General features: G+C 59.7%; 39 protein-coding genes and 3 pseudogenes. 24 read left to right on the forward strand and 18 right to left on the reverse strand.

What is annotated here, in order from left to right:
- From PMI11_RS09235 to PMI11_RS09270, 8 genes and pseudogenes are all read right to left on the reverse strand, one after another.
- Positions 1–289: pseudogene (locus tag PMI11_RS09235) on the reverse strand (DNA primase); the annotation flags it as partial.
- A pseudogene (locus PMI11_RS09240) lies at positions 289–1,425 on the reverse strand (DUF932 domain-containing protein). The pseudogenes PMI11_RS09235 and PMI11_RS09240, both read right to left, overlap by 1 nt.
- A gap of 93 nt (positions 1,426–1,518) precedes the next feature.
- Positions 1,519–2,883 carry an amidase gene (locus tag PMI11_RS09245; protein WP_007815912.1) on the reverse strand — a complete coding sequence of 455 codons (1,365 nt, stop codon included), beginning with the start codon at positions 2,881–2,883 and terminating at the stop codon, positions 1,519–1,521.
- 45 nt (positions 2,884–2,928) lie between these two features.
- Positions 2,929–3,129, reverse strand: a complete 201-nt coding sequence (locus tag PMI11_RS09250; RefSeq protein ID WP_007815913.1) for a hypothetical protein — start codon at positions 3,127–3,129, stop codon at positions 2,929–2,931.
- 54 nt (positions 3,130–3,183) lie between these two features.
- Positions 3,184–4,191: an ABC transporter substrate-binding protein gene (locus PMI11_RS09255; RefSeq protein WP_244430548.1), complete on the reverse strand. Its 1,008-nt coding sequence runs from the start codon at positions 4,189–4,191 to the stop codon at positions 3,184–3,186.
- 7 nt (positions 4,192–4,198) lie between these two features.
- Complete coding sequence (locus tag PMI11_RS09260) at positions 4,199–5,041, reverse strand: ABC transporter permease (RefSeq protein ID WP_007815915.1); 843 nt, start codon at positions 5,039–5,041, stop codon at positions 4,199–4,201.
- 16 nt (positions 5,042–5,057) lie between these two features.
- Positions 5,058–5,837: an ABC transporter ATP-binding protein gene (locus PMI11_RS09265; protein ID WP_007815916.1), complete on the reverse strand. Its 780-nt coding sequence runs from the start codon at positions 5,835–5,837 to the stop codon at positions 5,058–5,060.
- Between the two features lie 172 nt (positions 5,838–6,009).
- Positions 6,010–7,059, reverse strand: a complete 1,050-nt coding sequence (locus PMI11_RS09270; protein ID WP_007815918.1) for a substrate-binding domain-containing protein — start codon at positions 7,057–7,059, stop codon at positions 6,010–6,012.
- A gap of 204 nt (positions 7,060–7,263) precedes the next feature.
- Here PMI11_RS09270 and PMI11_RS09275 point away from each other — a divergent pair, with 204 nt between their 5' ends.
- A complete protein-coding gene (locus PMI11_RS09275; protein WP_007815921.1) occupies positions 7,264–7,701 on the forward strand; it encodes a MarR family winged helix-turn-helix transcriptional regulator in 438 nt (145 codons plus the stop codon).
- On the opposite strand, the gene PMI11_RS09280 is transcribed toward PMI11_RS09275, so the two are convergent.
- The 3 genes from PMI11_RS09280 to PMI11_RS09290 all read right to left on the reverse strand — a co-directional run bounded on the left by PMI11_RS09280 (position 7,698) and on the right by PMI11_RS09290 (position 11,207).
- Positions 7,698–8,573: a DMT family transporter gene (locus PMI11_RS09280; RefSeq protein ID WP_007815923.1), complete on the reverse strand. Its 876-nt coding sequence runs from the start codon at positions 8,571–8,573 to the stop codon at positions 7,698–7,700. The genes PMI11_RS09275 and PMI11_RS09280 overlap by 4 nt on opposite strands.
- Positions 8,574–8,637: 64 nt before the next feature.
- The gene (locus PMI11_RS09285; protein WP_007815925.1) at positions 8,638–10,152 is read right to left on the reverse strand and encodes an amidase; all 1,515 of its coding nucleotides are present in this window, start codon (positions 10,150–10,152) and stop codon (positions 8,638–8,640) included.
- Positions 10,153–10,310: 158 nt separating this feature from the next.
- On the reverse strand, positions 10,311–11,207 hold the full coding sequence (locus PMI11_RS09290) for a MurR/RpiR family transcriptional regulator (protein WP_007815927.1): 897 nt from the start codon (positions 11,205–11,207) through the stop codon (positions 10,311–10,313).
- 132 nt (positions 11,208–11,339) lie between these two features.
- Here PMI11_RS09290 and PMI11_RS09295 point away from each other — a divergent pair, with 132 nt between their 5' ends.
- The 12 genes and pseudogenes from PMI11_RS09295 (at position 11,340) to PMI11_RS09345 (ending at position 21,290) form a co-directional block, all read left to right on the forward strand.
- Complete coding sequence (locus PMI11_RS09295) at positions 11,340–12,359, forward strand: ABC transporter substrate-binding protein (RefSeq protein ID WP_007815928.1); 1,020 nt, start codon at positions 11,340–11,342, stop codon at positions 12,357–12,359.
- 85 nt (positions 12,360–12,444) lie between these two features.
- Positions 12,445–13,464 (forward strand): ABC transporter substrate-binding protein, encoded by a 1,020-nt coding sequence (locus PMI11_RS09300; protein WP_007815931.1) that lies wholly within the window; start codon positions 12,445–12,447, stop codon positions 13,462–13,464.
- Between the two features lie 24 nt (positions 13,465–13,488).
- Positions 13,489–14,883 (forward strand): amidohydrolase family protein, encoded by a 1,395-nt coding sequence (locus tag PMI11_RS09305; RefSeq protein WP_007815932.1) that lies wholly within the window; start codon positions 13,489–13,491, stop codon positions 14,881–14,883.
- Complete coding sequence (locus PMI11_RS09310; RefSeq protein WP_007815934.1) at positions 14,880–15,707, forward strand: ABC transporter ATP-binding protein; 828 nt, start codon at positions 14,880–14,882, stop codon at positions 15,705–15,707. The genes PMI11_RS09305 and PMI11_RS09310 overlap by 4 nt, the downstream gene beginning before the upstream one ends.
- Positions 15,707–16,465 carry an ABC transporter permease gene (locus tag PMI11_RS09315; protein ID WP_007815936.1) on the forward strand — a complete coding sequence of 253 codons (759 nt, stop codon included), beginning with the start codon at positions 15,707–15,709 and terminating at the stop codon, positions 16,463–16,465. The genes PMI11_RS09310 and PMI11_RS09315 overlap by 1 nt, the downstream gene beginning before the upstream one ends.
- Before the next feature lie 41 nt (positions 16,466–16,506).
- On the forward strand, positions 16,507–17,244 hold the full coding sequence (locus PMI11_RS09320) for an ABC transporter permease (protein WP_007815938.1): 738 nt from the start codon (positions 16,507–16,509) through the stop codon (positions 17,242–17,244).
- 2 nt (positions 17,245–17,246) lie between these two features.
- Positions 17,247–17,543, forward strand: coding sequence for a cupin domain-containing protein (locus PMI11_RS09325; RefSeq protein ID WP_007815940.1), 297 nt, complete (start codon positions 17,247–17,249; stop codon positions 17,541–17,543).
- 28 nt (positions 17,544–17,571) lie between these two features.
- Positions 17,572–18,150: a hypothetical protein gene (locus tag PMI11_RS09330; protein WP_007815943.1), complete on the forward strand. Its 579-nt coding sequence runs from the start codon at positions 17,572–17,574 to the stop codon at positions 18,148–18,150.
- Between the two features lie 146 nt (positions 18,151–18,296).
- Positions 18,297–18,869: a nucleoside 2-deoxyribosyltransferase gene (locus tag PMI11_RS09335; RefSeq protein ID WP_007815945.1), complete on the forward strand. Its 573-nt coding sequence runs from the start codon at positions 18,297–18,299 to the stop codon at positions 18,867–18,869.
- Between the two features lie 101 nt (positions 18,870–18,970).
- Positions 18,971–19,534 (forward strand): annotated as a pseudogene (locus PMI11_RS38360) (amidase family protein); the annotation flags it as partial.
- Positions 19,535–19,641: 107 nt separating this feature from the next.
- A complete protein-coding gene (locus PMI11_RS38365) occupies positions 19,642–20,268 on the forward strand; it encodes an amidase family protein (RefSeq protein WP_280110099.1) in 627 nt (208 codons plus the stop codon).
- A 77-nt stretch (positions 20,269–20,345) separates the two neighbouring features.
- A complete protein-coding gene (locus PMI11_RS09345) occupies positions 20,346–21,290 on the forward strand; it encodes a MurR/RpiR family transcriptional regulator (RefSeq protein WP_007815958.1) in 945 nt (314 codons plus the stop codon).
- 44 nt (positions 21,291–21,334) lie between these two features.
- On the opposite strand, the gene PMI11_RS38030 is transcribed toward PMI11_RS09345, so the two are convergent.
- Entirely contained in the window at positions 21,335–21,721 is a 387-nt protein-coding gene (locus PMI11_RS38030; protein ID WP_244430549.1) for a hypothetical protein, read from the reverse strand.
- Here PMI11_RS38030 and PMI11_RS09350 point away from each other — a divergent pair.
- The 9 genes from PMI11_RS09350 (at position 21,720) to PMI11_RS09390 (ending at position 33,098) form a co-directional block, all read left to right on the forward strand.
- The gene (locus tag PMI11_RS09350) at positions 21,720–22,847 is read left to right on the forward strand and encodes an ABC transporter substrate-binding protein (protein ID WP_244430550.1); all 1,128 of its coding nucleotides are present in this window, start codon (positions 21,720–21,722) and stop codon (positions 22,845–22,847) included. The two genes, PMI11_RS38030 and PMI11_RS09350, sit on opposite strands and share 2 nt — an antisense overlap.
- A 115-nt stretch (positions 22,848–22,962) precedes the next feature.
- On the forward strand, positions 22,963–24,855 hold the full coding sequence (locus PMI11_RS09355; protein WP_007815962.1) for an ABC transporter permease: 1,893 nt from the start codon (positions 22,963–22,965) through the stop codon (positions 24,853–24,855).
- A 14-nt stretch (positions 24,856–24,869) separates the two neighbouring features.
- Entirely contained in the window at positions 24,870–25,919 is a 1,050-nt protein-coding gene (locus tag PMI11_RS09360; protein ID WP_007815964.1) for an ABC transporter ATP-binding protein, read from the forward strand.
- Complete coding sequence (locus PMI11_RS09365; protein ID WP_007815967.1) at positions 25,909–27,066, forward strand: amidohydrolase/deacetylase family metallohydrolase; 1,158 nt, start codon at positions 25,909–25,911, stop codon at positions 27,064–27,066. Before PMI11_RS09360 ends, PMI11_RS09365 begins: the two co-directional genes overlap by 11 nt.
- Positions 27,067–27,080: 14 nt before the next feature.
- Positions 27,081–28,553 (forward strand): aldehyde dehydrogenase family protein, encoded by a 1,473-nt coding sequence (locus PMI11_RS09370; RefSeq protein ID WP_007815969.1) that lies wholly within the window; start codon positions 27,081–27,083, stop codon positions 28,551–28,553.
- 65 nt (positions 28,554–28,618) lie between these two features.
- The gene (locus PMI11_RS09375; RefSeq protein WP_037071028.1) at positions 28,619–29,107 is read left to right on the forward strand and encodes a hypothetical protein; all 489 of its coding nucleotides are present in this window, start codon (positions 28,619–28,621) and stop codon (positions 29,105–29,107) included.
- Entirely contained in the window at positions 29,104–30,732 is a 1,629-nt protein-coding gene (locus PMI11_RS09380; RefSeq protein WP_007815972.1) for a GMC family oxidoreductase, read from the forward strand. Before PMI11_RS09375 ends, PMI11_RS09380 begins: the two co-directional genes overlap by 4 nt.
- Positions 30,733–30,855: 123 nt before the next feature.
- The gene (locus tag PMI11_RS09385; RefSeq protein ID WP_007815974.1) at positions 30,856–31,965 is read left to right on the forward strand and encodes a DSD1 family PLP-dependent enzyme; all 1,110 of its coding nucleotides are present in this window, start codon (positions 30,856–30,858) and stop codon (positions 31,963–31,965) included.
- Between the two features lie 29 nt (positions 31,966–31,994).
- Complete coding sequence (locus tag PMI11_RS09390) at positions 31,995–33,098, forward strand: pyridoxal-phosphate dependent enzyme (RefSeq protein ID WP_007815976.1); 1,104 nt, start codon at positions 31,995–31,997, stop codon at positions 33,096–33,098.
- A 232-nt stretch (positions 33,099–33,330) separates the two neighbouring features.
- Here PMI11_RS09390 and PMI11_RS09395 read toward each other — a convergent pair whose 3' ends face one another.
- The gene (locus PMI11_RS09395) at positions 33,331–33,984 is read right to left on the reverse strand and encodes a glutathione S-transferase (RefSeq protein WP_007815978.1); all 654 of its coding nucleotides are present in this window, start codon (positions 33,982–33,984) and stop codon (positions 33,331–33,333) included.
- Positions 33,985–34,099: 115 nt separating this feature from the next.
- On the opposite strand from PMI11_RS09395, the gene phaZ reads away from it, so the two are divergent.
- On the forward strand, positions 34,100–35,305 hold the full coding sequence (gene phaZ, locus PMI11_RS09400; protein ID WP_007815980.1) for a polyhydroxyalkanoate depolymerase: 1,206 nt from the start codon (positions 34,100–34,102) through the stop codon (positions 35,303–35,305).
- 653 nt (positions 35,306–35,958) lie between these two features.
- On the opposite strand, the gene PMI11_RS09405 is transcribed toward phaZ, so the two are convergent.
- A complete protein-coding gene (locus PMI11_RS09405) occupies positions 35,959–36,507 on the reverse strand; it encodes a carboxymuconolactone decarboxylase family protein (protein ID WP_007815982.1) in 549 nt (182 codons plus the stop codon).
- A gap of 201 nt (positions 36,508–36,708) precedes the next feature.
- Between PMI11_RS09405 and PMI11_RS09410 the strand changes: the two genes are divergently transcribed.
- Positions 36,709–37,611 carry a helix-turn-helix domain-containing protein gene (locus tag PMI11_RS09410; RefSeq protein ID WP_007815985.1) on the forward strand — a complete coding sequence of 301 codons (903 nt, stop codon included), beginning with the start codon at positions 36,709–36,711 and terminating at the stop codon, positions 37,609–37,611.
- A 162-nt stretch (positions 37,612–37,773) separates the two neighbouring features.
- On the opposite strand, the gene PMI11_RS09415 is transcribed toward PMI11_RS09410, so the two are convergent.
- The 4 genes from PMI11_RS09415 to PMI11_RS09430 form a co-directional block, all read right to left on the reverse strand.
- Entirely contained in the window at positions 37,774–38,643 is an 870-nt protein-coding gene (locus tag PMI11_RS09415; protein WP_007815987.1) for a hypothetical protein, read from the reverse strand.
- Positions 38,644–38,810: 167 nt separating this feature from the next.
- Positions 38,811–39,455 carry a hypothetical protein gene (locus tag PMI11_RS35965; RefSeq protein ID WP_157179610.1) on the reverse strand — a complete coding sequence of 215 codons (645 nt, stop codon included), beginning with the start codon at positions 39,453–39,455 and terminating at the stop codon, positions 38,811–38,813.
- Between the two features lie 111 nt (positions 39,456–39,566).
- Complete coding sequence (locus PMI11_RS09425; protein ID WP_007815989.1) at positions 39,567–40,556, reverse strand: IS5 family transposase; 990 nt, start codon at positions 40,554–40,556, stop codon at positions 39,567–39,569.
- A gap of 15 nt (positions 40,557–40,571) precedes the next feature.
- Positions 40,572–41,429: a tyrosine-type recombinase/integrase gene (locus PMI11_RS09430; protein WP_007815992.1), complete on the reverse strand. Its 858-nt coding sequence runs from the start codon at positions 41,427–41,429 to the stop codon at positions 40,572–40,574.
- Positions 41,430–41,758 lie beyond the last annotated feature (329 nt).

Genomic DNA, 41,758 nt, shown 5'->3' on the forward strand with positions numbered 1-41,758 from the left:
GGCAGCTGCTCGCAGCCGCCTCCGTTGCGGCACGGAGAGGAAGCGGCGCGCCTCGTCCGCGACGTCGGCAAATGCGATCAAGCCGCATGTCTCGCGAATGAGGTCGAGCAGATGACCATACTGGCCGGTCGCCGCATCGCTCCAGCGGCCGGCTCGCGCACCGGTGAGACGCACGTAGAGAGACCGGCCCTTGCTGCCCACCGTATCGCCGGCCGGCCAAGAGATGGTGGCGGCAGACCGCCTCGGCATGGCGCGCCAGACGATCTGCCAAGTCCGAGACCAATGCCATCATGAGCTCGCACTGTCGAGAAGCTTCCTCGCCTTGCCCTCAAGATCAAGCCGGACGTCCTGATTGGTCCGCGTGCGGGCCAGCGCCGTGATGCCCTGGACGAAGTCGAAGATCGACTCCGGCGGACGCCCCTCCTCCGACAGCATCATCTCGATGACCTTGCCGGTCTCGGCTTTGGAGAAACCGCGCCGCCGCAGGAACGCCCCGCGATCCTCGTCATGCCGAGCGACGATCGTCGCACGCGCTGCCTTGATACCGGCAACGAAAGGCGCCGGCGACGAGTTGGCAAAGCTCGTCAATGCGGGTGCGGCTTCATGGGCAAAGCGCTGTGCTGCGAATTTCGAGTGGCGGATGGTGATTTCCTCGAACTGTTCCGTGCCGTGCGGTTGGCGCAGACGGCACGCAGATAGAAGGAAGCAACGCCCAATGTCTTGGAGCCGACCTCGGAATTCCAGGCGTAAAAGCCCCGGAAATAGAGATCGGAGTCACCGTTCGGCAGGTGCCCGGCCTCGATCGGATGCGTGTCGTCGACCAGGAAGAGGAAAACGTCGCGGTCGCTGGCATAAAGCGTCGTCGTATCCCTGGTGATGTCGATGAAGGGATTGTGGGTCATGGTCGCCCAGTCGAGTTGACCCGGCACCTTCCAAATCGTGTCGCCGGTACCATTGCCTGCGATCTTCATCACTGCCGAGACCAGTGGTCGAAGATGCGGCCATAATCGGGACCGGTGACGGCGCGCAGTCCGAGGCGCCCGTCGTCCATCTCGAGCGTCTTGACCAGTTCGGCGCGGTGATGGAGGAGACCATGCTGCAAATTGATGGTGGCCAGCGGGCCCGGCAGCTGGCGCAGATATGTGGCGGGAGCGTGGGTCGGCGCAATCGGCTGGGGTTGACCGGGCAGGACAAACTCGAGGCGTTCGGCATTGTCGCGCGTCGCTCGACCCGGATGGCGCTGCTCTCAACCGTGCGGCTTTGCGCCCGATCGGCGCGCGACCGGACAGTGTCGTATAGTTCGGTGATCGACAGGAAACGCTCGTCGTCAGGTCGCGAGAACCATTCGGACGAAACGCGGCCGATCCGCGCGCCGCGCGAGATATCGACCTTGAAACCAAAGGAGGACGGATGGCTGATGGGAATCGAACTTTAGACGCATTCCAGCATAGCGATGCGTCACAAAACTGGGAGCTTGAACGGCAAGATGATCCCCGGCACCAGTATTCGAACGCCAAACTACCGCGGTCTCATCCTGTGAAATCCTGTCACCTCCTGAAAATCGCCGACCAGCTTCATCAGTTGCTCCTCGCTGCCTTCACCACCCATCAGCTGTGCACCGATCGGAAGGTTGAGACCGTCGACGCCGATCGGAAAGCTGATCGCCGGCAGAGCCGACAGGCTGGGAATACAGGTAAAGCGCATGTTGCCCGTCAACGTGCTCTCTTCGACATTGCCAATCATGATCGTCTCCTGCCCGATGAGCGGTGCGGTGAATGGCAGGGTCGGCGTCAGGATTACGTCGACATTTTTCAGGTGGCGGTCGATCTGATCGCGCAGATAGGTGCGGTAGCGCTGCGCCTGCAGATATTCCACGGCAGTGAAGGTCATTCCGGCATGGAGCAAAATGCGGACGTCTTCTCCATATTGGGCGGCTTTGTCGATCAACCACGGCGAGTGAACCGCGCTTGGCTCGGCAGCATCGACGATCACCTGCGCATCGACAGCAACATCAAGGCCTTGGATTTCGACAATCTGGACAATGGCGCCCATGTCCTCAAACGTTCTGACAAGCGCACGGAACGCGGCCTCAACGTCCGGCTGCAGGTTTTCAAACCCGTAGCCCTCGATCAGACCTATGCGCGCGCCTCTAAGGGATCTCGCTCCTTGGACGAGCTGACCTGCTAGGCGTGATAGAGCGGAAAATACCGCCTGGCAATCTTTGGCACTACGTGCAAGTGGCCCCACGGTGTCCATACTCCAGGCCAGTGGAAACACGCCTTTTGTGCTTATTTGCCCGACGCCAGGCCGCAGGCCGGTCACACCGTTCATCGAGGCGGGAAGGCGCACGGAGCCGCCGGTGTCCGTACCAAGTGCAGCCATGACGGTGCCCGCTGCGACCGCCGCACCCGAGCCGCCGCTCGAGCCCGCTGGGATGCGCGCCTTGTCCCAAGGGTTGCGGCACTGCCCGAAATGCGGATTTGATGTCGTTCCGCCCCAGGCAAATTCGTGCATGTTGGTCGCGCCGATGATGATCGCACCCGCACGCTTTAGCCTTTGGGTCACATCCGCATCCGAGCCGGCGATGTAATCTTTCAAGACCGCGCTGCCGGCGGTCATCGGCTCGTCTTTGACCGCGATGTTCGCCTTGACGGCGACCGGAATGCCATGAAGCGGACCCAGATCGTAGCCTTTGTCGAGCAGCGCCTGATGGGCGGAGGCAACGGCGAGTGCCTTGTCGCGATAGACATCGCCGAGCGCCACAAGGTCGCGTGTCGCCTCCTCGCGATCGAGGCAATTTGCGACGAGATCCGTCAGCAGAATTTCACCGCTGCGAATAGCCTTGGCAGCCTCAGCGATCGAGAGGTCAGAGAGATCAGTCATGAAAGAAGCTCACAAAAGGTATCGAGTCTGTGCTGGCGCCGACGTTCAGGAAGGCTTGCGCCACAGAATTTCGGATGACACGAAGGCGGTGATTGGCGATGTCTCCGGCGATAACGCCTTGTTGCAGAAGATCGCGAGATTTTCCGCGCGCGCTGCCCAGGCTTCGACGGTCGGACGGACGGTTTCTGCATGATCCTCCGAGATCGGGCCGATCATCTGCATACGGGCTTCGAGAGAAAGGGGCATGACAGGCTCCAGGGAGTGAGAAAGGCCTTCAGCCTCCCTCACCCGATCAAAAGTTCACTTCATCTTGGCGTCGGCAGCTTCCTTGGCCTTCGTCGCCAACTCCGTGTTGACGTTGTTCTCGTAGGACGTCGCTTCCGACGGATAGGCCTTCACATTCTTGGCATAAAGGGCGATGTTGAGATTGTTGTCCCAGGCCTTCTTCGACACCAGAACGTTCTCGGGATAGCCCTTGGCATCAATCTCACGCTTCACGGCTTCGGCAACGATTTCGCGCGGCAGGTTAGGGAAGTACTTCGCCGCGACGTCGACCGTTTCGTCGAAGTTCTTGTAGATGAAGCGCGAGGCCATTTCGAAGGCCGTCACGACGCCCTGTGCGGCTTCAGGGTTCTTGGCAATGTATTCCTTCGTGGTTGTCAGGCTGGAGAATGCAAAGGGGTACCAGTCCTTGTTGGCCGAGAAGGAATAGACCGAGCTCAGGCCGTTCTGCCGGATGCTCTGCGTTACCTGCGGTTCGACGGCCAGGGCGTAGTCTGCGCGGTCGCTGACGATTGCCGGAATTTCGTTGCCGATCGCGACGTTCACCAGCTTGACGTTTTCAAGCTTCTGCTGCTTCACGAGATAGCTCATGAATGCCCATGTCGTGTCGGGCTCAGGGCTTGTGATGACGCGCTTGCCAGAGAAATGCATCAGGTCGTCCTGGATCGACGTGCCGTCCTTGCCGATGACGAAAACGGTCGGCGCATCCTGGATGCCGGCAACGACCACGCCATCGCCACCGTTTTCACGGCTCTTTGGCACGAAGATCGGGTCCTGGATCGAGAAATCCGCAGAGCCACCAATGACGGCTGCCCAGGATTGCGCCCCGCCACCGCCGGTCGCGATCTTCACATCGAGGCCCTGCTCCTTGAAGAAGCCCTTTTCCTGGGCGACGTAAAGCGGCAGGTAAAGCAGCGACTGGAACGCCTGGTTGATGCGAACTTCCGTGTCGGCGGCCGGCGCAGCGGGAGCCGCGATAAGGCCGGCGACGGTCGCAGCCAGCAGTGTCTTCTGAAGAGATGCCATGCGCATGTTATTTCCTTTCCCATGAGAGGATGAAGCGTTCGAGGAGATTGATGAGGGCGTTGAAGACAAGCATCATGATCATCACGAGAGCTACGCCGGCGAGCACGATGTTCATTCCGAAGTTGGAACTGCCGAGCAGGATCATGTGACCGACGCCGGCATCCGAAGAGATATATTCCGCCACGATGGCGCCGATCAGTGCGAAGCCGACGTTGAGCTTCAGACCGGATACGACCCATGTCATCGAGGATGGAACGACCAGCTTGCGGAAAATGGCCGAGCGGGACGCATTGAAGGAACGCATTAGATTTATGAGGTCCTGATCCGTCCGCTGGGCGCCGCGGTAGGACGTGGTCAGCGATACGACGACGCAGGAGAAAGCGACGATCATCACTTTCGACAGCATTTCGGTGCCGAACCAGATGATGGTGATGGGCGCAATGGCCAACACCGGAATGGAGCCGATCGCTGCGATGAAGGGGGCTGCGAGGTCGGAGATGAACTTCGAATACCAGAGAAGCAGCCCGAGCACCGAGCCCCCGATGGCGCCGACCACAAATCCGATGAGTGTCTCTTCCGTGGTCGTCAGGATATCAATTAAGAGTTCGCCTGAATCCATCCTTTGCACCAGCACGTCCCAGATCTGGCTTGGGCTGGAGAATAGAAAACGACTGATGAAACCCGTCCGTGCACCGATTTCCCAATAGGCGAGCAGACCAACAACGATCCCGATCTGCAGGAAGATCAAAACGTAGCGTCGCGTCGCCGCACTCTTGAAGAAAGTGGTTTCGCCCCTCGATTGCCGGGAGGGGGAAACGGGCGCGGAAACCGTGTCCGATATCGCTTTCATGAAATCACCATGTCTTTCAGGCGAGAACCGGCGTAATGCCGATGTTGTGCCAGATCATCTCGTAGTAGTCGTTGAAGCGGCGGGACATGCGGCGCTCCGGAATGAGCGGGCTGTCCGTTTCGAGATCTATCTTGATCTCGTTGATGATCTCGCCGGGATGTGCCTTCATGACGTAGACGCGATCCGACATCGTCACCGCCTCTTCGATGTCGTGGGTAATGAACACCACTGTCTTGCGCTCTTTCTTGACGATGCTGAGCAGCTCGCTTTCGAGCGCAATCTTCAAGGGATAGTCCAGCGCCTTGTAGGATTCATCCATCAGGATGATCTGCGGATCGGTGATCATCGTGCGCATCAGCGCCACGCGCTGGCGCATGCCGCCCGAGATCTGCGAGGGGAACTTGTCCTCGTAGCCTTCCATGCGGTAGGTCTGCAGCAGGGCCTTGGCCCTTTCTCGTGCTTCCCTCTTCGAAACGCCGGCAATCTCTAGGCCGAGCACCACGTTGTCGATGACCGTGCGCCATGGAAAGAGAAGATCCTTCTGGAGCACATAGCCGATCTTCGGCGAGGTATGGCCGGTGGTTTCGCGGTTATCGACCAGAATGGAACCGTTGTCGGGTTTCAATAGGCCGGTGATGATATTGAAAAGGGTCGACTTGCCGCATCCAGACGGTCCAACGAATGAGACGAATTCATTCGCGTCCGCATGGAATTTCATCTTGTGAAGGATCTGCACCGGCCCGGCCGCTCCTTCATAGAATTTCGAGATATCGATGGCTTCGAGCGTATGGCTCATAGGCTTCCTTTCCCTCGCCTGCTCCCAAGCAGGCGCAGCTTTGTCCCGAAGCGATAGGTGCTTGCCGCGCTCGCGCGCCAACCGACAGCCGAGCGTTTCGTGCTGAGTGAATTTAGTTGTAATTACGATAATAGGAAATGCAAGTACTTTTTACTCTTTGTTCAAAGTACCTTCACATTGCCCCGACAAGGCGGATGTCATAGCCATCGACCTGGGCAATGTGGATGGGATGGCGGCCGCCTGTGACGGGTGCGGAATCAAGGCCGCGCGCCGATTTCGTCTGACGCGATCTGCCGAGAGCAGCGCGTACCTGACGCGTTTCCATCGTGCCTGCGGCCGCAACAAGACCGGCCAAGCAATGCAGACCTTCGTAACAGGATTGACCATAGGCATTGGCCGGTGGCGGGTTGTCCCCGAAAATGCCGTGATAGCGCTCGAGAAATGCACCGTTGTTTCGCGAGCGGACGGCAGAGAAATAAGCCGACGCGATGTACATGTTTTCCGTTGCACCTTCATCCAGTCCATAGATGACGGTCTCGTCGACGGCGGATGCGAGACGAAGGGTGCTGGAACTCAGGCCGGCTTGTGCGAATGCTCGATTGAACTCCACGGCATCGAGGCCCAGAAAATGCGGCAGCACTACATCGCTGCGCGTCTCCTGGATCGCGTGGAATAGATCGTCGTAATCGTCGTGCTCGAACGGGCGGTAAAATTCACCCGTCACCGTACCGCCGGCATCGCGGATGAGGCGCTTTGCAATCGCAAACGATGAACGCGGCCAGTTATAGTCGCTGCCACACAGGAAAAAGCGAGAAACCTTCCGGCTTTGCATCAGCCACTCGATCGTCGGCCCCAGCAGTTCGCTCGATGTTTCACCCGTCGTGATGAGGTTGGGATGCTCCGCCAAGCCCTCGAACTGCGGTGTATAGATGAAAGGCACGGAATCATTGATCGAGCGCATCACTGGCTGACGCGCGTAGCTCGGAAACATCCCGATGATTGCCTCGACACCATCGATATCGACCGCGTTGCGCGCAGCCCAGGCCGCACTGGCACCGGTCGTGCCGGCGTCGATCGACACCAGGTCGACATAACGGCCAAGCATGCCGCCGAGCTCGTTTATCTCTCTTGCCGCCATGGTTGCGCAGGCCCATGCGGATGGAGCCCAGAGGCCTGCCGGGCCGACTTCCGGAACCAATAGCCCGATCCTGATGCCTGTCATTTTCATACTCCTGCGTTGGTACGCAGCAGGATCGAAGCACAAATCGTGCCAGTTGACGGGGTCCTAATACTGCAGGCTCTGCTTTCATTTTGAGCAGAATTCGATGCTCTGCCCAAAAGACCCGCAACAAAAGTCGTTCGCTGCTGCTTGAAGCGCAGGCCGTCAGAAGGTAGAAAAAGAGATAGTCGTAATGGAGGGCAATGCATGGAACTGCTTTCGGACAGCGAGTCTGCTGAGCTGATGGAGCTGATTTCAGGCATCAACTGGCAGTACAAGCAGGCGGTCGATCTGCGGTTGAAGCCGAAAGGCCTGCCGATCGAGCAATACCGTATTCTGGAATCGCTGCAGCGCAAGGACGGGCAGTCGATGCGCGAGCTTGCCGACGACGTGTTCGTCGATTCAGCGAGCCTCACCAAGATCATAGACCGTATGATCGGCAGCGCCGACGTGTATCGTGCTCCAGAACCGACGGATCGCAGGAAGGTGCTTATTTTCATTTCGGAAAAGGGTAACAGGACACTGGCCGAACTGCGGGAAGCATTGAAGGGCTCTCGGAGCGGACTGGTCAACCGGCTTGGGCCTGACCAGGTCAGCCAGTTGCGCGTCCTTCTCCAAAGCATGCTGAAGAACGACGACCGCTAGATACTGGCGACAGGAGGCGCTTTCTTCTGGCGAAACAGGATTACGACGACGCCAATAATCGCCAGCGCCGTGCCAATCCAGAAACTGTAGGTGGTCTGTTCGCCGAGGACCAGAATACCGAGGGCAACCGTCATCAGGGGGAACATCAATGTCAGTGACGAGACGACGCTGGCATCATACAGTTTCAGCAGCCTGTAATAAGCGGTATGGCTGATAACGGTGACGATCAGGGCAGAAAAGAGCAGGAGGCTGCCAAAGGCAAGCCCGTGGGCGCTTACTTTGGCAATCTGGTCCTGCTCGAGGAGTGTGGAAACAAGGGCAAGCGGCAGAATGGAAGTCGTCGCGGTCCACGCCTGCATGCGTAATGGTGTCATGCCACCGAGGCCCTTGAGCAACACCGAGCCCAAGGCAAGCGATGTCGCAGCCAACAACACAAGGCTCGCGCCCAACCCTGCGGAAATTTCACCCGGCCGCCATAAAACGACGATCGTTCCCATAAGTGCGATTGCAATGCCGATGATGCGACGCAGGCCAATCCGCTCCTGGAGCATCAATGCTGACAGGATCGCCGTCATCGGCACGCCGATCTGGAGCAGGATCGCTGCCAGTGCTGCACTGATCAATCCGTATCCACTCAGCAGCAACCCGAAATGCCCCGCACCCATCAATAGTCCGGTTGCAACAACCGGCGCCAGCGGCCGAGGCAAAGGTCGTAGGAATGGCCACAGAACCAATGCGACCAAAAGAAATCGGGACGACGACAGGAAAATCGGCGGCACGCCGGCAACCGCGATGACATAGCGGCTGAGCACGGCGTTGATGGCCCAGATCAGACATATACCGACCATGGAAAGAAAATCGACGGGGCGCATGAGGCAGAGCTCGCGAGGAGAAGCGCCGAAGACCGGCGAGGAACGAGAACGGTTGAGATATGGATCAGAATTGACGCCAGTCGCCAATACCCTCGAAAGCCGCCGCGGCGCGGTAGATCGTCGCCTCGTCGAAGCTCTTGCCGATCAGCATCATGCCGGTGGGCAGCCCGTCCGAAAGCCCGCAGGGGATCGACATCGCCGGGTGGCCGGTCACGTCGAACGGGCAGGTGTTAACGTTCAGCTCGGCAGCCCGCTGAATGATCTCCGACAACGATGCACCCGGCGCCGGCAACGGCGAGGCAACGCGCGGCAGCGTCGGCATCAGGAGGAGGTCGAAGGAAGCAAGGGCATTGTCATATGCCGCCTTGATGCGGCGGGCGAGATTCTGCGCCTTGGCATAGTAGCGGCCATTGTGTTGATCGAGCGCCCAGCCGCCCGTCAGCATGGCCAGCTTCAGAGTCTCCGGCAGCTCGTGGGCGCGTTCCCGCCAACGGGCATGAGCATCCAGCAGGCTGACATCGTAGCGCCCTTTCCAGTTGAAGCCCATGCCGTTGCCGATCATCATCTGCATCGTCAGGCCTTCCGAACCGATCGGCGTCCATACGGCAGCCGCAGTGACATGTTCGGGAATGGAGATTTCCGTGACAATGGCGCCGAGGGCCGCGAGCCGCGCAGCGCCCTCCCGCACCTTGCGAGCAACATCGTCCTGCATCGTCGGGCCACTGAAGCCCTCGGACACGATCGCGATCCGCAGGCCGACTACGCCCATGTCAAGGGCGCTGAGATAATCACCCTTGATAGGCGCATGCTGGCGCGGATCGAGACCATCATCTCCGGCGATGACATCAAGCAATAGCGCATTGTCGGCAACGGTGCTCGTCATCGGCCCGGCGTGATCGATTGTCGCTTCGATCGGCATGATGCCCGTATAAGGAACGAGGCCCCAGCTCGGCTTCATGCCATAGATGCCGCAATAGGATGATGGAATCCGGATGGACCCACCCTGGTCGCCACCGATCGCCATATCCGCCTCGCCGGCCGCTACCAGCGCGCCGCATCCGGACGACGAACCGCCGGCCGAATATCCCTGCCGCCACGGATTGTGCACTGGCGCCGGCTGCGAGGTATGGCTGCCGCCGGACATGCAATAGCTTTCACAGGTCGCCTTGCCGAGGATCGTGCCGCCGGCATCCAGAATACGTCTGACAACCGTTGCGTCGTTTGTCGGAATGAAGTCGGCGAGCAAATTCGATCCGTTGGCCATCGGCGTATCGGCCAAGGATACGTTGTCCTTGAGGACAACGGTCATACCTTGCAACTTGCCGGCTGCTGCACCTTCAACCCTGCTCTTCCACGCCCAAGCGCCTAACCTGTTGTCCGAAGGCTCCGGGCGGTATCCGATGCCGCGATCATAGGGAGGGGGTTCGATCGGTTCATCCAGGGCATCGACAATATCGTAGGCATCGAGCCCCACCATCATCTCCGAGCGATATTGCTCCACCTCTGCATCTGACATATTGAAACCAAAGGAATGAGCCAGCTTGGAAAGCTGTGCCGTTGTTGGGCGAGCCAAAGTCATGGGGGCCTCAATTTTACAATCGCTGATGTCGTTATATAGTAATTACGATAATTGTAAATTCTACTAAATTGGATTTTGACAACCCCGATGGGTGGACGGGATATGCTCACCCGTGATCTCGGGAACCTCGCAGTGATAACGGCCACCAACCGCGATGATCAACTGCCCTCGGCGATGAGCCACGGGTAGGCGAAATCGGCGTAACGCTCGGCTGCCGCCGCTGCACCCGGCATGTTTGCCGATACGCCCGCTGCAAGGGCTTCAAGCACAGCCAGTATGGCGGCATCCGAGGTCGCTCCAATCGTCCGACCGGCGCGGATGTAAAGCGTCAGCGTCCCGAGACTTGCGATCGGCGATGCTTGCGTGTCGGTGATGGCGAGGATGGGAATATTGCGCTTTTTGACGGCGCGTGTCACCTCGACCGTATCACGGATATATCGCGGAAATGCCAGCGAGATGACAAGATCCCTTTCCCCGTAATGGGCAAGATGGCGCGACGCCGCCAGCTTGCCCGAGCCTGCTTCGATGACATGCTTGCCGGTCATCTCCAGTCGATGGGCGAAGATGTTGAAAAGTGCGGCTGCGTTGTCGAACGCCAGGAGCAGGATGCGATCGGCTTTCGATATCATTTCCACTGCCTGGCCAAGCCTGGACGAGTCCAAGGATTGCAGTGTCTCGCGAATGTTTTCGATATCCTCCTGTAAAGAGGCAGCAATGATATCGTGGACGGTCGACCCTTCGGAGATCTTTTGGCGCAGCCGCTCGACGGGAGCGAGCATCGCCTGAAAGCCCTGTACGACCTCCGAGCGAAACTGCGCATATCCTTCAAAACCGAGCTTGCGCGCAAACCGGTTTGCGGTTGCCACCGACACGCCGGACGCATGGACCGTGTCGTTGATGCTGAGTTGGATGATCATCATGGGATCTGCGAGCACGAAGTCCGCAAAGGTTCGAAGCGCCGAGGAGAGCTCCGGATAGATGGCTGCAATGCGATCGGCCACGACCGAACCGCCGGGGAGATAGCTGGCTGGTAGTTGGTTTTTTTGTAATTCCACGCATCACTCCCAAATCTGTATTGTAATTAAATTTTCATGTGCTACCAATTTCTGTAACAAAAAAAGCAGCACTCGGAAAGCGGGTCGCAGCAAGAGGGAACAGCCAAGGGCAGCCTTTTTTAGGGGACGCCCATGGTTTCGACACATGATTATTCGCGCCTCTCCCGGCGTGCAATTCTGAAAATGGGAGCAGTATCGGCCGCAGCAGGCGTTCTCGGTTTTCCTGGATCATCATCGGCCGCGACATCTTTGACAACGGCGTTTGGCTGGATTTCAAACGTCGAATATGCCGGGTTTTGGACGGCCCTGGAACAGGGCTACTTCGCCGCCGAAGGGATCGATGCGAAGTATCTTTCCGGTGGTCCGAGCGCACCCGATACGCTCGTCTCGCTTTCGGCGGGCGCGTCGCAGATCAGCACCGCCAACTGGTTGCCATTCCTGGACGCTGTCGACAAGGGCAACGACTTTGTCATCCTTGGTGCCAGCTGGAACAAAAGCCCGGCTGCGCTGATGTCGCTTGCCAAGCGTCCCGTGCGCGAGCCGAAAGATCTGGTTGGAGCGACCATTCTCGCTCAGAATGCCAGTGACAGCACGATCATCGACGCCATTCTCGGCAATGCCGGCTTGCCGCTTGATTACAAGATCGTGCCGACAGGCTTCTCGCCTGAGCCGCTGGTGGCTGGCGACGGCGACGTCTACCTCTGCTTTGCCACGAACCAGCCCATCACAATGGAAAAGATGGGCATGGTCGAGGGAAAGGACTTCTTCGTCACGCTCATGGACGATATGGGCTACAAGGTGAAGCAAGGTCTCCTCGTTGCACCGCGGTCCCTTGTCAAGTCGGACCGCAACGGCATGGTCGGGTATTTGCGCGCCCTGTCCAAGGGCTGGGATTACGCGTTGAACCATCCTGACTACGCACCAAAGATCGTCATCGAGAAATATGGTGCAGATCTTGGCCTCGATCCCGCCCAGCAGAAGCGTCAGATGGAATTGCAGATCCCGCTCATCGCCGCGGATCCCGGCATGAAGCTGCTTTCCTTCGATCCTGCAACTGTCTCCGGCTCGATGACCCAGGCCGCCAAAGCTGCGGGACGCAAGGTACCGCCACCTGACACGATCATCGACCTCAGCCTCTTGAACGAGATCTGAAGTCGACGGCGCCACAAGGCGCATCCGCGACCAGATCACCGTTGAATTCCAGTCATGGCAGGCGCCTGAGGGCGAAGGAGCAGACATGAACAGACGCAGTTTTCTCAAATCTGCAGCTATTGCCGTGGTGGCCGCCCCGTCCGTCGCAAAGCTCAGCTTCGCGCAGGATGCCGCCAAACTCAGGGTCCAGCTCGGCTGGATTGCCAACGTCGAATATGGCGCCCACTGGATCGCACTCGACAAAGGCCTCTTTACCGCAGCCGGGCTCGATGTGACTGTTACCCCCGGCGGACCGAATGCGCCCGATCCGCTCACGCTCGTGGCTGCCGGAAATACGGATGTCGGCTATACGAGCTGGCTGCCGTTTCTTGATGCCGTCAAGCTCGGCAATGACTACGTCCTGATCGGCGCGGCGATGCAGACCTCGCCGCTCGGCATCATCTCTCTGGCAAAGAAGCCTATCCTCGAAGCCAAGGATATCGTCGGCTCGAAAATTCTTGTGCAGGGGCCAGCTGAACAGACGGCCATCGAGGCGACCCTGGCACTCAACGGATTGCCGGCAAAGGACTGGACAATGGTGCCGGCCGGATTTTCGCCGGAGCCGCTGGTCGCCGGCGACGGAGATGGATACACCGCATTCGCCACCAATCAGACGATCACGCTGGAGGGAATGGGCCTCGTGCGCGACAAGGACTTCTTCTTCCGCAGTTTCGACGAGCTGGGCTTCCCGAGCTATGCCGGCCTTGCTTTCGTCAAGCGCGACTTCTTGACCGCAAATCGCGGGTCGCTTGTTAAATACGTGCAGTCGCTGATCCGTGCGCAACTCCTCAACGAAGCCGATCCCACGCTTGCACCCAAGCTCGTCATCGACAAGTACGGCGCCGACTACGGCCTGAACATCGATCAGCAGATGCGCCAAAACCAGCTGCAGATGCCATTCTTCAGGCCGGGTGCGGATCCGAATTACCATCTCTTCAAGCTCGACAAGGAGAAGATGGCCGGCTCGATGTACGCCGCAGCCAAGACAACCGGACGCACCGACCTGCCCGATATCGACAAGATCGTCGACGCCAGCATCGCCGAGGAGGCGTTCGCAGGACTGTAAGACCAACATTCTGGAATGTCCAAAATGCAGGAAGAAATGGGATCACAAGCGATCGATCTGTTGGTTAAGGGATGTGACGTGGTCACGCTCGATGCCAACGGTACCGTCATCACCGATGGAGCGATCGCGGTCGAGAAAGACCGCATCGTCTGGATGGGACCGGCCGCAGACTGCGGCAGCTTCACACCAAAATCTACGATCGACGGACGCGGCAGGATCGCCATTCCCGGTCTGATCGACGCGCATTTTCATACCGGCCAGCAGTTCCTGCGCGGAAAGCTTCAGGCGATCGCCCGCACGCGGCCGCTGAAGCTGCCGGTCTGGAAGAACTATCTTATTCCGTTCGAAAGCTGCCTCGAACCGGAGGACGTCTATCTCTCCGGTCTCGTGGCATACACGAACATGATCCAGGTGGGCACGACCTGTTTTGCAGAGGCCGGTGGTCCGCATCCCGACGAGATGGGTCGGGCGGCAACGGATGTCGGCATTCGCGGTTTCGTATCGCTGTCGACGATGGATCAGAGCGAAAACATTGGACCGGATGTTCCCGCAAACATGCTGATGACACATGAGCAGGCGGTGGAGCGCAATGTATCTCTGGTCAAGCGCTGGCAAGACAATGATCGCGTGAAGGCCTGGCTATCGCTGCGCCAGATCATCGTGTGCTCTCCGGGTCTGATCAAAGATATCTCCACGGCAGCCAGAGATCTTGATGTCAAGATCCACACGCACCTGTGCGAAGGCAGTTACGAGATCGATTATGCGTTTGAAAAATTCGGTAAGCGGCCGACGGAGTGGCTCGATGAGATGGGTGTGTTGTCCTATCACCTTCATTGCGCCCATTCGGTTCTGCTGAGCCCGAACGAGGTCGATCTTTACCAGAAGCACCGACTTTCGGCCTGCCATTGCGGTTTCGGCAATTATTCGATCGGCCATCCAAGGCTCGTTGAAATGTGGCGGCGCGGCATCGCCATCGGCCTTGGAACGGATGGGCCTGGAGCGGCCGGCACCCTCGATATCTTCCAGGTGGCCCACGTTGCGCGGGTGGGACAGCAGGCCGCAAACAGCGCGGTATTTCACCAGCGTGAGCCGATCTCGGCCGAAGAACTGTTGAAGGTCGCGACGATCGGCGGTGCTCGCGCGCTCGGCATCATCGATAAGGTCGGAACGCTGGAGGTCGGCAAGAAGGCCGATTTCCTTCTCTGCGACTCGAGCCGGATGGACCACCAGCCGATCTATGACGCCTTGTTCGTGGCCGCCAACCTTGTGGTTGGACGCGACGTGGAAACCGTCATCGTCGACGGCAATGTCGTGATGAAGAACCGGGAGATGCAGACCGTGGATACGGCTGCGATCAAGGCGAAGCTTTTCGAGCGATTGCCGGCGATCTCCGAGCGCTTTGAGCGGATGGTCGCATGATGCAGGAAAAGAGCGCCCTGATTTTGCCGACCGAACAGCCCGAGATAAGCCAGGAGCAACCAGCGATCCATGTCGATCGCGTCGGAAAAACGTTCACTCTCAATGACGGAACGGAGCTTTCGGCAATCGATGAGGTCGATCTCAAGATCGGCAAGGGCGAATTCGTCGCCCTGCTCGGCCCGTCCGGATGCGGAAAGAGCACAATCCTTCGCCTGGTCGCAGCACTCGAACAGGCAAGCAAGGGCCGCGTCAGCGTCGAAGGGCGCGAGCCTCGCGAGCTTTCCAAGGCGCACCGCCTCGGCGTCGCGTTTCAGGACCACGCGCTTTTGCCGTGGCTGACCATCGAGGACAATGTTGCCCTGCCCTTCAAGGTCTCGGGAAAACCAGTCGACCAAGCACGGATCGGTTATCTGCTCGACCTCGTGGGATTGCGCGGCTTTGAGACGGCGCGGCCGCGTCAGTTGTCGGGCGGTATGCGCCAGCGTGTTTCGATCGCCCGGGCGCTCGTCCTGCATCCTGACGTGCTGCTTCTCGATGAGCCCTTCGGCGCCCTCGACGCCGTCACCCGCCGCCACATGAATGTGGAACTGCAACGGATCTGGAGCGAGGAGCGTATTACGACGCTTCTGGTCACGCATGCGGTCGAGGAGGCGCTTTTTCTGGCCGATCGCGTCGTCGTCATGAGCGGACGTCCAGGCCGCGTGATCAAGTCGATCGACGTTCCCTTCGCCCGCCCGCGCCTGCCGGAGATGCAGCGCTTGGCGGAGTTCCATCATATCGCCGATGAACTCACCCTGGCACTCGAACCGGGAGGGCAACATTGATGGCTGGCTCGCATGAGAAAGCGCAAGAGATTGCATTCGGCGCCATTGGAATCGGGCTGTTTCTGGCCCTATGGGAAATCATCGGTGTTTACAGGCTCGCCGGCCTTACCTGGCCGCCGCTGACACAGGTGCTCGCTTTCCTGTTCGACCCGTCGCGGCAGGCGCTGTTTCTGCGTGCATCCGGAGCGACTTTCTCGATGGCCGCTTTAGGCTATCTCGCAGGCGGTATCGCCGGTATTGGGCTGGCCGCCCTTGTACACATGTTTCCGGTCGTGCGACCGGGCGTGGATAGGCTCTCGAGTGTCATTCACGCCATTCCTGCGATCGCCCTGGCGCCGATCTTCATCGTGTTGATCAATCGCGACTTCACGGGCATGGCGATTGCGGCACTCAACGTGTATTTCGTGCTTTATGTCGGCACGACATCGGGCCTGATGAATTCGACGCAGAACCATCGCGACCTCTTCACTGTCCTCGGCGCCTCGAAAGTCGCACGGTTTGGCCGACTCGATCTTCCGGCTGCCCTGCCCGCGATCGTCAGCGCCATGAAATATGCCGTTCCCGCCTCCCTCATCGGCGCCATCCTCGGTGAATGGTTCGGTTCGTCGCGCGGCCTGGGTTTGCTGATGGTCAGTGCCATGCAGAATTTCCAGATCCCGCTGTTGTGGAGTGCCGTTCTGATCGCCGCCGGCGCATCGCTTGCCGCCTTCGGCCTGATGACGCTCGTCGAACGACTTGTCTACGGGCGTTTTCAATGAGCGCGCTGCCCAGGAAACAAGCTCGAGGGCTGACGAGCGCAATGAAATTGACGCTCTCACGATACTGGGGTGTCGCGGCCGTGCTGCTTCTCTGGCAGGGCTGGGTCAGCCTTACCGGCGTCAATGCCATCGTCATGCCGCAGCCGGCCAATGTTATTGCCGATATCCTGAGCTCGCCGGGGGTCTATCTTCAAAATGGCGGTCAGACCCTGATGCTAGCGGCTCTCGGGCTGATCATCGGCATGGGGTTGGGTACGCTGATTGCGGTCATCGCTTGGACATCGCGTGTCATGAGCGGCATCCTAGTACCCCTGAGCCTGATCTTCTCATCGGTGCCCGTTGTCACGCTCATTCCGGTTCTCGCCCGCATCTTCGGCTACGACGTAAAGACCGTCCTTGCGATCGTCGTCATCATTTCCTTCTTTCCGGCCTTCGTATTCACGTCCGCTGGGCTCAAAGCGCTGCCGCCGGGTAGTGACGATCTGTTCAAGGTGCTTGGCGCACCGCCGCTTCGCCGTTTTATCCATCTGGTCGCGCCAGCAACGGTTCCGAGCTGGATGATTGCGTTGAGGCTCGCTGCACCTCCTGCGGTTCTGTCGGCGATGGTCGCCGAGTTCCTAATGGGCACGTCGGGGCTCGGCCATATGTTCCGCACGGCCGCAACCGACTTCCAGACCGAGCGCGCCTTCGGCACCAGTCTTGTCGCCACCGTCATCTCGGTGATCTGCTTTACTGGATCGACGGTCGCCGAGCGTCGTGTGAACGAGAAATGGAGATAACGATGCCCGACCAAATTCTGACGCCGGCTGAAGCAACGGTGCAGCAGGACAATGAACGCGTGCGTATAGTGCGCTGGCATTTTGCCCCTGGAACGGAAACAGGCTGGCATCGGCATGGCCATGATTACATTGTCGTGCCGTCGATCAGCGGCACGCTGACGATGATCAATCCGGATGGGTCGCTCCACGAAGCACAGATGATCGCCGGCGTTTCCTATTTCCGCCAAATCGGTGTCGAGCACAATGTGGTCAACCTCAGCGACACGCCGGTCGAGTTCGTCGAAATCGAACTCAAATGATGTCTCAATGAAGTGAAGGACAGCACATATGAAAGTCAGTCTACCCCCGGATCCGTGGCAGAAGGTTTCGACCTATCACGGCGTTCCGGCCGATGAGGTCATTTCCGGTCTCCAGAAGTGCCTCCGCAGAGGGCTCAAGGAGAAAGCCCTGCTGATAGCTTATGAAATGTATATCTCAAGCGCAGAGCTTGAAGAGATGCTGTGGTCGCGCCTCAGCGTGATCGCCGTGGAAGACGTCGGCGGTGGCAATATCATGCTGCCGGTGTTGATCGATACTCTTTATCGCACGCATTCGCGCTATCCCCGCCCGCTTGGCGACCGTTTCCTGTTTGCCGCTCACGCGCTGCGTTTGATCGCCGACAGCCCGAAGGATCGCACGTCTGACGACATGGTCAATTTCGCCAAGCTAGAACTCTCGGTGCGCGACAAGCCGCCGGAGGTCCCGGATTTTGCCATCGACATGCACACCCGTCGCGGCTGGGAAATGGGGCGCGGCTACGAGCATTTCATGACGGAAGCTTCGCGCGTCGAAAACGTGATCGCCGATCGCGACACATCGTATCGCGACCGCATCATGGCCGCGATCGAAGCGGGCGAACTCTCCTAGCCCGATTTTCGTGCTTACCCAGAATGAACAGGACACCGGCTCCATCGAAGCTGAGCCGGGCGCCACTCCAATCAGCCGCCCGAGCGCTTTCCAACGGAGGCAAGGCGCGGGTGGCGCTGACACATGTCATGTCCCAAGGAAAAAACATGAAAGTCTATCTTGCAGGTCCGGAAGTCTTTTTCGCCAACGGCGAGACGCTGATTCAGCGTAAGCGATCTCTTACGCTCCAGTACGGTTTCCATCCGAACATATGGATGGGTGATGCCGAAATTCCCGACGATAAGTTCGGCAGCGGCCTTTATATCAGCGCGGCAAACGAGGTGGTGATGCGCGACTCCGATTTCGTCATTGCCAATATCACACCGTTCAGAGGATTTGCCGCTGATGTTGGCACGTCTTTCGAGCTCGGCTTCATGTGCGCGCTCGATCGACCCGCTTTTGCCTATAGCAACGATCCGCGGCATTACGAGGAGCGCATCGTCGGGCACTTCGGCGGCACCTTGGCGGTCCGGGACGACGGCGTCTTTCGCGCGGATGACGGGCAGATGGTGGAATATCATGACATGGCCGACAACCTGATGCTCGATGGCGGCATTGCGGCGCGCGGCGGGATTGTGGCCCGCCCTAAGAGCGGCACGCTGCTGCCGGCCGACGACCTGTCGATGTTCGAGGAATGCCTCTCGGCGGCACGCCGCTTCTTCGACGGCAACTCGCAATGATGGACGCCACGGCCCTCGCCGCCGAAATCGCCGACGGAAAAATCTCCGCGCAGGAATGCACCGACAATGCCATCCTGGCGATCGAGGACCGCGATCGCGAGATGAATGCTGTGGTGGTTCACGCTTTTGACGCCGCCCGGCAGCAGGCAGCCGAGGCGGATCGAAAACGGGCCAGCGGAGAGCGGCTGCCGTTGCTCGGCGTTCCCATCACCATCAAAGAATCCTTCGACGTTGCGGGCTTGCCGACAAGTTGGGGTCTGGAGGTGTTTCGCGACGCGATTGCCTCCGAGGATGCTGTCTCGGTCGCAAGGCTGAGGAAGGCCGGCGCCGTCATTCTCGGAAAAACCAATGTGTCCGAGGGTCTCGACGGCTGGAATGCCAGCAATCCAGTCTACGGCCGGACGAACCATCCGATGAATGCAAACTGGACGCCCGGAGGGTCGTCAGCCGGCGCAGCCGCGGCTGTCGCGGCGGGCCTGTCGGCGCTCGACATCGGCTCGGATCTCGGCGGGTCGATCCGGCTCCCTGCGCATTTCTGCGGCATCTATGGACACAATGCGTCCGCGGGGCTGATACCGCTGCGCGGTCACGTGCTGAACGGTCGCAAGGCGCGGCTCGATATGTCCGCTCCCGGCCCGATGGCCCGCAGCGCCCGGGATGTGGCGCTCGGCTTGGCAATCATGGCCGGTCCCGATGACGACGAAGCGACCAGCTTCAAGCTTGAGCTGCCACCCCCACGTCACCAGTCCATCAGGATTTTCGCGTTCTCGTATTGGATCGCCATCCTTCGATCACCACCGATCACGCCATACGCGGAGCCATTGCGTCCTTTGCCTCCGACCTTGCGTCGCTCGGAGCCGACGTTCGTCCAGCACGGGGGATCGTGCCCGACCTCGCCTTCGTACTCGCCATCTACATGCGCCTGCTTGGTGGTGCGCTCGGCCTCGGCCAGAGCGTTGAAGCAAGACGCCGCCTTCAGGCGCAGGTCAACGCGCTTGCGGTCGATGATAGGTCCATATCCGCCGCCCGGCTGCGCGCAAGCGTGATATCGCATGCCGACTGGCTCACTGCCAACGAGGAACGCATCAAGCTTCGCTGGCACTGGCGAGACATTTTCCGCCATGTCGACGTCGTCATATGCCCGCCAGCCCCGGTGGCCGCGCTATCGCACGCCGAGGCGGCTTCCGAAGAGATCAGGATCGACGGGATCAGGACCCATCGCGGCGATCAGGTCGCGTGGGCATCCGTCGCTACAGCTGCCGGGTTGCCGGCAACGGTCATGCCCTACGCCCGGACAAACGATGGGCGGCCGCTCGGTATCCAGATCATCGGCCCTTATCTGGAAGATTATACGCCGATCAAGCTCGCAGAGCTTTTTGCTGCTTCAGGAACACCATGAACAGGCATGGCAATTCAGAGAAATGTTGACACCGTGACGGTTTAATTCAAAACCTCGACCTGAACGGAGAGATTTCAATGGCTCGCCATCGGTCGGAAGAAAATCGCACCTCGCACTATCCCGATGGCACGGCCATCCAGGGTGACAAGCGCAACGCACAAGACATCATCGGTTTGATTGTCGACCAGCAGTCGCAGTTTTCCAAAACTAACCGGCGGATTGCTCACGCCATTTTGAGCGAACCACACAGCTTTGTGGAAAAACCGATAGAAGAAATTACAACGTGGCTTGGAGTATCGGCGCCCACCGTGACGCGGTTTTCCCGAATGCTGGGATGTGACGGCCTCAAGGATCTCAAACTCAAAATCATGGGATCTGTCCGCATAGGAATCCGGTATCTTGAACCGCAGACGCCGCCCGGGTCCATTGCAGAAGTGGCCGAGCGGGTCAGCAAACGAGCGCAGAAGACGATCGCGGACATTCACCACAATGTGGATCTGGAGCGCGCTCAGGCTGTGGTCGACAGGATCACCGCATGTCATACGCTCTATGCGTTCGGCAGTGGTGGGGTTTCCTCCTGGCTTATCGAGGAGATCCAGAATCGCTTCTTCCGCCTGGGCATACGCGTCATCCCCTGCAGCGATCACCAGATGCAGTTCATGTTGGCAACATCGGTCGAACGCACGGACGTGGTCATATGCTGCTCGCTCACGGGGACCAATATCGAGCTCGAAAAGGCAATCTCCGTTGCCCGGGAATATGGCGCGACGACAATCGCGTTGACGCCGAGCGGGACACCCCTTGCAGCGGCCGTCGATGAACTCTTGCCGGTCGACAGTCCTCCAGACGAGGACATTCTGAGCCCCGCCTCGATCCGCTATGCCTACATGATCGCGATAGACATCATCTCCTACGGGGTGGCCATCGCCCGCAAAGATGCCGGACGGGAAAAACTTCGCCGCCTCAAGCAGCAACTGGCCACCGCGCGCGACGTGGCCCAGACCCAACCTTTATGCGACTGATGTGGAAGAATGACTATTTTTTGTTTTTTCGATCAAAAAATAGCTTAAAAAATAATCAAGCTAATATAAACATCAAAAAATGATCCGGAAATGAAAATTTCGTTGGACAGCCGAGAAATATCGCGCATATTTATCCCACAGCAAGAGCTTAACCGGCCCGACGCATAGTCCTCCAGGCCGGAGATACCGAAAGTTATCTTCCGGCGCAGCCGGTTGGCCGAAATCAAAAAGCTATCACAATGGGGAACTGGCATGATTTCTTCGCTGGAACGATACCTGCTGTCCAGAAGACAGATATTAAAGGGCGCCGCCGGATTATCGGCCGCGGCAATGATGGGATCGCGGGCTTTCGCGGCACCTTCGACACCGATCAGCTTCGTCGGCTGGCAATACCAACCGCAGATCGTCGAAGAGAACGTCAAGACGTTCATGAAGCTCTACGACGAAAACGTGAATTATGAGCTGGTGTCGGGCGACTATCACCCGCTGGCCGAAACCAAGCTGACCGGCGGCCAGCGTATCGATATGCTCTATTCGGAGGAAAACTACATCGCCCGCTGGCACGCGGCCGGGTGGATCCGCGATATCGAGAGCATGAAAGGCGTTGCCGACATCAAGGCCGGCATGTTCCCGGTCAGCGTCGAGTCGCTGTCACTGCCGAATGGCGGTCCGCTGTGCGGCCTGCCCTATTATGCTGGCTACAATACCTTTCTCTACAACGAGGAACACCTTGCAAAGGCCGGAGTACAGGCGCCTGAAACCTGGGATGCCGTTCTGGATGTCTGTCGCAAGCTGAAGAAGGACGGCATTTCTGATGCGCCCTTCCATGCGATGTGGCAGCAGCAGTGGCCGAACATGTCCTGGTACATGTTCGCTGCATGGTATTCGGAAGGCGCGAAAGTCTTCGACGGCGACGGGAATTTCGTCGATGAGCCGGCGCTGCGCAAGATCCTCGAAATCAACCAGACCTTCTACAAGGAGAAGTTGGTCGTCGAGGACATCATGACCCTGCCTGGCGAGGGCGTGCCCAGTTATGCCTCCGGTCGCCATACTTTCATGGTGGTGCATGACTACAATCACAAGGTCGCCAACGATCCCGCCGTTTCCAAGATCGCAGGCAAGGTGCGCAACGCGATCATGCCCGGCGCGACGCGCTCGACCATGGCCTGGACGGCCGCCTATCTCATGGGCGCCCAGCCCGTCGACGAGGAGCGCGTGTGGAACCTCCTGCAGTTCTTCGGGGGCAAGGCCAGCGACGGTCAGTATCACGTGATCAAGCGCTGGGCACTCGAGTTCGGCCTCGGCTCGGGCTACAAGGAGGTCATGCAGGATCCGGAGATCGTCGCCAGCTTTTCGAAATGGCGCGACCTCGACATCTCTGCCAAGCAGCTCGGCATGGCGACGTCACGCGCGATCGGCAAGGCCATCTGGTTCCCGGAATGGGATATGTTCATGATGCAGCAGGTGCAGGAATATATCCGTTCAGGCAGCTCGACCGATGCGCTGGTGGCTTCCCTTGCAGCCAAAGCTTCCGAACTGAAGACCCAGTACCAGTAGGACATGCGGGGACAGCCGGCCGTTTGCACCGGCTGTCCCGTCTATATCAACCTCCAACGACATCACCAAATGCGGCATTGCCTGCAGCTTGGGAAAGATGATGTGCGAGGACGCCATGACAATGACCCTGCAGTCGCAGAGAACCGAGCCCCTGGCGCGCGAACGCAGCCGCAAGGTTCGCCTGCCGGCTTTCGCCTATGTTTCGGTCACCCCGACACTCATCCTGATGATCCTGATTGTCGGCGTGCCACTCCTCTATAGTCTCTACCTCTCCTTCAACAGCACCAATCCGATCACCAAGCGCTGGATCTTTGTCGGCTTCGGCAATTACACGAAGGTCTTCCAGAATCAGGATTTCTGGTATGCGCTTGCGCGCACGCTCTATTTCTCCGCTATTGCTGTCATCGGCACCACCGTTTTCGGCACGCTGATCGCGCTCGTCCTCAACCAGCGATTTGCCGGCCGCGGCTTCCTGCGCAGCGTCGTCCTCATTCCCTGGGCCATGGCGCCCGTGTCGATCGGCGTTCTCTGGTCCTTCATCTATGCCGGTAATTTCGGGCTGCTGAACGGCTTCCTCAACGATATCGGTCTGGGCTTATGGGCACAGGCATGGTTCGGGGACGGGTTCCGTGCGCTTAACCTCGTTGCATTGACGCAGGTCTGGAACCAGGCGCCGTTGACGACGCTGATGCTGCTTTCCGCCCTGCAATCCATGCCGGGTAACCTGCATCGCGCCGCCATCCTGGACGGTGCAGGATCCGTGAAACGCTTCTTCTCGATTACCTTGCCGTGGTTGAAGCCGACGCTGCTTTTCTCGACGATCATCGCGACTATCAACGCGTTCATGGCCTTCGACATCATCTGGATCATGACACGCGGCGGCCCGGGTTCGGCGACCACGACATTGTCCTGGCTCGGCTACATGCAGTCGTTCCAGTTCCTGAAATTCGGCGAAGGCGCAGCACTTCTTTATGTGCTGACGTTTTTGAGCCTGGCATTCGCCATTGTCTATTTCGTCTTTCTCAGCCCTCGGAAGGCGAAGGCCACGCTGTCTGCAGCAGCATCCATCGTGCCGGAAACGGCAACCCGGCCGCGCCCCGCCATGGTCGTCCTTCCCGAATGGAAGCCCAGAAGACTGATGGGACCGATTGCCGCCCGAAACACCACCAAGGTTCTGTTTGCAATTGCCGTCGCTGCAATCTTTGTCTGGTCTTTCCTTCCCGTTGCTGCGCTGATCTTCATCAGCCTTTCGCCAGCTACCGACCTGATCCGCACGCCGCCGTCCATCCTGCCCTCGACGCTCACCTTCGATAACTACCGCGCGGTGCTGATGGCGGAAGGGACCACCAGCGTCCAGGCAGCACGCGTGCCGCTGTCGGTGCTCAACAGTTTCGGCATCGGCATCGTCGTATCGGTCGTCAACGTGGCGCTCGGCACCCTGGCTGGTTACGGTTTCGCGCGTTACGCCAGCCGTCGGTTTTTTGCGGTCAGCCTCTGGGCGCTGCTTCTGACACGAATGGTGCCCGCCCTGACGCTGGTTCTGCCGTTCTTCGTGATGTTCCGCACCCTCGGTCTCATCGACACGCATCTCGGTCTCGTCATCGCCTATTCGACGATCCTCATGCCGCTTGCGGCCTGGATGATGAAGACCAGCTTCGAAACCGTCCCCGTCAGCCTGGAGCGCGCAGCACAAATCGATGGCTGCAGCCAGTGGACGATGTTCCGCAAGGTCCTGGTGCCGGTCGTCCGGCCGGGCATCATCGCCGCGCTGATCTTCTGTTTCCTGGTGTCCTGGAACGAGTTCCTCTTTGCCATGATCCTGACGTCGACACCGAAGACGCAGACGATCCCCGTGGTGATCGCGGGCTTTCTCAACCAGGCCAGGTTCTACGAGTACGGGCCGCTGTTTGCCGCCAGCGTGCTTGCCATCCTGCCACCTGTCGCCGTCGCCTTCTTCTTCCAACGTTACCTCGTCCAGGGTGCGCTGTCCGGCGCAGTCAAGGGCTGAAAGGAGCTTCAACCATGGCATCGATCAAAATCGCAGGCCTCAACAAGCGGTTCGGGGACACCCCGGTCCTCAAGGGACTTGATCTTTCGATCAATGATGGTGAGTTCATTTCCTTCCTCGGCCCGTCGGGCTGCGGGAAATCGACGCTGCTGTTCTGTATCGCCGGGCTCGAACAGATCGACGAAGGATCGATCCGCTTCGACAGCAAGGAGATTTCCGATCTCGGCCCGCGCGAGCGAAATATCGCGCTGGTGTTTCAGGATTATGCCCTCTACCCGCACATGACGGTGCGCGACAACATCGCCTTTCCGCTGCGCCAGCAGAAGCTCGACGATACGACGATCGGCAAGCAGGTGGCGTGGGCGGCCGATGTTCTCGGCATCGAACCCCTGCTCGACCGGCTGCCCGCGGCCCTTTCCGGCGGTCAGCGCCAGCGTGTCGCCGTCGGCCGTGCCATCGTCAGAAACCCCTCGGCACTTTTGATGGACGAGCCGCTTTCCAATCTCGATGCGTCGCTGCGCGTGCGCATGCGAACGGAGATCCGCCGGCTCCAGAAGCAACTCGCCATCACGGTCATCTTCGTGACCCACGACCAGGAAGAGGCCATGGTGCTGTCGGACCGGATCGCCGTCATGAAGGATGGCATCGTCCAGCAATTCGCGCCGCCGATGGAGGTCTACGCAAAGCCCGCCAACCAGTTCGTCGCCGGCTTCATCGGCAGTCCGCAGATGAATTTCCTGCCCGCCGAACTTTGCGGCGGCAGTACCGGCCAGATTCTCGGCGTGCGACCCCATGATCTGAAACCGGCCGGCTGGACCAATGGCGGACTCTCGCTGACCGGCGAGCTGCTGCTCATCGAACCCGCCGGTCCCTTCCAGTTCCTCGACGTCTCGGTCGCCGGCCATGTCGTCCGGGCGACGTGCACCGACCCGTCCGGCCTGTCGCCGGGCGAAAGCATCACCCTCCACGCGAGCGCCGACGCCGTCCGTTACTTCGCGGCCGAGGGAGGCACCCGCATCAATCAGCATTACATGGAAACCGAAAGCCGAATTCATGCCCTATGATCTCGTTTTGAAAAGCGGCCGCGTCATCGACCCCTCCCAGGGGATCGACCGCATCACCGATGTTGCCTTCGCCGGCGGCAAAGTTGCCGCCCTCGGTGACGGCCTTGCCGGTGCCGAGGAACGCGACGTCGCCGGCCTGATCGTGACACCCGGCCTGATCGACCTGCATACCCATGTCTATTGGGGCGGCACGTCGCTCGGCGTCGATCCGGACGCTTTCGCACGCAAGAGCGCGGTATCGACCTGCGTCGACACCGGCAGCGCCGGACCTGGCAATTTTCCGGGATTTCGCAAGCACGTGATCGAACAGAGCACCGTCCGCATTCTCGTCTACCTGCACGTTTCCTTTGCCGGCATCTATGGCTTCGCGAAGAACATCATGATTGGCGAAAGCCATGACATTCGGCTCTTGGCCGGACGGGAGGCGGTGGAGGTCATCAATGCCAATCGCGACGTCATCATCGGCGTCAAGGTGCGCATCGGCCGTCATGCCTCCGGTCCTTCCGGGATCCAACCGCTCGATGTGGCCCTGCAGGTTGCCGACGAGACCGGCCTGCCGCTGATGGCGCATATCGACGAGCCGCCCCCCTCCTATGAGGCCGTGGTCTCCCGCCTTCGCAGCGGCGACGTTCTGACCCATTGCTTCCGCCCATTCCCGAATGCACCCATCGACGGCAAGGGAAAGGTCAAACCTGAAGTGCTTGCGGCAAGGGAGCGGGGTGTCCTGTTCGACATCGGTCACGGCATGGGGTCCTTCTCCTGGAAGACCGCGCGCGCGATGATGGCGGAGGGCTTCCTGCCCGATACCATTTCCTCGGACGTTCATACGCTCTGCATCGACGGCCCGGCCTATGATCAAGTCACCACGCTTTCGAAATTCCTGGCGCTCGGCATGTCGATGAACGAGGTCATCGCGGCGTCGACCGTCAACGCGGCCAAGGCGTTGCAACGGCCCGAGCTCGGAACCTTCAAGATCGGCGCCGCCGGTGATGCGAGCGTTCTCGAACTGCGCCAGGGCAGCTTCCCGTTGGAGGACTCGCGCGGCGAGATCGTCGCCGCGTCCGAGCGCCTGTTTGCCGCAGGCCTCGTCATCGCGGGCCAGGACATCGGCACCGATCGCCAGACATTCGCAGCAGCAGCCGAATAAGAGGAGATCTTCAGATGGATGGTGGTTACCCGACAAACAACACGCCGGCCAATTTTATCGGCGGCAAGTGGCAGACGGAGCCGGAAACGATGCCGGCCGTCAATCCGGCAACAGGCGAGACCATTGCCCAGCTGCCGAAGTCGTGCCGCGAAACGGCGGCAAGGGCTGTCGCGGCCGCAAAGACCGCCGCCGCGTCATGGGCCGATACGCCTGTCTTCAAGCGAGCCGAAATCTGCGTTGCGATTGCCTCGGCAATTGATGCGTCGCGTGAAAAGATTGCACGTATCCTCTCCCTCGAGCAGGGCAAGGTTCTTGCCGAGGCCATGGGAGAAGTGGGCAAGGCCGCAGACGGCTTCCGGCTGGCGTCCGAACTCATCAAGCAGTTCGGCGGCCAGACCCTTCCGGCCGAGGATCCGACAAAGCTCGTGATGACGATCCGCCAGCCGCGCGGCGTCTATGGCGTCATCACGCCGTGGAATTTCCCCGTCAACATCCCCGTCGAATATCTGGCGCCGGGCATTGCGACCGGCAACACGATCGTATGGGTGCCGGCGCCTTCGACCTCGCTTGTCGCCTGCGCGCTGATGGAAACCATAGACAGCGCGGGGCTGCCGGCCGGCGTCATCAACCTGGTCATCGGCGAAGGGGCAACGGCGGGCGACGCTGTCGTGGTCCATCCCGACGTCGCAGCGATCGGCTTTACCGGGAGTGCGGCGACAGGCAGGAAAATCGCCGAGCGCGGCGCAGGCAAGCCGCTGCTTCTGGAACTCGGCGGCAACGGCCCCGTCATCGTTTTCGAGGACGCCGACCTGGATGCGGCTGCGGCCGCCGCCGCCGGAGGCGCCTTCTTCAATGCCGGGCAGGTTTGCGCCGCGACGGGCCGTGTTCTCGCGCATCATTCGATCGCCGGCAGCCTGTGCGAAAAACTGGTGGCGCATGCGGCAAAACATGTGCTCGGCGACCCCTTCCACCAGGGAACGACCATGGGACCGCTCAACAATCCGAAGGTCGCAGCCAAGGTCAAGGAGCACGTCGATGACGCGGTGGCCCAAGGCGCAAGGGTGCTCTATGGCGGTAAGCCGCGTCCCGATCTCGGCAGCGGATTGTTCTTCGAGCCGACGATCATCGCAGACGTCACGCGGGAGATGAAAATCAATCGCGAGGAAACCTTCGGTCCCGTCGTCCCCGTTCTTGCCTTTAAAGATGAAGCCGAAGCGCTCGATCTGGCGCTCGACAGCGAATACGGCCTGTCGGTCGGTGTCTTCACGGCGGATGTGACGCGGGGTGTTTCGATCGCCAAGGCGATCCCCGCCGGTATCGTCAACGTCAATGCCGGCAGCACCTGGTGGGAGATCCACCTGCCCTTCGGCGGCGGTACGGGCACCAAGAGCGGCATCGGCCGCCTCGGCGGCATGCACACGATGGAAGCCATGACCGAGCTGAAGATGATTACGGTCACGATGGAGCGGAAGGCGGGCAGAGCATGAGTGCACATTCCCCTGCTGACACCGAGGGAAGGAATTCCAGCCTTTCCCCAGCCGAGAGAACGCGGATGATCCGCGCCCTCGTCGACGAGCTGATCCCCGGCGCCGACGGCTGGCCGTCGGCCTCCGACGCCGGCGTTCACGGCATCGTGGCGCTGCGTCTCTTCGCGGACTGGAGCGAAGCTGAGACCACCGCTCTGGCCGACCTGCTCGGCTGGCAAAGCGGCGGGCTTTCAAGTGCCGATGCCGAGACACGCATTGGATCGGTCAAGGCCTTCGAGACTGCCGATCGCGATCTCTTCGACAGGATCTATACGGCGGCAACGCTTGCCTATTACGAGACGCCCTTTGTCATCGAAGCCATTCGACATACCGGGCGTCCCTATTCGCACCGTCCCCATGTGACGGGATATCCCATGAGGCCCTTTGATTTTGCGCGGGACATGCCGGGGCATCAGCGCGGCCATTACCTGAACACCAACGAGGTCGGACCGGTCGATACATCGGCACTCGACCTCGACACCGCAAAGACGGATCAGTGGGGATTGGAAAGATGACGACGGAACGCACCTGTGATGTTTTGATCGTGGGCGCCGGCGCGACCGGATCGCTGGCGGCGCTTGTGCTTTCGCAAGCGGGCCTCGATGTCGTCTGCCTTGAACAAGGTTCCTGGGTGGAAGCCCAGGATCATCCGCATCTCCATGCCGACTGGTCGTGGCAGCGCCGCACCAACTGGAGCCCCGACGTCAACAAGCGCAGCCATCCTGACGATTTTCCCGTCAATTCCGACTCTTCCCAGATCCTGATGTGGAACGCCGTCGGCGGATCGACCAATGTCTACGGTGCGATCTGGCCGCGCTATCGTCCCTCCGATTTCCGCAAGGGCACGGAGCATGGCCTGCAGCCGGACTGGCCGATCACCTATGAGGATATCGCTCCCTTCTACGAAGAGGCCGACAAGCTCGTCGGCGTATCCGGACTGGCCGGCGATCCGGCCATGCCGCCGCGCGAGCGCTGTCCGACCCGGCCGATGCCCGTTTCCAAGGTGGCGAGGCGCCTTGCCTCCGGCTTCGACGCGCTCGACTGGCACTGGTGGCCGGCCGAGGCCGGCGCGATCTCGGAGGATTACGACGGTCGGCCCGCATGCAACAATTGCGGCATCTGCAATGGCTGCCCGCGCGGATCGATGAGCAAATATTCGATGTCCATCTGGCCGAAGGCGCTCGATGCCGGCTGCGAACTGCGCATCAACGCCCGCGTGCTGAAGATCGAAAAGGGACCGGACGGCCGCGCGACCGGCGCCCTCTACATCGACCGTAACACAGGGCGGACCCAGTTCCAGAAAGCCAAGCTGGTCATCGTCGCCGCAAACGGCATCGGAACACCGAGGCTTCTGCTGGCCTCCGACAATCTTGCCAACAGCAACGACCAGGTCGGCCGTTATCTCCTGCATCACACGCTCGTCGCCTGCGAGATGTGGGTCGACGAGCCGGTTGACGGCCATACCGGTTACGTCGCCTCGCTGCTGTCGCGGCAATTTGCCGAAACGGACGTGTCGCGCGGCTTCGTCAACGGCTTCAATTTCAACTGCATTACCTCTTCGCCGTCGGCCGGAGAGCTCGCAGCCGGCTGGTTTACCTCGGCGCGTGCGCCGTGGGGCCGTGACCACCACGCGTGGTTCGAGCGTCATTTCGGCCATTCCATCGGCGTCTTCGGCATTGGCGACGATCTACCGAACCCGGAAAACCGCGTGACGCTCGATCCGGTGCTGAAGGATTCCGATGGCGTGCCTGCGGCAAAGACCCACTACGCACCCGGCGAAAACGACAAGCGAATGATGAACTACATGCTGGATCGCCTGGAAGAACTGGCCAAGGCCTGCGGCGCCTTCGACTACCGGCTGCATGATTATCGCGACAAGCAGGGCGTTTACCGCACACCCGCCTGGCACATGATCGGCACCTGCCGCATGGGCAGCGATCCCGCGACATCGGTCGTCAACCAGTGGAATCAGACCTGGGAGGTTCCCAACCTCTTCATCGTCGACGGCAGCGTGCTTGCCACCGGCGGCGTCGTCAATCCGACGCCGACCATCTCGGCGCTCGCCTTGCGCGCGGCCGCCTATATCCGCGACAATTTCGAGACGCTGTCGCGGGAAACACGCGCGTCGATGGCTGCCTGATACGACACGAGCGATGCGAGGCGCGGTCGCGCCACGCATCGTCTCCAACACCCGGGCAAGGGCCGTCGCCCCTCCAACCCACCATGACCATGATCGGCATCATCGCGATCAGAGGAAGACACAATGCTTCAACGCCCTCCTGCCGAGCCCGGAATGAGCGAGGCGGACATCGATACACCTGCCCTCATCATCGATCTCGACGCCATGGAAAGCAATCTCGACCGCATGGCCGCTTTCTGCCGCACATCCGGCGTTCGGTTGCGAGCCCATGCAAAGACCCACAAATCACCCGTGATCGCCCATTGGCAGATCGCGCACGGGGCCGTTGGCCAATGTGTGCAGAAGACGGCGGAAGCCGAGGTGCTCGCCTGGGGCGGCGTCGGCGACATTCTCGTTTCGAACGAGGTCGTTTCCACCCGCAAGCTCGCAAGGCTCGCCGCCCTTTCGAAAATGTCGAAGATCGCGGTCTGCGCCGACAATGCGGCAGTGATCGATCAGATCGAGGCCCTGGCGGAATCCCGCGCCATCAGAATGACCGTTCTGGTCGAGATCGATGTCAGCGGCGGACGCTGCGGCGTGGGGGCCGGCGAGCCTGCGGCAGTGCTGGCGACGCGCATCGCCAGGAGCCGCCATCTCACGTTTGGCGGCCTGCAAGCCTACCAAGGCGGCGCCCAGCATCTGCGCACCGAGGAAGAGCGGAGCGAGGCAATCGGCCGGGCTGTGGCGAAAACGGCGGATACGATTGCCGCCATCCGGAGGCAGAACCTCGAATGTGCCATCGTCGGCGGCGCAGGCACGGGAACATTTTCTCATGAGGCGGCAAGCGGTGTGTACACCGAGCTGCAAGCCGGCTCCTATCTGTTCATGGATGCCGACTATGCGCGAAACCGGCCCGCGCCGCCATTTCAGCAGTCGCTTTTCGTCCTGAGCACAGTCATGAGCGCGGCCCGAGACGGCATCGCGGTGCTGGATTGCGGCCATAAGGGCGTGGCCGTCGACAGTGGGCTGCCGCTTGTTCATGCGCGTCAGGATATCGAATTCACCAGCGCCTCCGACGAGCATGGGGCGCTCGTCGTTCGCTCAGGCCCGGGCAGTCTTGCCATTGGCGAAACGCTGCGTCTCGTTCCCGGCCACTGCGACCCGACGGTTGACCGCTACGACTGGTATGTCGGCGTGCGCGGCGGGCATGTCGAAACCGTCTTTCCCGTGGCTGCACGCGGCATGATGCAGTGAGCCTCTCCGTTCGTCCAGGGATCAGAACCATGCCTCAGCAACTGACGCTGCACTGCATCGCCTGCGATCATTCTTTACCGGCAACGCTCATTTATCGCTGCCCGGACTGCGACGGCATCCTCGAGGTGGTACGCCCCAAACCGGAGGGGCGCGACTGGCGCCGTGCCGATTTCGTCAGCGACGCCGTCACGCTTGGCGAAGGCTCGACACCGCTGCGCGAATTGCGGCCCGATCTCCTCCATGCTGATTTCCGCGGGAGCCTCTTCATCAAGGACGAAACCCGCAATCCTTCCGGCTCCTTCAAGGACAGGCTGGTCGCCGCGGCGATGAGCCGCGCGCTCGAGTTCGGCGCAACCGGGGTCGTCAGCGCATCAAGCGGCAATGCCGGGGCCGCCGCCGCCTGCTATGCCGCCAATGCCGGCATTCCGGCCATCGTCGTTTGCCCGGAAGCGACGCCGGCGGGCAAGCTTGCCCAGATTGTCGCCTACGGTGCCCAACTCGAGCGGGTGCCGGGGCACTACGGAAATTCCTTCCAGCATGCGATGAAGCTCTGCGCCGAAACCGGCTATGCAAACCTGACCACCACCTATCTCAATCCCTACGGCGTCGACGCCCTGCGGCTGGTCGGACAGGAACTGTATCGGCAGAGGGGAGGCATGATCCCTGACTGGATCGTTGTTCCCACCAGCTCCGGGCCGTTGGTCAAGGGTGTCTTTCAGGGCTTCATGGACACTGCAGGCAGGACACCGCGCCTGGCTGCTGCACAGGCCGAAGGCTGCGCGCCAATTGTGCGGGCCTTTGCGGCGGACCAGACGGAGGTCCATAGTTGGGACAACCCGAAAACGATCGCTTCAGGCATTTCCGATCCGCTGCTCGCCTATGCTGAAGAAGGCAGTCTGACGCTCTCGCTGATCAGGCAAAGCCAAGGCGCTGCCTGTGCGGTCACGGATGCAGCCATTCTTGAGGCTATGGCCGATCTCGCCCGGAAGGCCGGACTTTTCTGCGAGCCGACGGGCGCGACATCGCTTGCAGCATCGCGCAATCTGTTCATGAAGGGCGAAATCGGACCAAATGATACCATCGTCTGTATGGTGACCGGGCACGGCTTCAAAGATTTTGCTGCCTGGAGGTGATTTGGGACATACTGACTTGATCACAGCGCCATTTCGGTGCCAGCGTTCTTCAGAAAAAAGGCTTCTTGTCCGCGGTATCCGTGGGCAGCATAACTCGATTTCGCCAGATGCTTTTGATTGGTCGCCTTGAAGGGATCCTGACCGCCGACCCCGCTATTACACGATCTTGCAGTCGAACCAATTCGAACCGCCGCTTTCGTGTAAGCGGCGTGCCAGGCGAATCCCGCTCCCCTCAGAATTCCACTTCCAGCTCGACGATTTCGTCCGGCTCGGTGATCGCGCCGGCTGTCCATTCGATCATGAGCGGCCAGGACAAGACGGTGTCGGCGTAAGCTGCCAGTTGCGGTTCGAGTTCCACGGCATAGGTGCGGAAACGCGTGCAGACGGGCGCGTACATGGCGTCGGCAACGGTCGGAGCACCACCGAAGAGCCAGGGGCCGCCGCTGGCATCCAGGCATTCGGTCCAGATCGTCTTGACGCGCTCGACATCCGGCCGCGCGCCCGAGAAGATCTTGAAGCTCTCGTGCCTTGACTTCAAGTTCATCGGCAGTGCCGAACGCAGATTGTGGAAGCCCGAATGCATCTCGCCGGAGACGGATCGGCAGCGGGCGCGTATTGCCTGCGCGGCGGGCCAGAGGCCGGCCTTGGGAGCGATCTCGTGCAGATATTCGGCAATCGCCAGCGTATCCCACACAGTGACATCGTCGTGGGTCAGTCTTGGGACGAGCACCGAAGGCGAAAGCAACAGAAGCTCCTGGCGGGCATTGTCATCCAGTTCGACGAGCACTTCGGTGAAATCTAGCCCCGCCATCCGGCACAGTAGCCAGCCGCGCAGCGACCACGAGGAATAGTTCTTCGAGGAAATCGTCAGTGTCGCTTGCGTCATTCTACCCACATCCTTCGAACAACATTGCTTTCGCGGACAATCTTCTCGCATCGCAAGAAATATTGCACTAGCATTTTTGCATCGCGAAATTCAGTTGCGATACAGGAGATGCGTCATGCTCTACCAAGCCTATCAGTTCCAGGAAGACCTCTTCGCCCCGATGCGCGACTGGGCGCGACGCCTCGAGATGTTTTCCTCTAGCTTCTGGAGCGGCGACCTGAGCCGCTACTTCGAGGCGGCGATGGAGATGATCTCCCGGTTCCAGCTAACCCACGAACGTCCGGATTTCGCCATAACATCGGTGACGATCGGCAATCGCGATGTGCCGATAACCCTGGAGACAGCCCTCGATCTGCCTTTCGGCAAGCTGCTGCATTTTTCCGCGGACGTCGATACGAGACGGCCACGGGTGCTCGTCATCGCCCCGCTCTCCGGCCATTTCTCGACACTTCTGAGGGGTACGGTGCAGACGCTGCTGCGCGACCACGACATCTATATCACCGACTGGGCCAACGCCCGCGACGTTCCGCTTTTCGCCGGACGCTTCGGCATGGACGATTACGTGGACTATATCATCCGCTTCCTGGAGGAGATCGGCCCCGGCGGACATATCCTTGCCGTCTGCCAGCCCTGCGTTCAGGCGCTCGTGGCGGTTGCCGTGATGTCGGAAGCTAGGCATCCCGCCACGCCAAGAACAATGACGCTGATGGCCGGTCCGGTGGACCCGCGCGAGAGCCCCACGAAGGTCAACGAACTCGCCGTCTCGAAATCGCTCGCATGGTTCGAGAATTCGCTGATCAGCTGCGTTCCGTTGCGCTTTGCCGGCGGCGGGCGGCGGGTCTATCCGGGCGTCGTCCAGCTCAGCGCCTTCATGAGCATGAACATGGAGCGCCACCAGACCGCCCATCACAAGCTCTTCGAGCACCTGGCAAAGGGCGAGACGGCCGAAGCCGGGAAGATTAAGACCTTTTACAACGAATATTTCGCAGTGCTCGACCTGACGGAAGAATTCTATCTCGAGACGATCGACCGCGTCTTCCAGAAGGCCGAACTGGCGATGGGCGAGTATACCCATCGCGGGCGCAAGGTCGATCCGGGCCTGATACGCAACACGGCACTGCTGACGGTCGAGGGCGGGCGCGACGACATCTGCGCCCTGGGCCAGACTTCGGCCGCCCACGACCTCTGTCGTTCGCTGCGCCCTCACCTGAAGCGCCACCACCTGCAGGCCAACGTCGGACATTACGGCGTCTTCAACGGCCGCCGCTGGGAGAAGGAGATCTACCCTGTCGTGCGCAACATGATCCTGGCGATGGAGTAGGAGACCCGTCCGACCGTCTGAAGGCCTGCGTCCCTGTAACCACTTTCAACCAGATTCCAGATACGCAAACGCCCGCTGCGCTACACTGGGCGTTTCTGCAATCGGCCGACAATCAGCGCGGCGAATAAAGCGGCCACAGCCTTTGGGAAATGTCGCTTGTACAGGCCGGCTATGCCCAAGAAGATGCCGATCCGCCTACCTAAGCTCTTGAAGGGATCAGAACCGTCGACATCCTGACCTGGTTTAGCTAAGCTGCTGGTTTGTTTAAACTCTTTTGGCATAGGGAGCTATTATGGAACCTTGGCTAGCGATCCACGCGCCGAATGCGCGTCCCGATTGCCCGCGCCGGAATGGTCGTGGGTCGATCAGGGAGGTCTAACGCCGGTTGTACCGGAAAGCACAGACGGCATGCAATCATGTGTTGGTTCCTGACATGGCGACACGGACGAGATGCAGTGCGCTTTAGGACCAGCGATTTTCAGCGCTCGCCAGGGTATCGCAATCCGATCTGTCTGCGAACCTCGTCCAATGTGGCCATGATGTCGACGGATTGCGACGGTGGCATGATCTGGCCCACGATCAGCCCGCTAGTGATCAGCCGCTCAGCCAAAGCGATCGCGCCAACGAACACGCGTAACGGTTGGACCTGGTGCCTAAGCCTTCCAATACTGCGCCTCAAACGGCTTGTCCAACACCGGGTTGGTAATATTCCCCGCATAATTCGCCATCACCGAGACCGCAAGCCCGGCGATCACTTCCAGCACTTGATCCCGCCCGAAGCCTACGCCGGTGAACGCGGAAACGTCCTGCTCGTCCATATGTCCACGCTTGTCGATCAACGCGCGCGTAAAGCTGGAAAGCGCGGCGCACTTGGCGTCTTTCGGCAGCCGCCTTTCGCGAATTGCGACAACATCGTCGGCATCGACCCCTTCCTTCAGTGCCATCGTCGAATGGAAGGCGACGGCCCATGCGCAGGTGTTGGCAACGGCGTTGGTCAATAGCAGCACTTGCTTCTGCGGGCCGCTGAAACTGCCGCCATGGAAATTGCCGAAGGCGCCGACGAAGCCGTTGATCAGTGTCGGCGACTCCGCCATCGTCGCGGCCAAGTTGGGAATGAGACCGACCGCCTGCTTTAATCCTTGGAGAGCGAGGGTGGATTTTTCGGGGGCGGAGTCGAGGGTGTGGACGCGATATTGATACATGGTGAAATCCTATGAGGGGATGAGCACGCAGCACATGCCGCGCTGGGTGTACTGTCGGCTGGCACGAGCTGAGCCTCAATTCCCTCGCAGGTAAGTCGAGGTCGCGGAAGCGATTGGAAAAGGTACTCTTGTCGCGCGTTAGAATCGCCGCTTACCTGCCAGGGAATTGACCCCGTCCATCGAAAAGATAGGTAGCGCACCATGTTCACCCAACTTTCCTCCGCGTCGGTCGCGGCAGGCGCGCAGATTGGCTCGCTGCTGCAGTACTGGCGCAAGACACGCAGCCTCAGCCAGTTGGCGCTCGCGCATGAAGCCGAGGTGTCGCCACGCCACATCTGCTTTCTTGAGACCGGTCGCGCGAAGCCGAGCCGCGAAATGGTGCTGCTGCTTTCCAACGTGCTCGATATTCCTTTGCGCGAGCGCAACGTACTGCTCCTCGCCGCCGGCTTTGCGCCTGTGTATGCCGAGACGCCGCTCGAAGCGCCGGAACTCGGCGCGGTGCAGATTGCGTTACGCGCAATCCTGCGCCAGCAGGAGCCGTTTCCGGCGGTGGTCATGAACCGGCACTGGGACATCCTTCACACCAACGAGGCCGCCCAGCGCTTCTTTGGCCTGCTGCTTGGCGAGCCCACGTCGGCCGGGTCGGCCAACGTGGTGCGCATGATGTTCAATTCGAACGGCCTGCGTCCGTTTGTCAGCAACTGGGAGACGGTAGCCGGTGCGCTGATTCAGCGTGTGCATCGCGAGGCGGTGAGTGGTGTGACCGACCCGCTGACCGCTCAGTTGCTGGAAGAAGTGTTGGCTTATCCGGACGTACCAAAGCACTTGCGCCGGCCGAATCCGAACGCGCCATCGATGCCGGTGATACCGGTATGCTTTCGTAAGGATGAGCACATTTTCAACTTTTTCTCGACCGTTACCACACTGGGCACGCCGCAGGATGTGACGCTACAGGAGCTGCGCATCGAGTGCTTCTTCCCCGCAGATGCCGCGACGGAGGCGCGGGCGTTGCATGAACTCGCTCCAAAGCCTCGAAGCGCTCCGGTGTATGAGGACCATTCGATCTTCGGAGGTTCGATTTCGACACAGGCACTGGCTGGCTAGGCCGCCTAGAGGTCCATTGCGGTTTATTGAACTAGCAATCGATGCCTTCCAATTCTGTCCGGCCGGCAAGTGGTACGTTGTTCTCGTATTCAAACAAGGCAACGGCAATAAACATCAGAACGGGTATTAATCAGGATCATTGGGTTGCCTACTCAATGCGGGCTACGGCGGTGCGTTCTTTCGCGCTGTCAGCACGCGCGAAACCAGTTCCTCATCGAGGACTTGATCGGGTGGGAGCCGGACGAGTTCGGAAATGCCGGTCGGTGGAAGATCATTTACGAAATCAACAATCGGCTTTGGGGCTGCCACATAGTCGAGGTTGAATCCCTCCGGTCCGCTTTCATAACCAACGGCAGTCAAAAGCTCTGCCAGTTGCTGCCACTTGATCAACGTGAATTCCTGCCCGCCATTCGGCGCCACGCCTCCCGCCGGGACAAAATCGACCTCCGGCAAGATTGAGGGAAGGAAGTCGCCCCATACGGCGATTGTCCGTGTTTTGCCTGCGACATTCATGAACAGGATCCGCGGGACGAACTGCTGCTCTCCACATTCGGTCTGGCGGACTGGCCGGCTGTAATTCCATTGCCAGGCTCTGTGAAGCTGACTCGTCGGCAGACACCAGATTGCTGCACCCGATTGGGAGTGAATTGCGCCTAAACCGAATTCATTGCCAGCGTTCCAACTCCGAAGAAACCCCTCCCTGGAATAAGGTCCATCTCCCATTCCGTTCATCTGCGGATCTTCGATCTGACATGGGAACCGTTTGAGGAGAGCGTCAATTTCTATTTCTGCTTCCAGACCGAAAAAGCTTGGTCTGCAATAGTTGATTTCGATATGGCCCTTGACTTCGCTCCTCCGCAAAAGCCCATTCTTTTCCTCTCTGAGGTTCAGCATAAAGTACACGCCGGTAACCTCGTTCTCGTACATGGTCTGGCTTCCATTCGCCTTATAATTGGCGCGGGTAGCCAGAAACCCGAGAATGTCCTGCCGCCGAACGCCGGGCTTGAAGTTCAGGTAGAGATCAAAGCTCATAGTATCGCCATTCTCATGCGTTGATGCGGGGAGGATGGATCCTGCGGCAATGCAGCGTGTAGAGATGAAAGCAATCGTTTACGCACGCGGTGGGCTTCGGGAAACCCGACGCGATTCAACAATCGACCACTTTTCATTCGCCAATGAAATTGAACAAGTGTGCAACATTACCGGCCAAACAAGGCGTCTCGTAAGCGATCTTGCACCTCATGAGAGCTTGCTTCCGTGAAAGCGGTTTCGGAGACACACAAGCGGATAACCTTATCCGTTATCTGTTTGATCTCGATTGGATCAAGCGCCGATAGCCGTTCTCTGTGCTGAATGCCGACGTAGCTCCAAAATATATCACTAAGCCACATGACTGCACCCACCGCCTCAACGTACCCAGAGCGAAGGTACCAGCGGCCAGGATTATGTGAAATATCAACCACCATCTGCTCGACCGGTGGCGGCAATCCATTGGAGCGCATTGGCAATGCGGAATAGTCTCGATCGGCGGCTTTATAAATCAGAGGATCTTCAGCATTTTGCCATTTATCGTATTCGACATCCGCGACCCATGCTTGGACGAAGTGCGGGGATACGACAAACGGCGCCGCCCACAGGTCCCAATCGATTGATGCGCCTGGAATTTTCTCTTTTATCTCGACATAGCAATGTTCGGCATCCGCTATCGCACCATATTTGAAAATAAGTGTTGAGGTTTCGATTGGATTTAGTCGATTGGTATTCGCAACGGATGCCAGCAGTTTTTTTAGCTGCAGAAACGAACCTTGAGCTTGAAATTTTTCGTCGAGATTCAGCTTTCGCAAGATCTCGAGAATTGTTTCCAAAGCGTCAATGGCTTTTAGCGCACCATATCGTCTTTCCGGCTTTGGTGCGCGGGTCGTTGAAAGAACGGAATTCCGTCTTTGATGCTGTTGCTACGGCGTTGCAGTCTTGCAGCGGACGGATTTCGGGCGTGCGCATGCCAGCATTCTATTGAGGACCGAGCAGCCGATGGCGACTTCCGTCCGCTGCGCTCCGAATGAGCGCGCCCGCAGCCGGTGTCCGATGATCGATTTGTAACGACCGATTGCGGTCTCGACCAGGGATCGCTTGCCATATCCCGTAGCGACTTGCCACTTCAACCGGCCATCGGCGTTTATCGCCGCAATGTGTCGGTCTCGCTGGCTCGAAGGATCGGCGTCCGGCCGTTCCACCGCATTGGCGCGTGGCGGAATGACCACGACAGCACCAGCACTGTGCCTGGTGACGGCGTCATAGGTCGGGTTGCCGTCATAAGCGCCATCGGCCGTGAACTGATGGATCGGCATGTCGATCTGGTCGAGCAGCGGCCCAACTTGAGAGGCGTCGCCGGCATCCTGATCGGTCATGACGTGTGCGATGATGTCGCCGCTGTCGGCATCCAGCGCCAGGTGCAGCTTGCGCCAGCCCCGACAGGATTTGGTTGCATGCTTTTCTTCCAGCCATTGGCTCGCACCGTAGATCTGCAAGCCTGTACTGTCGACGAGGACGAGGACGGATCCCGTTTCCGGGAGACGAAACACCTGCCGCTTTTTTGGCGCTCTCGGTTTGCTTGCCCTCCGGCTCAGCGTCGTGTGATCGGGAACAGCGAGATCCAGGCCCATCAGCTTCAGCACCGACGAAACAAAGCCCTCCGTCTGTCGCAGACGCAGGCCGAAAACCAATCCCAGCGTCAAAGCAGTCTCGATCGCCAGATCGGAATAGCGTGGCTGGCCACCGCGTGTCGTGCGCTTCGGCGCCTGCCAGCACGACAGGGCCTCCGCCGTGATCCACAGCGTCAGACTACCGCGTCGACGAAGACCTGCCTCGTATTCCGGCCAGTTCGTCAGCTTAAACTTCATCTTGCCGATGCGATGGTGGCGGGAGACATTGTGTTTGAAAGGCATCGTTGCAAAGACCGGTTATTGCGATTGCCGACCACCTACGACAACGCCATTAACGATCCGCGCACCAACGCCCTTAGCGGCCGGTATAGTCCAAATCGCGTTCTCGAGGTCGAGTTCCGACCATTCCATCGAGCGGGTTTCCCCCGGCCGAGCAAAGCAAAGGGCTTGGATTTTCAGCGCTGCAATAAGCGATGGCCAGCCTTCATAGCCGTAGATTGCTCTCATAAGGCCGCCAAGCTCCTTGCGGCCAGTAAGGGCCGGGTGGCTGACTGGCACATGACGCTGAAGAGCGCCTCGCAATGCCGAAGTTGGATCATTTTCCGCTCTTGCGGTTGCGATGGCAAATCGGAAGACGCGCCCTATGGCCGCGCGAGTCGCGAGCGCACTCTCCACTCGCCCGCTCTTCTCGATAACATTAAGGACGTCCAACACGTCCTTCGCCGAGATCTGAGTTATAGGATACGGCGAAAGCTTCTTGGCGAGGACCTTTAACATCCACGTGTTCTTGTCGATGGTCGGCTCAGCCCGCTTGTCGCGACGCAGCTTCGCGATGAATTCATCAGTAATCAGTCCGAAGGTGTTCCCGGCGGCCGCCTTGGCGGCCAATTGCTCGCGCTTCTTCGCCAGCGAGGGATCTAAGCCCTCCGACAGCTTCTTCTTCGCTTCATCTCGACGGCCACGGGCTTCAGCCAGCCCAAGGGCGGGGTAGGCGCCGAGCGTCAGCGTCTTTCTCTTGCCAAAGTAGGCATAGTCAAACCTCCAGGATTTCCCACCTGCCGTCGAAACATACAGATAAAGGCCCTTACCGTCTGGCAGTTTGTAGGGTTTTTCGGACTTTTTGGCATTACGAATCTGAACGTCTGTCAGCGCCATTTACGGTATCAGCCTCGAAGCTAGCAGCTTTGTACCGTGGTTTTGTACCGAAAAATTTGCTGGATGTCACTGCACTCCGCTGCACGTCGTTACGCGCGCGCGAGGCGCCAAAGCCAATTATCTCACTGATTTTATGAACTTATTGAACGTCTATGGACGTCATTGAACAAATCGGTCTCAGGTGAATGGAGCGGTTGAAGGGAATCGAACCACCGCCCATGGCTTTTGAACCAACCGAAACAAGCTCTCGATTTCCATTTTGGACGAAGGTCCTTTGCGTCACTCCTCCCTAAATGCACGCGCGACCTGGTCCATGAACGGCTTCGTCA

Origin of the sequence: Rhizobium sp. CF142 (assembly GCF_000281145.1) — a bacterium.
Lineage (GTDB): Bacteria > Pseudomonadota > Alphaproteobacteria > Rhizobiales > Rhizobiaceae > Rhizobium.

Excerpts from the sequence above, each read along its gene's own strand:
- phaZ (WP_007815980.1), top strand. The coding sequence starts at position 34,100 with ATGCTCTACCAAGCCTATCAGTTCCAGGAAGACCTCTTCGCCCCGATG.
- PMI11_RS09255 (WP_244430548.1), bottom strand. The coding sequence starts at position 4,191 with ATGGCATCTCTTCAGAAGACACTGCTGGCTGCGACCGTCGCCGGCCTT.
- PMI11_RS09370 (WP_007815969.1), top strand. The coding sequence starts at position 27,081 with ATGGATGGTGGTTACCCGACAAACAACACGCCGGCCAATTTTATCGGC.
- PMI11_RS09405 (WP_007815982.1), bottom strand. The coding sequence starts at position 36,507 with ATGTATCAATATCGCGTCCACACCCTCGACTCCGCCCCCGAAAAATCC.
- PMI11_RS09320 (WP_007815938.1), top strand. The coding sequence starts at position 16,507 with ATGAAATTGACGCTCTCACGATACTGGGGTGTCGCGGCCGTGCTGCTT.
- PMI11_RS09265 (WP_007815916.1), bottom strand. The coding sequence starts at position 5,837 with ATGAGCCATACGCTCGAAGCCATCGATATCTCGAAATTCTATGAAGGA.
- PMI11_RS09430 (WP_007815992.1), bottom strand. The coding sequence starts at position 41,429 with ATGGCGCTGACAGACGTTCAGATTCGTAATGCCAAAAAGTCCGAAAAA.
- PMI11_RS09335 (WP_007815945.1), top strand. The coding sequence starts at position 18,297 with ATGAAAGTCTATCTTGCAGGTCCGGAAGTCTTTTTCGCCAACGGCGAG.
- PMI11_RS09325 (WP_007815940.1), top strand. The coding sequence starts at position 17,247 with ATGCCCGACCAAATTCTGACGCCGGCTGAAGCAACGGTGCAGCAGGAC.
- PMI11_RS09280 (WP_007815923.1), bottom strand. The coding sequence starts at position 8,573 with ATGCGCCCCGTCGATTTTCTTTCCATGGTCGGTATATGTCTGATCTGG.
- PMI11_RS09250 (WP_007815913.1), bottom strand. The coding sequence starts at position 3,129 with ATGCCCCTTTCTCTCGAAGCCCGTATGCAGATGATCGGCCCGATCTCG.
- PMI11_RS09380 (WP_007815972.1), top strand. The coding sequence starts at position 29,104 with ATGACGACGGAACGCACCTGTGATGTTTTGATCGTGGGCGCCGGCGCG.
- PMI11_RS09315 (WP_007815936.1), top strand. The coding sequence starts at position 15,707 with ATGGCTGGCTCGCATGAGAAAGCGCAAGAGATTGCATTCGGCGCCATT.
- PMI11_RS09310 (WP_007815934.1), top strand. The coding sequence starts at position 14,880 with ATGATGCAGGAAAAGAGCGCCCTGATTTTGCCGACCGAACAGCCCGAG.
- PMI11_RS09360 (WP_007815964.1), top strand. The coding sequence starts at position 24,870 with ATGGCATCGATCAAAATCGCAGGCCTCAACAAGCGGTTCGGGGACACC.
- PMI11_RS38030 (WP_244430549.1), bottom strand. The coding sequence starts at position 21,721 with ATGAACGTCTTGACGTTCTCTTCGACGATCTGCGGTTGGTATTGCCAG.
- PMI11_RS09300 (WP_007815931.1), top strand. The coding sequence starts at position 12,445 with ATGAACAGACGCAGTTTTCTCAAATCTGCAGCTATTGCCGTGGTGGCC.
- PMI11_RS09385 (WP_007815974.1), top strand. The coding sequence starts at position 30,856 with ATGCTTCAACGCCCTCCTGCCGAGCCCGGAATGAGCGAGGCGGACATC.
- PMI11_RS09260 (WP_007815915.1), bottom strand. The coding sequence starts at position 5,041 with ATGAAAGCGATATCGGACACGGTTTCCGCGCCCGTTTCCCCCTCCCGG.
- PMI11_RS09390 (WP_007815976.1), top strand. The coding sequence starts at position 31,995 with ATGCCTCAGCAACTGACGCTGCACTGCATCGCCTGCGATCATTCTTTA.
- PMI11_RS09305 (WP_007815932.1), top strand. The coding sequence starts at position 13,489 with ATGCAGGAAGAAATGGGATCACAAGCGATCGATCTGTTGGTTAAGGGA.
- PMI11_RS09275 (WP_007815921.1), top strand. The coding sequence starts at position 7,264 with ATGGAACTGCTTTCGGACAGCGAGTCTGCTGAGCTGATGGAGCTGATT.
- PMI11_RS09355 (WP_007815962.1), top strand. The coding sequence starts at position 22,963 with ATGACAATGACCCTGCAGTCGCAGAGAACCGAGCCCCTGGCGCGCGAA.
- PMI11_RS09415 (WP_007815987.1), bottom strand. The coding sequence starts at position 38,643 with ATGAGCTTTGATCTCTACCTGAACTTCAAGCCCGGCGTTCGGCGGCAG.
- PMI11_RS09345 (WP_007815958.1), top strand. The coding sequence starts at position 20,346 with ATGGCTCGCCATCGGTCGGAAGAAAATCGCACCTCGCACTATCCCGAT.
- PMI11_RS09395 (WP_007815978.1), bottom strand. The coding sequence starts at position 33,984 with ATGACGCAAGCGACACTGACGATTTCCTCGAAGAACTATTCCTCGTGG.
- PMI11_RS09330 (WP_007815943.1), top strand. The coding sequence starts at position 17,572 with ATGAAAGTCAGTCTACCCCCGGATCCGTGGCAGAAGGTTTCGACCTAT.
- PMI11_RS09295 (WP_007815928.1), top strand. The coding sequence starts at position 11,340 with ATGGTTTCGACACATGATTATTCGCGCCTCTCCCGGCGTGCAATTCTG.
- PMI11_RS09350 (WP_244430550.1), top strand. The coding sequence starts at position 21,720 with ATGAAGCTCTACGACGAAAACGTGAATTATGAGCTGGTGTCGGGCGAC.
- PMI11_RS09270 (WP_007815918.1), bottom strand. The coding sequence starts at position 7,059 with ATGACAGGCATCAGGATCGGGCTATTGGTTCCGGAAGTCGGCCCGGCA.
- PMI11_RS09285 (WP_007815925.1), bottom strand. The coding sequence starts at position 10,152 with ATGACTTTGGCTCGCCCAACAACGGCACAGCTTTCCAAGCTGGCTCAT.
- PMI11_RS09375 (WP_037071028.1), top strand. The coding sequence starts at position 28,619 with ATGATCCGCGCCCTCGTCGACGAGCTGATCCCCGGCGCCGACGGCTGG.
- PMI11_RS09245 (WP_007815912.1), bottom strand. The coding sequence starts at position 2,883 with ATGACTGATCTCTCTGACCTCTCGATCGCTGAGGCTGCCAAGGCTATT.
- PMI11_RS09410 (WP_007815985.1), top strand. The coding sequence starts at position 36,709 with ATGTTCACCCAACTTTCCTCCGCGTCGGTCGCGGCAGGCGCGCAGATT.
- PMI11_RS09365 (WP_007815967.1), top strand. The coding sequence starts at position 25,909 with ATGCCCTATGATCTCGTTTTGAAAAGCGGCCGCGTCATCGACCCCTCC.
- PMI11_RS09425 (WP_007815989.1), bottom strand. The coding sequence starts at position 40,556 with ATGCCTTTCAAACACAATGTCTCCCGCCACCATCGCATCGGCAAGATG.